This window comes from Mesorhizobium escarrei (genome assembly GCF_935825525.1).
GTDB lineage: Bacteria > Pseudomonadota > Alphaproteobacteria > Rhizobiales > Rhizobiaceae > Mesorhizobium > Mesorhizobium escarrei.
The window spans coordinates 115,364-170,046 of the sequence record NZ_CAKXZT010000119.1 but is presented as its reverse complement, the minus strand read 5'-3'; the positions used below and the strand labels follow the sequence as shown (position 1 = coordinate 170,046).

General features: G+C 63.4%; 58 protein-coding genes and 1 riboswitch (1 of these 59 cut by a window edge). Of the genes, 28 read left to right on the top strand and 30 right to left on the bottom strand.

Going from position 1 to position 54,683, the window contains the following annotated elements:
- From ugpE to tlpA, 4 genes are all read right to left on the bottom strand, one after another.
- Positions 1 to 116 carry the 5' portion of a sn-glycerol-3-phosphate ABC transporter permease UgpE gene (ugpE, locus tag NMG80_RS12240; RefSeq protein WP_254018318.1) on the bottom strand. It extends 733 nt beyond the left edge of the window, so the window shows 116 of its 849 coding nt (coding positions 1-116); the start codon lies at positions 114 to 116; its stop codon lies beyond the left edge, outside the window.
- Positions 117 to 124: 8 nt separating this feature from the next.
- Positions 125 to 1,009 carry a sn-glycerol-3-phosphate ABC transporter permease UgpA gene (gene ugpA, locus NMG80_RS12235; protein WP_254018383.1) on the bottom strand — a complete coding sequence of 295 codons (885 nt, stop codon included), beginning with the start codon at positions 1,007 to 1,009 and terminating at the stop codon, positions 125 to 127.
- A 78-nt stretch (positions 1,010 to 1,087) separates the two neighbouring features.
- On the bottom strand, positions 1,088 to 2,398 hold the full coding sequence (ugpB, locus tag NMG80_RS12230; protein ID WP_254018317.1) for a sn-glycerol-3-phosphate ABC transporter substrate-binding protein UgpB: 1,311 nt from the start codon (positions 2,396 to 2,398) through the stop codon (positions 1,088 to 1,090).
- Between the two features lie 267 nt (positions 2,399 to 2,665).
- Entirely contained in the window at positions 2,666 to 3,352 is a 687-nt protein-coding gene (gene tlpA, locus NMG80_RS12225; RefSeq protein WP_254018316.1) for a thiol:disulfide interchange protein TlpA, read from the bottom strand.
- 34 nt (positions 3,353 to 3,386) lie between these two features.
- Between tlpA and argH the strand changes: the two genes are divergently transcribed.
- The 3 genes from argH to lysA all read left to right on the top strand — a co-directional run bounded on the left by argH (position 3,387) and on the right by lysA (position 6,544).
- The gene (gene argH / locus NMG80_RS12220; RefSeq protein ID WP_254018315.1) at positions 3,387 to 4,787 is read left to right on the top strand and encodes an argininosuccinate lyase; all 1,401 of its coding nucleotides are present in this window, start codon (positions 3,387 to 3,389) and stop codon (positions 4,785 to 4,787) included.
- 229 nt (positions 4,788 to 5,016) lie between these two features.
- Complete coding sequence (locus tag NMG80_RS12215; protein ID WP_254018314.1) at positions 5,017 to 5,223, top strand: lipoprotein; 207 nt, start codon at positions 5,017 to 5,019, stop codon at positions 5,221 to 5,223.
- Positions 5,224 to 5,275: 52 nt separating this feature from the next.
- The gene (lysA, locus tag NMG80_RS12210; protein ID WP_254018313.1) at positions 5,276 to 6,544 is read left to right on the top strand and encodes a diaminopimelate decarboxylase; all 1,269 of its coding nucleotides are present in this window, start codon (positions 5,276 to 5,278) and stop codon (positions 6,542 to 6,544) included.
- Between the two features lie 31 nt (positions 6,545 to 6,575).
- Here the strand turns inward: lysA and NMG80_RS12205 are convergent, their stop codons facing one another.
- On the bottom strand, positions 6,576 to 6,878 hold the full coding sequence (locus tag NMG80_RS12205) for an ArsR/SmtB family transcription factor (protein ID WP_254018312.1): 303 nt from the start codon (positions 6,876 to 6,878) through the stop codon (positions 6,576 to 6,578).
- A 50-nt stretch (positions 6,879 to 6,928) separates the two neighbouring features.
- Between NMG80_RS12205 and NMG80_RS12200 the strand changes: the two genes are divergently transcribed.
- The 3 genes from NMG80_RS12200 (at position 6,929) to NMG80_RS12190 (ending at position 11,102) form a co-directional block, all read left to right on the top strand.
- Positions 6,929 to 7,870 carry a threonine/serine dehydratase gene (locus NMG80_RS12200; protein ID WP_254018311.1) on the top strand — a complete coding sequence of 314 codons (942 nt, stop codon included), beginning with the start codon at positions 6,929 to 6,931 and terminating at the stop codon, positions 7,868 to 7,870.
- 173 nt (positions 7,871 to 8,043) lie between these two features.
- Positions 8,044 to 10,692, top strand: a complete 2,649-nt coding sequence (locus NMG80_RS12195; RefSeq protein ID WP_254018310.1) for a TIGR02302 family protein — start codon at positions 8,044 to 8,046, stop codon at positions 10,690 to 10,692.
- A 41-nt stretch (positions 10,693 to 10,733) separates the two neighbouring features.
- A complete protein-coding gene (locus tag NMG80_RS12190) occupies positions 10,734 to 11,102 on the top strand; it encodes a glyoxalase superfamily protein (protein WP_254018309.1) in 369 nt (122 codons plus the stop codon).
- A gap of 14 nt (positions 11,103 to 11,116) precedes the next feature.
- Here NMG80_RS12190 and NMG80_RS12185 read toward each other — a convergent pair whose 3' ends face one another.
- The gene (locus NMG80_RS12185; RefSeq protein ID WP_254018308.1) at positions 11,117 to 11,974 is read right to left on the bottom strand and encodes a LysR family transcriptional regulator; all 858 of its coding nucleotides are present in this window, start codon (positions 11,972 to 11,974) and stop codon (positions 11,117 to 11,119) included.
- A gap of 313 nt (positions 11,975 to 12,287) precedes the next feature.
- Here NMG80_RS12185 and NMG80_RS12180 point away from each other — a divergent pair, with 313 nt between their 5' ends.
- Positions 12,288 to 13,238 carry a DMT family transporter gene (locus NMG80_RS12180; protein WP_254018307.1) on the top strand — a complete coding sequence of 317 codons (951 nt, stop codon included), beginning with the start codon at positions 12,288 to 12,290 and terminating at the stop codon, positions 13,236 to 13,238.
- 20 nt (positions 13,239 to 13,258) lie between these two features.
- Here the strand turns inward: NMG80_RS12180 and NMG80_RS12175 are convergent, their stop codons facing one another.
- The 3 genes from NMG80_RS12175 to NMG80_RS12165 all read right to left on the bottom strand — a co-directional run bounded on the left by NMG80_RS12175 (position 13,259) and on the right by NMG80_RS12165 (position 15,075).
- On the bottom strand, positions 13,259 to 13,630 hold the full coding sequence (locus tag NMG80_RS12175; protein WP_236385137.1) for a response regulator: 372 nt from the start codon (positions 13,628 to 13,630) through the stop codon (positions 13,259 to 13,261).
- Between the two features lie 275 nt (positions 13,631 to 13,905).
- A complete protein-coding gene (gene hpt, locus NMG80_RS12170; RefSeq protein ID WP_254018306.1) occupies positions 13,906 to 14,448 on the bottom strand; it encodes a hypoxanthine phosphoribosyltransferase in 543 nt (180 codons plus the stop codon).
- A gap of 27 nt (positions 14,449 to 14,475) precedes the next feature.
- A complete protein-coding gene (locus NMG80_RS12165) occupies positions 14,476 to 15,075 on the bottom strand; it encodes a hypothetical protein (protein ID WP_254018305.1) in 600 nt (199 codons plus the stop codon).
- A 235-nt stretch (positions 15,076 to 15,310) separates the two neighbouring features.
- On the opposite strand from NMG80_RS12165, the gene ftsE reads away from it, so the two are divergent.
- From ftsE to NMG80_RS12150, 3 genes are all read left to right on the top strand, one after another.
- A complete protein-coding gene (gene ftsE / locus NMG80_RS12160) occupies positions 15,311 to 15,970 on the top strand; it encodes a cell division ATP-binding protein FtsE (RefSeq protein ID WP_254018304.1) in 660 nt (219 codons plus the stop codon).
- Positions 15,954 to 16,952 (top strand): cell division protein FtsX, encoded by a 999-nt coding sequence (locus NMG80_RS12155; protein WP_436798599.1) that lies wholly within the window; start codon positions 15,954 to 15,956, stop codon positions 16,950 to 16,952. Before ftsE ends, NMG80_RS12155 begins: the two co-directional genes overlap by 17 nt.
- An 81-nt stretch (positions 16,953 to 17,033) precedes the next feature.
- Complete coding sequence (locus tag NMG80_RS12150; RefSeq protein ID WP_254018302.1) at positions 17,034 to 17,753, top strand: YdcF family protein; 720 nt, start codon at positions 17,034 to 17,036, stop codon at positions 17,751 to 17,753.
- A gap of 165 nt (positions 17,754 to 17,918) precedes the next feature.
- Here the strand turns inward: NMG80_RS12150 and NMG80_RS12145 are convergent, their stop codons facing one another.
- Complete coding sequence (locus NMG80_RS12145) at positions 17,919 to 18,536, bottom strand: pyridoxamine 5'-phosphate oxidase family protein (RefSeq protein WP_254018301.1); 618 nt, start codon at positions 18,534 to 18,536, stop codon at positions 17,919 to 17,921.
- A 114-nt stretch (positions 18,537 to 18,650) separates the two neighbouring features.
- On the opposite strand from NMG80_RS12145, the gene NMG80_RS12140 reads away from it, so the two are divergent.
- Together NMG80_RS12140 and NMG80_RS12135 are read left to right on the top strand one after the other, a co-directional pair.
- Complete coding sequence (locus tag NMG80_RS12140) at positions 18,651 to 19,562, top strand: LysR family transcriptional regulator (protein ID WP_254018300.1); 912 nt, start codon at positions 18,651 to 18,653, stop codon at positions 19,560 to 19,562.
- Positions 19,563 to 19,665: 103 nt separating this feature from the next.
- Complete coding sequence (locus NMG80_RS12135; RefSeq protein ID WP_254018299.1) at positions 19,666 to 20,460, top strand: lysophospholipid acyltransferase family protein; 795 nt, start codon at positions 19,666 to 19,668, stop codon at positions 20,458 to 20,460.
- Between the two features lie 26 nt (positions 20,461 to 20,486).
- On the opposite strand, the gene NMG80_RS12130 is transcribed toward NMG80_RS12135, so the two are convergent.
- The 3 genes from NMG80_RS12130 to NMG80_RS12120 all read right to left on the bottom strand — a co-directional run bounded on the left by NMG80_RS12130 (position 20,487) and on the right by NMG80_RS12120 (position 23,322).
- Positions 20,487 to 21,104 carry a LysE family translocator gene (locus tag NMG80_RS12130; RefSeq protein ID WP_254018298.1) on the bottom strand — a complete coding sequence of 206 codons (618 nt, stop codon included), beginning with the start codon at positions 21,102 to 21,104 and terminating at the stop codon, positions 20,487 to 20,489.
- Between the two features lie 147 nt (positions 21,105 to 21,251).
- On the bottom strand, positions 21,252 to 22,199 hold the full coding sequence (locus tag NMG80_RS12125; RefSeq protein WP_254018297.1) for an aldo/keto reductase: 948 nt from the start codon (positions 22,197 to 22,199) through the stop codon (positions 21,252 to 21,254).
- Between the two features lie 154 nt (positions 22,200 to 22,353).
- On the bottom strand, positions 22,354 to 23,322 hold the full coding sequence (locus NMG80_RS12120; RefSeq protein ID WP_254018296.1) for a GlxA family transcriptional regulator: 969 nt from the start codon (positions 23,320 to 23,322) through the stop codon (positions 22,354 to 22,356).
- Positions 23,323 to 23,491: 169 nt separating this feature from the next.
- On the opposite strand from NMG80_RS12120, the gene NMG80_RS12115 reads away from it, so the two are divergent.
- On the top strand, positions 23,492 to 24,472 hold the full coding sequence (locus tag NMG80_RS12115; protein ID WP_254018295.1) for a quinone oxidoreductase family protein: 981 nt from the start codon (positions 23,492 to 23,494) through the stop codon (positions 24,470 to 24,472).
- A gap of 85 nt (positions 24,473 to 24,557) precedes the next feature.
- Here the strand turns inward: NMG80_RS12115 and NMG80_RS12110 are convergent, their stop codons facing one another.
- Positions 24,558 to 25,121 carry a gamma-glutamylcyclotransferase gene (locus tag NMG80_RS12110; protein WP_254018294.1) on the bottom strand — a complete coding sequence of 188 codons (564 nt, stop codon included), beginning with the start codon at positions 25,119 to 25,121 and terminating at the stop codon, positions 24,558 to 24,560.
- 121 nt (positions 25,122 to 25,242) lie between these two features.
- Between NMG80_RS12110 and NMG80_RS12105 the strand changes: the two genes are divergently transcribed.
- Together NMG80_RS12105 and NMG80_RS12100 are read left to right on the top strand one after the other, a co-directional pair.
- Positions 25,243 to 26,241, top strand: a complete 999-nt coding sequence (locus tag NMG80_RS12105; protein WP_254018293.1) for a DUF2125 domain-containing protein — start codon at positions 25,243 to 25,245, stop codon at positions 26,239 to 26,241.
- Positions 26,242 to 26,294: 53 nt separating this feature from the next.
- Positions 26,295 to 27,218 carry a sugar kinase gene (locus tag NMG80_RS12100; RefSeq protein WP_254018292.1) on the top strand — a complete coding sequence of 308 codons (924 nt, stop codon included), beginning with the start codon at positions 26,295 to 26,297 and terminating at the stop codon, positions 27,216 to 27,218.
- A gap of 93 nt (positions 27,219 to 27,311) precedes the next feature.
- Here the strand turns inward: NMG80_RS12100 and NMG80_RS12095 are convergent, their stop codons facing one another.
- Entirely contained in the window at positions 27,312 to 28,247 is a 936-nt protein-coding gene (locus tag NMG80_RS12095) for a prephenate/arogenate dehydrogenase family protein (RefSeq protein WP_254018291.1), read from the bottom strand.
- A 6-nt stretch (positions 28,248 to 28,253) separates the two neighbouring features.
- Positions 28,254 to 29,363, bottom strand: a complete 1,110-nt coding sequence (gene hisC / locus NMG80_RS12090; protein WP_254018290.1) for a histidinol-phosphate transaminase — start codon at positions 29,361 to 29,363, stop codon at positions 28,254 to 28,256.
- A gap of 138 nt (positions 29,364 to 29,501) precedes the next feature.
- Positions 29,502 to 29,579, top strand: a riboswitch (SAM riboswitch).
- A gap of 108 nt (positions 29,580 to 29,687) precedes the next feature.
- On the opposite strand from hisC, the gene metX reads away from it, so the two are divergent.
- Both metX and metW read left to right on the top strand, forming a co-directional pair.
- Positions 29,688 to 30,857, top strand: a complete 1,170-nt coding sequence (metX, locus tag NMG80_RS12085; protein WP_254018289.1) for a homoserine O-acetyltransferase MetX — start codon at positions 29,688 to 29,690, stop codon at positions 30,855 to 30,857.
- 58 nt (positions 30,858 to 30,915) lie between these two features.
- A complete protein-coding gene (gene metW / locus NMG80_RS12080) occupies positions 30,916 to 31,530 on the top strand; it encodes a methionine biosynthesis protein MetW (RefSeq protein WP_254018382.1) in 615 nt (204 codons plus the stop codon).
- A gap of 78 nt (positions 31,531 to 31,608) precedes the next feature.
- Here metW and NMG80_RS12075 read toward each other — a convergent pair whose 3' ends face one another.
- The 3 genes from NMG80_RS12075 to NMG80_RS12065 all read right to left on the bottom strand — a co-directional run bounded on the left by NMG80_RS12075 (position 31,609) and on the right by NMG80_RS12065 (position 35,332).
- A complete protein-coding gene (locus NMG80_RS12075) occupies positions 31,609 to 32,484 on the bottom strand; it encodes a DUF1194 domain-containing protein (protein ID WP_254018288.1) in 876 nt (291 codons plus the stop codon).
- Between the two features lie 122 nt (positions 32,485 to 32,606).
- A complete protein-coding gene (locus tag NMG80_RS12070) occupies positions 32,607 to 34,433 on the bottom strand; it encodes an ABC transporter ATP-binding protein/permease (RefSeq protein WP_254018287.1) in 1,827 nt (608 codons plus the stop codon).
- Positions 34,434 to 34,555: 122 nt separating this feature from the next.
- Positions 34,556 to 35,332, bottom strand: a complete 777-nt coding sequence (locus NMG80_RS12065; RefSeq protein ID WP_254018381.1) for a class I SAM-dependent methyltransferase — start codon at positions 35,330 to 35,332, stop codon at positions 34,556 to 34,558.
- Positions 35,333 to 35,632: 300 nt separating this feature from the next.
- Between NMG80_RS12065 and gloB the strand changes: the two genes are divergently transcribed.
- Positions 35,633 to 36,400, top strand: a complete 768-nt coding sequence (gloB, locus tag NMG80_RS12060; RefSeq protein ID WP_254018286.1) for a hydroxyacylglutathione hydrolase — start codon at positions 35,633 to 35,635, stop codon at positions 36,398 to 36,400.
- A 16-nt stretch (positions 36,401 to 36,416) separates the two neighbouring features.
- Positions 36,417 to 36,845 (top strand): cupin domain-containing protein, encoded by a 429-nt coding sequence (locus tag NMG80_RS12055; RefSeq protein WP_254018285.1) that lies wholly within the window; start codon positions 36,417 to 36,419, stop codon positions 36,843 to 36,845.
- Between the two features lie 195 nt (positions 36,846 to 37,040).
- Here NMG80_RS12055 and NMG80_RS12050 read toward each other — a convergent pair whose 3' ends face one another.
- From NMG80_RS12050 to NMG80_RS12040, 3 genes are read right to left on the bottom strand one after another with little or no spacing between them, the layout of a single operon-like run.
- On the bottom strand, positions 37,041 to 37,709 hold the full coding sequence (locus NMG80_RS12050) for a lysoplasmalogenase family protein (protein WP_254018380.1): 669 nt from the start codon (positions 37,707 to 37,709) through the stop codon (positions 37,041 to 37,043).
- A complete protein-coding gene (gene yddG / locus NMG80_RS12045) occupies positions 37,709 to 38,596 on the bottom strand; it encodes an aromatic amino acid exporter YddG (RefSeq protein WP_254018284.1) in 888 nt (295 codons plus the stop codon). Before yddG ends, NMG80_RS12050 begins: the two co-directional genes overlap by 1 nt.
- A 28-nt stretch (positions 38,597 to 38,624) precedes the next feature.
- Complete coding sequence (locus NMG80_RS12040; protein WP_254018283.1) at positions 38,625 to 39,413, bottom strand: DUF3108 domain-containing protein; 789 nt, start codon at positions 39,411 to 39,413, stop codon at positions 38,625 to 38,627.
- Between the two features lie 271 nt (positions 39,414 to 39,684).
- Here NMG80_RS12040 and rpmB point away from each other — a divergent pair, with 271 nt between their 5' ends.
- The 3 genes from rpmB to NMG80_RS12025 all read left to right on the top strand — a co-directional run bounded on the left by rpmB (position 39,685) and on the right by NMG80_RS12025 (position 41,449).
- On the top strand, positions 39,685 to 39,981 hold the full coding sequence (gene rpmB / locus NMG80_RS12035; protein WP_023797188.1) for a 50S ribosomal protein L28: 297 nt from the start codon (positions 39,685 to 39,687) through the stop codon (positions 39,979 to 39,981).
- 81 nt (positions 39,982 to 40,062) lie between these two features.
- Entirely contained in the window at positions 40,063 to 40,743 is a 681-nt protein-coding gene (locus NMG80_RS12030; RefSeq protein ID WP_254018282.1) for a queuosine precursor transporter, read from the top strand.
- Positions 40,744 to 40,774: 31 nt separating this feature from the next.
- Positions 40,775 to 41,449, top strand: coding sequence for a spermidine synthase (locus NMG80_RS12025; protein ID WP_254018281.1), 675 nt, complete (start codon positions 40,775 to 40,777; stop codon positions 41,447 to 41,449).
- A gap of 84 nt (positions 41,450 to 41,533) precedes the next feature.
- Here the strand turns inward: NMG80_RS12025 and NMG80_RS12020 are convergent, their stop codons facing one another.
- The 4 genes from NMG80_RS12020 to NMG80_RS12005 all read right to left on the bottom strand — a co-directional run bounded on the left by NMG80_RS12020 (position 41,534) and on the right by NMG80_RS12005 (position 46,240).
- The gene (locus NMG80_RS12020) at positions 41,534 to 42,565 is read right to left on the bottom strand and encodes an esterase-like activity of phytase family protein (RefSeq protein ID WP_254018280.1); all 1,032 of its coding nucleotides are present in this window, start codon (positions 42,563 to 42,565) and stop codon (positions 41,534 to 41,536) included.
- Entirely contained in the window at positions 42,562 to 44,460 is a 1,899-nt protein-coding gene (gene cobT / locus NMG80_RS12015) for a cobaltochelatase subunit CobT (protein WP_254018279.1), read from the bottom strand. The genes NMG80_RS12020 and cobT overlap by 4 nt, the downstream gene beginning before the upstream one ends.
- Positions 44,461 to 44,507: 47 nt before the next feature.
- Positions 44,508 to 45,494, bottom strand: a complete 987-nt coding sequence (gene cobS / locus NMG80_RS12010; protein ID WP_254018278.1) for a cobaltochelatase subunit CobS — start codon at positions 45,492 to 45,494, stop codon at positions 44,508 to 44,510.
- 116 nt (positions 45,495 to 45,610) lie between these two features.
- The gene (locus tag NMG80_RS12005; RefSeq protein WP_036262308.1) at positions 45,611 to 46,240 is read right to left on the bottom strand and encodes a J domain-containing protein; all 630 of its coding nucleotides are present in this window, start codon (positions 46,238 to 46,240) and stop codon (positions 45,611 to 45,613) included.
- A gap of 194 nt (positions 46,241 to 46,434) precedes the next feature.
- On the opposite strand from NMG80_RS12005, the gene NMG80_RS12000 reads away from it, so the two are divergent.
- On the top strand, positions 46,435 to 46,737 hold the full coding sequence (locus tag NMG80_RS12000; RefSeq protein ID WP_077372975.1) for a BolA family protein: 303 nt from the start codon (positions 46,435 to 46,437) through the stop codon (positions 46,735 to 46,737).
- 3 nt (positions 46,738 to 46,740) lie between these two features.
- Here the strand turns inward: NMG80_RS12000 and NMG80_RS11995 are convergent, their stop codons facing one another.
- The 4 genes from NMG80_RS11995 to NMG80_RS11980 form a co-directional block, all read right to left on the bottom strand.
- On the bottom strand, positions 46,741 to 47,544 hold the full coding sequence (locus NMG80_RS11995; protein WP_254018277.1) for an alpha/beta hydrolase: 804 nt from the start codon (positions 47,542 to 47,544) through the stop codon (positions 46,741 to 46,743).
- Between the two features lie 97 nt (positions 47,545 to 47,641).
- The gene (locus tag NMG80_RS11990; protein WP_254018276.1) at positions 47,642 to 48,535 is read right to left on the bottom strand and encodes an HlyC/CorC family transporter; all 894 of its coding nucleotides are present in this window, start codon (positions 48,533 to 48,535) and stop codon (positions 47,642 to 47,644) included.
- Positions 48,532 to 49,695: a 3-dehydroquinate synthase gene (gene aroB, locus NMG80_RS11985; RefSeq protein ID WP_254018275.1), complete on the bottom strand. Its 1,164-nt coding sequence runs from the start codon at positions 49,693 to 49,695 to the stop codon at positions 48,532 to 48,534. The genes NMG80_RS11990 and aroB overlap by 4 nt, the downstream gene beginning before the upstream one ends.
- Positions 49,692 to 50,297: a shikimate kinase gene (locus tag NMG80_RS11980; protein WP_254018274.1), complete on the bottom strand. Its 606-nt coding sequence runs from the start codon at positions 50,295 to 50,297 to the stop codon at positions 49,692 to 49,694. The genes aroB and NMG80_RS11980 overlap by 4 nt, the downstream gene beginning before the upstream one ends.
- Positions 50,298 to 50,565: 268 nt before the next feature.
- Between NMG80_RS11980 and NMG80_RS11975 the strand changes: the two genes are divergently transcribed.
- From NMG80_RS11975 to NMG80_RS11955, 5 genes are all read left to right on the top strand, one after another.
- Complete coding sequence (locus tag NMG80_RS11975) at positions 50,566 to 50,718, top strand: histidine kinase (protein WP_254018273.1); 153 nt, start codon at positions 50,566 to 50,568, stop codon at positions 50,716 to 50,718.
- A gap of 5 nt (positions 50,719 to 50,723) precedes the next feature.
- Positions 50,724 to 51,641 carry a site-specific tyrosine recombinase XerD gene (locus tag NMG80_RS11970; RefSeq protein ID WP_254018272.1) on the top strand — a complete coding sequence of 306 codons (918 nt, stop codon included), beginning with the start codon at positions 50,724 to 50,726 and terminating at the stop codon, positions 51,639 to 51,641.
- A 99-nt stretch (positions 51,642 to 51,740) separates the two neighbouring features.
- On the top strand, positions 51,741 to 52,691 hold the full coding sequence (locus NMG80_RS11965; protein WP_254018271.1) for an acetyl-CoA carboxylase carboxyltransferase subunit alpha: 951 nt from the start codon (positions 51,741 to 51,743) through the stop codon (positions 52,689 to 52,691).
- 289 nt (positions 52,692 to 52,980) lie between these two features.
- Positions 52,981 to 54,324 (top strand): L,D-transpeptidase family protein, encoded by a 1,344-nt coding sequence (locus tag NMG80_RS11960; RefSeq protein WP_254018270.1) that lies wholly within the window; start codon positions 52,981 to 52,983, stop codon positions 54,322 to 54,324.
- A 5-nt stretch (positions 54,325 to 54,329) separates the two neighbouring features.
- The gene (locus tag NMG80_RS11955) at positions 54,330 to 54,605 is read left to right on the top strand and encodes a sulfurtransferase TusA family protein (protein ID WP_254018269.1); all 276 of its coding nucleotides are present in this window, start codon (positions 54,330 to 54,332) and stop codon (positions 54,603 to 54,605) included.
- Positions 54,606 to 54,683 lie beyond the last annotated feature (78 nt).

Below are 54,683 nucleotides of genomic sequence, written 5' to 3'. Positions count from 1 at the left end.
TGAAGCGTGTGTGTCGAGGCAACGAAAGTGTAGTAGATCGGGAAACCCACGATCAATATGCCGAGGATCAGCACGGCATGGGCGATGAAGGTGCGGAGCGGGGACTGACCGATCATCGCTGCCCTCACCCGTAGTGGACTTTGCGTTCCACGTAGCGGAACTGGATGGCGGTAAGCGCAATGACGATGGCCATCAGGATGACCGACTGCGCCGCCGAGTCACCCAGGATCAGATTGACGAAGCCGTCATTATAGACCTTGTAGACCAGCGTCTCGGTCGCCTTGCCAGGCCCGCCGCCGGTGACGGCATGAACGATGCCGAACGTGTCGAACAGGGCGTAGACGGTGTTGACGACCAGCAGGAAAAACGTCGTCGGCGCAAGCAGCGGGAAAACGATGGTCCAGAAGCGCTTGGTCTCGCCGGCGCCATCCATGGCGGCCGCCTCGATCAGCGTTTTCGGCACCGCCTGCAGGCCGGCGACGAAGAACAGGAAATTGTAGCTGATCTGCTTCCAGGCAGCGGCCGACACCAGCAGGATCATGGCGTGGGTGCCGTTGAGCAGCGGATCCCATGCGATGCCGAGGCTTCTCAACACATAGGCCAACGAGCCGATCGAAGGATTGAACAGAAACAGCCACAGCATGCCGGCAATCGCCGGCGCCACGGCATAGGGCCATATCAACAGCGTGCGGTAGAGGCCTTTGCCGCGCACCGCCTTCTCGGCCATGACCGCAAGCAAAAGGGCCACGACCATGGCAACGATCGCGGTCGCAAGCGAGAACACTACGGTGACCTGGATCGAGTTGAGGTAGGCCGGGTCGGCCAGCACCTTGCGGAAATTGGCAAACCAGACGAACCTGGTCCTCAGCCCGAATGGATCCTGTCTGAGCATCGACTGGTAAAGCGCCTGACCGGCCGGCCAGTAGAAGAAAACCAGTGTTATGGCGAGTTGTGGCGCCACCAGCAGGTAGGGCAGGATCTTGTTGGGAAATACGACGCGTGGAGACAGGCTGATTTCCCTCGCTATCTCAGGAGACGCCCACGCGAGCTCGCGTGGGCGATGTTCAAACAGACCGAGATAACCTCGTCAGTTCTCCAGCGCTTCCTTGATCGCGGCGTTGCCGCGCGTGACCGCGTTGTCAAGCGCCTGCTGAGCAGTTTGCTGGCCGGCCAGCATCTTCTCCAACTCCTCGTTCTGGATATCGCGCACCTGCGGCAGATTCGGCAGGCGCACGCCCTTCGAGTTGTCGGTCGGCGCCTTGCCGGTCATCTGCAGGATGGGCGTCTCGCGGCCGGGATTCTTGTCATAGAAGCCCGATTTCTTGGTCGCCTCGTAGGCGGCGAGCGTCACTGGCAGGTATCCCGACTTCTGATGCAGATATTCCTGCACATCGGTCTTGGACAAATAGGCAAAGAACGCCGCGACGCCCTTGTACTGCTCGTCCGACTTGGCGCCGAACACCCACAGGCTGGCGCCGCCCGGCGTGGTGTTCTGCGGCGCGCCCTTGGCGTCGCTATCGTAGGGAAGCTGGCCGATGCCATAGTTCATGCCGGACTTGACGATGTCGCCGAAGCCGCCTGAGGATTCGGTGAAGATGCCGCATTCGCCGGCAAGGAAGATCTGCTTGGCTTCGGAGGTGCGCCCGCCATATTTGAAGGTGCCGTCCTTGGCGAGATCCGCGAGCGCCTGGAAGTGGTTGACGAAAATCGGCGCATTGATCTTGAGCTCGACGTCACCGCCGGCGAGGCCGTTCTGCTGGGTGGCCCAGGACACATCGTTCCACGCCGCGAAATTCTCCAGATGGATCCAGGTCAGCCAGGTCGAGGTATAGCCGCATGAGGCGGCGCCGCTCGTCTTGATCTTCTTGGCGGCTTCCCAAACCTCGTTCCAGGTCTTCGGCGGGTTGTTCACGTCGAGGCCGGCCTTCTGGAAGATATCCTTGTTGTAATAGAGGATCGGTGAGGAGGAGTTGTAGGGGAAGGACAGCATGGTGCCGTCCGGCTTCGAATAATAGCCGACGATGCCGGGCAGATACTGGCTCTTGTCGAAGGTCATCCCGGCACCGGTCATCACTTCGGCCACCGGCTTGATCGCACCCTCGGCCGCCATCATCACGCCGGTGCCGACATCGAACACCTGGAGGATATCTGGCGCCTGTCCGGCGCGGAAGGCGGCGATGCCGGCATTCAGCGTCTCGGGATAGGTGCCCTTGAACACCGGGACCAGCTCATAGTCGCTCTGGCTGGCGTTGAAATCCTTGGAGATCTTGTCGACGACCTCGGCGTTGGCGCCGGTCATGGCGTGCCACCAGCTGATCTGCGTGACGGCGAAGGCGGAGGTGGTGGAAAGCAGGGTCAAGGTGGCGGCAGCACCAGCCGCGAAGCCGAAGAACTTCATGTTTCATCTCCCGTTTGTCGTTGGCGAAAGGGGCGCTCTCGCAAAGGCAATATGTGTCGCCCGTGACAATTGGACAACGGTTTTGTTGCGGATCGATGAACTCGGTCTCCACTTAAAGTTGCGCACGCTTCCGAATAGGAGCCGGTGGAAAGGAATTGCCAAGCCGGCTTACGAACAAGGCGACGGAAATCGGTAATAATCGGCGGCGCCTAAAAGCGCGTCGCACCCTCGGTTCAAGTCCGAGGGCATGCTTTTGCTCGACATGCATTAGTCCGACGTGCCGAGCGCCGTCTCGACCAGCCGCTTGGCGTCGGGGCTCGACCATTCTGCCGGGCCGTTCATGTGGGCAATCAGGCAGCCTTCCGCGTCGACCAGCATGGTGACCGGCAGGCCGAGCGCCAGGCCGCGCGTCTTGAGATCGTTGAACAGCGCCATCGTCGAGTCGCGGTAGTAGCCGAGCGACTTGACGCCGGTTTCCTCGAGGAACTTCTTCGGTTTGGCGTCGTTGCCGGCATCGACGTTGACCGCGACGACCTCGAAGGCGTCGCTGCCCATTTCTTTCTGCAGCGCGTCGAGCGCCGGCATTTCGGCGCGGCAGGGCGCGCACCATGTCGCCCATAGATTGAGCAGCACCGTCTTGCCGGCATGGTCGGCGAGCGCCATCGGCTCGCCGTTGGGGTCGTTGAAGGCAAGGCCCTTCAGCGATTGCGGCGGATCGGCTGGCAAAAGTGCTGCAACCTGGCCGGTGGCTGCCGCCGCGACCGTCTTGGCGCGGTCGGCCTTGGCGGCGCAGGCGACATCGTCCTGGCTGTCGCCAACCGCGACTTGCGTGGGGGCGTTGTTGCCAGAACCGCTTTCGCTGACATATACCGCGACCGCACCGGCAAGCACGCCTGCCACCAAAGCGGCGAGGATGAGGCGCGGGGCCGGGAAAAATCGATTGCCGTCTGCCATTTTTTAAAACTGCTCCGGAGCACGGGTTATAGCGATGAGCGACAAGAAGGCCAGCAACCAGATGTGGGGCGGACGTTTTGCCTCGGGTCCGGCCGCGATCATGGAAGCGATCAACGCGTCGATCTCGTTCGACCGCAAACTCTATGCGCAGGATATCCGCGGCTCGATCGCCCACAGCGAGATGCTGGCGCAAACCGGCATTATTTCGGCGGCCGATCAAGAAAAAATCGCTCACGGGCTGAACACGATCCTGGCAGAGATCGAAGCCGGCACGTTCGAGTTCTCGACCAGGCTGGAAGACATCCACATGAATGTCGAGGCGCGCCTTGCCGAGTTGATCGGGCCGGCTGCCGGCCGCCTGCATACCGCCCGTTCGCGCAACGACCAGGTGGCGGTCGATCTCAGGCTATGGGTCAAGGACGAGTGCTTTCGCGTCGCCGAAGCGCTGAAGAGCCTGATCATGGCATTCCTGGAGCGGGCCGAGGAGCATGCGGCGACCGTGATGCCGGGCTTCACCCACATGCAGGCGGCGCAGCCGGTAACCTTCGGCCATCACTGCATGGCCTATGTCGAAATGTTTTCGCGCGACCTGTCGCGTGTTTGCGACGCTATCGAAAGGATGGACGAAAGCCCGCTCGGCGCGGCCGCGCTTGCCGGCACCAGCTTTCCGATCGACCGGCACCAGACGGCCAAGGCGCTCGGCTTTCGCGAGCCGATGCGCAATTCCCTCGACAGCGTTTCGGACCGCGATTTCGCGCTCGAGTTTTTGGGGCTGGCGGCGATCTGCGCGACGCATCTGTCGCGACTGGCCGAAGAAATCATCATCTGGTCGACGCCGCAATTCGGCTTCGTCAGGCTGTCGGACTCATTCTCCACCGGCTCCTCGATCATGCCACAGAAGAAGAACCCAGACGCCGCCGAGCTGGTGCGCGGCAAGACCGGCCGCGTCACCGGCCATCTGGTCGGCCTGCTGACGGTGATGAAGGGCATGCCGCTGACCTACGGCAAGGACATGCAGGAAGACAAGGAATCCGTGTTCGACGCCGCCGAGACGCTCGACCTGATGCTGGCGGCGATGACCGGCATGGTGCGCGACATGACGGTGAACGCCGCCGCCATGAAGAAGGCCGCCGGGTCAGGCTATGCGACGGCGACCGATCTCGCCGACTGGCTGGTGCGCACGCTCGGTCTGCCGTTCCGCGAGGCGCACCACGTCACCGGCCGCGCCGTGGCGCTGGCCGAAGAGAGGAAGATCGGGCTCGACAGGCTGCCGCTGGAAGACTTGCAGTCCATTCACCCCGGCATCACAGCGGACGTGTTTTCCGTGCTTGCCGTGCAGAACTCGGTGAAGAGCCGCACGAGCTTCGGCGGCACCGCGCCGTCGGAAGTGAGGAAGCAGATCCGGTACTGGAAAAAGCACATTGCGAGTGCGTGATGCTCGTGCAGCGAATCCGAAATTCGCTTCACGTTGGAGCAGCGCGGCGAGCGAATTTCGGATTCAAAAGCCGCACGAGTTAATTCATGAATTCTAGTGTGGTTTTGGATCTGAAGCTCCTTAGCGCGAATGCCATCAATGACAGGAACTTCAAAATCCACCACACTAGGTGCAATGCCGGAAAAACTCGGCTAAAAGCGGCGGGCAAAAGTTTCGGACGGATGGATCGATGACCGCAAGCAGGATTTTGGTGACGCTGGCGCTGCTGGCAGCGCTGGCAACCGTAACGGCCTGCGGCAGGAAAGCCGGGCTCGATACGCCCTATGAGGCGGCCGTGCAGGCGCGCAAGGACGCACAAAAGGCAGAGCAGCCTGTGCCGCCGGAGCCGGAAAAACCGGTCGAGGACAAAAAGTTCATTCTCGATCCGTTGATCTAGCGCTGATGAGATCGGCCGATCTCATCGTGCTCCAACTTCCGGAACCACTCTCGTGAACCATTTCGACTACCGCGACGGCGTGCTGCATGCCGAGGACGTGGCGATATCAGAGATCGCCGCAAGCGTCGGCACGCCGTTCTATTGCTATTCGACGGCGACGCTGACCAGGCATTTCCGCGTGTTTGCGCAGGCCTTTGCCGGGCTCGACGCGCTGGTCTGCTACGCCATGAAGGCGAACTCCAACCAGGCGGTGCTAAAGATCCTTGCAAAACTCGGCGCCGGCGCCGACGTGGTCTCGGAAGGCGAATTGCGCCGCGCGCTGGCCGCCGGCATTCCGGCCGACAAGATCCTGTTTTCCGGCGTCGGCAAGACCGCGCGCGAAATGGATTTTGCGCTCTCGGCCGGCATTCTCTGCTTCAACGTCGAATCCGAGCCGGAACTGGAATTGCTGTCGGCCCGCGCCACGGCACTTGGCAAGGTCGCGTCGATCTCGCTGCGCATCAATCCGGATGTCGATGCCAAGACCCACAAGAAGATCTCCACCGGCAGGGCCGAGAACAAGTTCGGCATTCCCTGGCAGAAGGCGCGCCAGGTCTATGCCCGCGCGACTGAACTGCCTGGCATCAGGGTCACCGGCATCGACACTCATATCGGCAGCCAGATCACCGAATTGCAGCCCTTCGACGACGCCTTCGCGCTGCTGGTAGAGTTGGTCGGCGTGCTGCGTGCCGACGGGCACGCCATCGAGCATATCGATCTCGGCGGCGGCCTCGGCATTCCGTACCGCGTCGACAACAGCCCGCCTCCCTTGCCGGACGCTTACGCCCAGATCGTCAGGAAGCACGTCGCCAAACTCGGGCTGAAGGTGATGTTCGAGCCGGGCCGGCTGATCGTCGGCAATGCCGGTGTCCTCGTCTCGCAAGTGATGTTCGTGAAGGGGGGCGACGCCAAGAATTTCCTGGTCGTCGACGCCGCGATGAACGATCTGATCCGGCCGACGCTTTACGACGCCTTCCATGACATCAAGCCGGTGGTGCAGCAGCCGGCAGCAGCGCCGCGCATGACGGTCGACGTCGTCGGCCCGGTCTGCGAGACCGGCGACTATCTCGGCCTCGACCGCGACCTGCCGCGGCTCAAGGCCGGCGACCTGATCGCCATCGCCACAGCCGGCGCCTATGGCGCGGTGCAGGCCGGCACCTACAACACCAGGCCGCTGGTGCCGGAAGTGCTGGTCGACGGCGACCGTTTCCATGTCGTGCGCCGGCGCCAGACCTATGACGAGTTGATCGGGCTGGATTCGCTGCCTGATTGGCTGGAATAGAGCGCTTGCAGCGTCACAGCCGGAGCTGAAGCTACAGCCGGTGCTGAATCAGCGCCCTGGTCTCGGCGATCCTGCCCTCGTCGCGGCGATAAAATGTCCACTGCTTGATGCGTTTGCTGCGCAAAAGGCCGGCCTGGGTCAGCACCCGCATGTGCTCGCTGAGCGTCGCCTGGGTGATCCCCAGCTTTTCCGCAATCAGCAGCGCGCAGACCCCGTCCTCGACCAGATCGCCATCCGCCTGGCGTGGGAAATGCGCGCGCGGGTCCTTCAGCCAATCGAGGATTTGCAGCCTGCGCTCGTTGGCGATCGCCTTGAAGACATCAACCTCTTGCATTTAGCCATTTTGCTAAGTTACTAAATGATGTCAACCCTTGGGAGCAGACCATGCTGAACGGCACTAGCATCACCCGCGAACGCATCGCCGCAGTGGAACCGCGCATCCGGCCGTTCGTGCGCCACACGCCGGTGCTGGGCGTCGATATGGTCGATTTCGGCCGTCCGCCTCTTGGCGTCGACCTGAAGCTCGAATGCCTGCAGCATTCCGGCTCGTTCAAGGCGCGCGGCGCGTTCACCAATCTTCTCGAGCGGCGGGTTCCCGCGGCCGGCGTCGTCGCGGCATCGGGCGGCAATCATGGTGCTGCGGTCGCCTACGCCGCCATGCGACTTGGCCACAAGGCGACCATCTTCGTTCCCGAAGTGAGCCCGCCGGCCAAGCTGGAACGCATCCGCGGCTACGGCGCCGAGCTGGTCGTTGGCGGCGCGCGCTATGCCGAGGCGCTGGCCGCCAGCGAAGACTTTGCCGAAAGGTCCGGCGCGCTGCAGATCCACGCTTTCAACCAGGAGGAAACGCTGGTCGGGCAAGGCACGCTCGGCCTCGAGATCGAGGCCGACCTGCCTGAGCTCGACACGCTGCTGGTCGCCGTCGGCGGCGGCGGCCTGATCGGCGGCATCGCCGCCTGGTTTGCCGGCCGCATCAGGATCATTGCCGTCGAGCCCGAGGGCGCGCCGACGCTTCATCGCGCCTTCGAGGCCGGCCGGCCCGTCGATGCGCCGACAGAGGGCATCGCCGCCGATTCGCTGGCGCCGAAGCGCGTCGGCGAAATGATGTTTCCGATTGCCGAGGCCTTCGTCGAGCGTTCCATACTGGTCAGCGACGACGAGATCATCGCCGCGCAGGCGGCGCTTTGGGACCGGGTGCGAATCATCTCCGAGCCGGGTGGCGCCGCCGCCTTCGCGGCGCTCTTGTCCGGCCGCTACGCGCCGGCTGCAGGCGAGCGTGTCGCCGTGCTGGTCTGCGGCGCAAACGCCAATCCGGCTAGATCCTGACGATAGCGGGGACACGCTTGTTCACGTTTTAGGGAACTGCCTCGCCTTCGCCGTGTTTCTTGGTATGTTTGGAGCGACGTGCATCTAAGACTTTGAGTCCTTCGCATCCGATTCTCGGGCCGGTGCGATAGATTTGTGAGGTTCGGGTTATCCCGCCCGAACAGGAAGGGCCGATGGCGCAACGACCCACCTTCACCAGCGATCGCAGCCTGGCCGGGCGCCTTGCCCTGAGCCGGCTGGCGACGCGGGTCTCGATGACGGTCGAGCGTGGCTGGCCGTTGCTGCTTCCGCTCGTCATCGTCGCCAGCCTGTTCCTCAGCGTCTCGTGGCTCGGCGTCTTCCTCCTGCTGCCCGATATGGCGCGCGTCGGCCTCATGGCAGCGTTCGGCATCGCAGCCCTTGCCGCGTTCTATCCCTTGCGTTTCTTCCGGGTGCCGTCCAGTGCTGAGATCGATCGGCGCATCGAGGCGGCCAACCTGTTGCTGCACAGTCCGGTGCTGGTGCAGACCGACCGGCCGAGCGGCAGAGAAAGCATTTTTTCGCAAGCGCTATGGCGCGAGCACCAGAAACGCATGGCCGAAAAACTCGGCAACCTCGGTGGCGACCTGCCGCGCACCCGGGTGCCGGAGCGCGACCCATGGGGGCTGCGCGCCGTGGCGGCGCTTGTGTTGGTCACCGCTTTCGCCTTCTCGTTCGGGCCGTCGGGCGGCCGCATAGCGGACGGGTTCAGTGCCCACGCGGCGCGCGACGCGGTGCCCCCGCGCATCGACGCCTGGGTGACGCCGCCGGCCTACACCGGCAGGGCACCGGTCTTCCTCACTTCCCCAGCCTCCGCCAACCCGGCCCTCGCCAGCAATGGCAATCAAGCACCTTCCACCTTCACCGTTCCGGCAGGCAGCGATGTGTCGCTGCGCGTCACCGGCGGTTCGGGCGAGGAAACGCTGAGCTATGCCGACGCTGACGGCAACGCCCGCACCATCGAGCCGGGCGGGCAGCAGCCCGACGCGGCCAAGTCGGCTGCGGCCAAGCCGGCGGCGGCAACCCCCTCCACGGTGCGCCAATTCACCGGAAAGCTGACGGCCAACGGCACGCTGACGCTCAACTCGGGCGGCGACGAACTCGGCAGCTGGGCCTTCGCGGTGATCCCGGACAAGCCGCCACAGATCCGCTTCGTCGGCGAGCCGAAACGCGCCGTCAACGGCTCTTTCGAGCTCAACTACCAGATCGACGACGACTATGGCGCGGCCTCCGCCAAGGCGGATTTCGTATTGGCCGACCCACCGGCGCCGAATGCGCATCCGCTCTATGGCCCGCCCGAAATGCCGCTGTCCCTGCCGCGCCGGGGCGCCAAGGGCAATGCCGCCAAGACCACGAAGGACCTGACCGAGCACGTCTGGGCCGGCGGCGACATCAAGCTGAGGCTTGTCGCCACCGACGATGCCGGACATACGGCAACCAGCGAAACCAAGACCCTGGTGATGCCGGAGCGACCTTTCTCCAACCCGCTGGCCAGGGCCGTGATCGAGCAGCGGCGCGTGCTGGCGCTTGACGCCAACGCCAAGACCCGCGTGCTCGACCTGATGGACGCGATCACGCTCAGGCCCGAAGACACGTTCGACAATATGGCGCACTACCTCGCCATCATGAGCGCCCGCACCCGGTTGAAGATGGCCGACAGCGACGACAAATTGCGCGACGAGGTCGCCTATCTCTGGGAGATCGCGCTCGGCATCGAGGAAGGCAACCTTTCGGACGCCGAGAGGCGGCTGCGCCAGGCGCAGCAGGCGTTGCAGGACGCGATCAAGAACGGCGCCAGCGACGAGGAAATCGACAAGGCGATGAAGGAACTGCGCGAGGCGATGAACCAGTTCCTGCAGGAATTCGCCCAACGTGCGCAGCAGAATCCGAACGCGCCGCAGATGCAGCAGAACGGCCAGGAACTGCGCCAGAGTGACATCGAAAGGATGATGGACCAGATCGAGAATCTGGCGAAGTCCGGCGATCGCGACAGCGCGCAGCAATTGCTTTCGCAGCTGCAGGACATGATGAACAACCTGCAGGCCGGGCGTCAGCAGCAGGGCGGCCAGCAGAACAGCGAAATGCGCCAGCAGATGGACAAGCTCGGCGAGATCATGCGGCGCCAGCAGGAGATGATGAACGAGACCTTCCGCATGGACCAGATGCAGCGCGGCCAGCAACAGCGCGGGCAGAACCGAGACGAGCAGCTCGGCGAGAACGGCGAGCAGGGCCAAATGGGCGAACAGGGCGAGCAGCCCGGCCCAGGCGAAGACCGCGATCCGCTCGGCCGGCCGAAGCCGATGACGCCGGAGGAATTCGCCGACGCGCTGAAGCAGTTGCAGGAAGGCCAGGGCAAACTGCAAAGCGAGCTCGACCAGCTGAGAAAAGGTCTCGAAGGTATGGGGCTCGAGCCCAATGAGGGATTTGGCGAGGCCGGCAAATCCATGGGCAATGCCGAACAGGCACTTGGCGACAGCGATGGCGACCAGGCCGTCGGTCACCAGGGCCGCGCGCTGGAAGCGTTGCGCAAGGGCGCCAAGGACATGATGAAGCAATTGCAGGCCATGCAGGGCGACGAGGGCGAGGGCCAGCGCGGCGGCCGCCAGCAGAATGCCGACCGCGATCCGCTCGGCCGGCCGCGCGCCACCGATGGTCCCGATTTCGGCGAGTCGGTGAAGGTGCCGGACGAGATCGACGTGCAGCGCGCCCGCCAGATCCTCGAAGCGATCCGCAAGCGGCTCGGCAATGCGCTCAGCCCCGACATCGAGCGCAGCTATCTGGAGCGACTGCTGGAGCTGAAGTAAAGCTCTCCTATCGCCTCAGGCATCGAACCATTGAGACCGCCATGGTGAAACTCGGGCCCGTCACCCCGATCCTGCGCATCTTCGACATCGCCAAGGCGCATGAATTCTATGTTGGCTTCCTCGGCTTCGAAGTGCAGTTCGAGCACCGCTTCGACGACAACGCTCCCCTTTATATGGGAATTTCGCGCGATGGCTGCGTGCTGCATCTGAGCGAACATCACGGCGACGGCGCGCCAGGCGCTTACATCCGCGTCGAAGCGGGCGACATCGCGGCGCTGCACCGCGAACTGATAGCGAAGAAGTACCGTTTTGCCAGACCGGGACTGGAAGAGACACCTTGGCAGACAAGGGAGGTCACCGTCGGCGATCCGTTCGGTAATCGGCTTACCTTCTACGAAGACATCGCATAGCGGCTGCCAGGGCTTTAGCGATTGGTAAACGCCTCGCGGATCGCCTCTTGCATGCCGTCGATGGCCTCGCCGGACGCGTTCGGATTGCGCCACAGCACCACGTTGGAGGAATCGATGTCGCCGAACCCGTCGGCGGCGGTAAGTTCGCGGCAGCCGGCCGGGATGTTGCTGCGCGAGATCGGCGCAATCGCCAGTCCGGAGGTGACGGCAAGCCGCAGGCCGCCATTGGTATCGCTGGTATAGGCGACACGATAGGCGAGACCACGTTGTTCCAGCGACTTTATCGCGAAATCCTTACACCAGCCGGCACGGTTGTAGAGCGCAATAGGCACCGGCCGCTCCTCATGCATATGATGCAGTTCCGACGTCACCCACACAGTCGGGTCATGCATCAGCACCTCACCGCCGGAGAGGTCCTGCCATTCGAACACCACCGCCAGATCGAGCTCGCCGGCGGCGAGCGCCGCGATCTGCGCACCGGAATGCGCGTAGCGGACGGTGATATCGACCTGGGGATGGCGCTTGGCAAAGGCGCCGAGCGCGCGCGACAGGATCGCGTGGCCATATTCCTCCGGAATGCCGATGCGCACCGGTCCGCCAAGCGGCGCCGCGACCATCGATGCCGCCGTCTCGTCGAGCAGCGACACGATCCGGCGGGCGTTGACGATGAGTTCGCCGCCGCGGCGCGTCAGCGCCACACCACGCGAGCCGCGCTCGAACAGGCTGTCGCCGACCATATCTTCGAGCTTCTTCATCTGCATCGAAACCGCCGACTGGGTACGGCCGGCCTGCGCCGCAGCCTTGGTGAAATTGCCGGCGTCGGCGATCGCGACGAAGGTGCGCAGCAGATCGCTGTCGAGCGTGGGCTTCATTTGTCCGCCATAAGAAAATCTGATTGCTGGCATCATTCCAATTCGTTTGCAACATGTCAAACGGCGGATAATAGTCGCTTCACCCATTGGATATGCGGCTGCGAAATCGGCTGCGGACCAATCAAAGTCCTCACTCGTACCCGCTGCCCGAAACGGTGGCGGGTTCTTTTTGATGCATATCGCTCAAAAGCATGCCCTCGGGCATGACCCTGGCCTGACCCGAGGGTTGCGCATCGGTTTTGGGCGATATGCATAAAGCAAAATTACGCAGGCCCGGCTCTCGGGCCGCGCACGCAAGGAGCCGTCGAACGACATGCAGAACCGGATCTTCCTTGGCATGGCAAGCCTTTGCCTCGGCGTTCTGGTGTTCTCGCTCCAGGATCCGCTGATCAAGGCAGTATCGGGCACCTATCCGGTGACCGAGGTGATGACGATCCGCTCGATCGTCGCCCTGCCCATTCTTCTCGTGCTGGTTCATGTCGATGTCGGCCTTAAGGCGATCTTTTCGAAGCGGTTTCGCATGCTGACGATGCGCGCCTTGATCCTGTTCACCTCCTACACGGTCTACTACCTGGCGATCGCCGCCCTGCCGCTTGCCGACGCGGTGGCGCTCTATTTCATGGCACCGCTGTTCATCATGGCGCTTGCCGGCCCTTATCTCGGCGAACGGGTGGCCTGGCAGACGCTGGTCACCGTCATGGTCGGAATGTTGGGCGTGCTGGTGATGCTGCGGCCCGGTGCCGGGCTGTTCGACTGGGCGGCGCTGCTGTCGCTGGCCTCGGCGGTGCTGTACGGCTTTTCGCAGTTGATGGCCCGCAAGATCGGCGACACCGAATCATCTACGGTCATGGCGTTCTATCAAAACGGCGTCTATCTCCTGGGCGCTGCAGCGGTCGCCGGTCTGTTCTGGCTGGCAGGAATAGCTCATGCCACGCATCCGAGCCTCGACTTCCTGGTCAGGCCATGGATCTGGCCGACACCCATCGACTTCCTGACGATGGCCGCCTGCGGCGTCGTCGCTTCGGCCGGGATGATCCTGTTGTCGCAGGCCTACCGGCTGGCGCCCGCCAACGGCGTCGCCACCTTCGAATACACCGGAATCATCTGGTCGCCGCTGTGGGGCTTCCTGTTCTTTGCCGAAGTGCCGCGATCGACCACCGTCATCGGCGCCGCCCTCATCATTGGCGCCGGTCTGTTCGCGCTCAACGCAAGCCGGCGCCGGAGCAGCGCGCCGGCAATCACTGCGACCTGCGATCCGGCCTGACCGCGGTCAGGCCTAAGGGTTTAAGCGAAACAGGCGAGCGCCTGTTCGACGCGCGCGCGGATTTCGGCCAGCGTGAACGGCTTCTGCACGACGTCCACAATGACGCCGTTCAATTCCTCGGCGCGCTCGCGCTGGTCGGCATAGCCGGTCATCAGCAAGATCTTCATCGCCGGGAAAAGCGATGCAGCCGCCTTGGCCATTTGGATGCCGTCCATTCCCGGCATCCGGATATCGGAGACGACAAGGTCGTAGCCGCCACGTGCTGCGCGGATCAGGGCAAGCCCTTGCGCGCCGTCGGCGGCGATGTCGATCATATGCCCAGCGCGTTCGAGCGCGCGAGCGGCGAGGGTGCGGACGGATTCATCGTCCTCAACGATCAGGAGCTTTGCCATAGCGGAAAGTTTCGCCGGGAAAAGTTGACTTTTCCTGAACCGCAACCGATCAGGGAGAAAATCCGGAGCACGCCGCATCGAAGCGTTATACACAGCGATTACAAGCCCATCGCACCTTCCGGATTGAGCACCGGGGGGTGTTGAGATTCAGGTCAGGCCGAGTCGAAAACAGCGGCTTCCGAGAACCCGGAGCGGAGCGTACTTTTGGGTACGTTAGCACCGAAGCGCAGGAAGCCGCTGTTTGCAGGCCGGCCTCACCTGAATATCAGCACACCCTAGGCGTCGCCCTTGACGACGCCGACAAACGGCAGTTCACGAAAGGCGTGGGCGACATCCATGCCGTAGCCGACGACGAAATAGTCGGGGCAGTCGAAGCCGACATAATCGGCGTTGAGCGCGGTCTGGCGGCGCATGCGCTTGTCGAGCAGCACAGCGATGGAACAGCTTTTGGCGCCGCGCGACAGCATCAGTTCGCGGGTGAAGGACAGCGTCTTGCCGGATTCGAGGATGTCGTCGATCAACAGCACGTCGCGGCCGGCGACCTCATTGTCAATGTCGCGCAGCACCCTCACCTCGCCGCTGGTGGTGCCGGCGCCGTAGCTGGAGATGAAGATGAACTCGACCTCCGGCGACAGGCCGACATCGTGCATGGCGCGGATGAGATCGGCGGCGAAGATGAACGACCCCTTTAGCACCGAAATCACCAGAAGGTCCTGATAATCGTGCCCGGCGATCTCCTTGGCGAGCTCCAGATTGCGGCGGGCAATCGCCGACGCCGAAAACAGAACCTCGATATCCTTGCCACGCACGATTGGCATTGGCTGCCTTTCCCGAAATGATCGCCGCTAATTGGCGAAGGTGACCGAGACGGTCTTGACTCCGTTTCTAGGCACGTCGAGCCGGCTGGAAAAGGCAAATCTTTCGCCGGGCGCCAGCGACCGGTCGGAGGTCCCCAGCGTATAGCGGGTTGTGCGCCCATCATTGCCGGTGACCCGGATTTCCAGCGGCGGCAATGGCGACGGGCTGGCGCCGTCATTCGCGGCCTCGCCACCGACGAACAAGACCGGTTGCGGCCCGGACGCATCGATACGCGACATAACCCCTGAAATGGTGAGTGCAACGCCCCTCTCCTGTGCCGCCAGAAGAAGTGGCGCCTGGCGCAACAGCGCGTGCCCGCCCGAGATCCAGAAGGCTGCAAACGCCACGCCGAGGCCGGCGATCCAGAAGATCGGCCCGCCGCGCGACGCCCGGAGCCGTTCCATCGCCGCTACCGGCTTGCGCAGCATATCCATGCCTTCGACCGATGGCGTGGCGATCACCCGCGAAAGCGGCGGTGAAGGGTCAATGCTGGCGGTGAGGCGCGGCAGCACCTCGTAGTCGGCGTCGACGACGTCACCAGCTGGATCACGGATGATGCGTTCCGGCGCGGCGGCCGTATCGGTCATGATTTCGCCGGAAACCGGGCGCGCGGTTCGATCGTTAGCCATCGCGGCCCCAGCATTCGCACTTGTTCGCTCTTCGTTTCTTTTGCGTAAACGGAAATGGTTAACGTTTCCCAACGGAAACCCTTGTGACGCGCCCGAAAAACCCCAAAATTAACCGTCGGTTAACCATGGCGGCCGATGGTCTTTTCTCAGAGAAGGCTGGCTCGTCGCCGCCGCAAGTTTCAGGTCGTCGAACGTGATCCGCTTCGAAAATGTCGGCCTCCGCTATGGCATGGGTCCGGAAATCCTCCGCGACATTTCCTTGCACATACCGGAGCGCTCCTTCCAGTTCCTGAGCGGCCCTTCGGGCGCCGGCAAGACGACGCTGCTGCGGCTGTTGTTCATGTCGCTCAAGCCGACGCGCGGGCTGATCACCATCTTCGGCAAGGACCGCTCGCGCATCTCGCGCGCCGAGCTGCCGCTTCTGCGGCGGCGCATCGGCGTGGTGTTCCAGGACTTTCGCCTGCTCGACCACATGACGACCTATGAGAATGTGGCCTTGCCGCTGCGCGTGCGCGGGCGCGAGGAGGCCAGCTACCGCACCGACGTGACCGAGCTCTTGAAATGGGTCGGCCTTGGCGAGCGCATGCATGTGCTGCCGCCGGTGCTGTCGGGTGGCGAGAAGCAGCGCGCCGCAATCGCCAGGGCGCTGATCGAGCAGCCCGAAATCCTGCTTGCCGATGAGCCGACCGGCAATGTCGATCCGCCTCTGGCGCGACGCCTGTTGCGGCTGTTCATCGAGCTCAACCGGCTGGGCACCGCCGTGGTGATCGCAACGCACGATCTCGGCCTGATGGAACAGGTCGACGCGCGGCGCATGATCCTGGCCGGCGGAAGGCTTGATATCTATGACTGATCTTTCCCCTAACCACGTCGAAGACCAGCACGCCGGGAGGGCTGGGACGACGCAGCGCGTTCAGCGCAAGATGGCGCCGATCGTGCCGGCGCAGAACATTGCCGGCCGGGCGCTGGTCCTGGTCATCGCCATCATGACGTTTCTCTCCTGCCTGACCTTCGGCGCGGTGACGCTGGTGCGTGACACCGCCTCGGTCTGGGAGAACCAGATCGCACGCGAGGCGACGATCCAGATCAAGCCGATGGACGGCCTCGACATCGAGGCAGCACTTGCTCAGGCCTCGCAGATCGCCGGCGAATTTCCTGGCGTGAAGAGCGCCAGGATTGTCGACCGCGATGCCACGGCGCGGCTTTTGGAACCCTGGCTGGGTTCGGGTCTCAACATCGACGAGCTGCCGGTGCCGCGTCTGATCATCGTCACCATAGACGAGACCAACCCGCCCGATTTCGCCGCAATGCGCGCCGCGATCACGCCGAAACTGCCCAGTGCCTCGCTTGACGACCATCGCACCTGGGTCGACCGGCTGGTCGCCATGGCCCGCACCACGGTGACCATCGGCATCGCCGTGCTGGCGCTGATGCTGGCGGCAACCGTGCTGACCGTGGTATTCGCGACGCGCGGCGCCATGGCCGGTAACGGCCACATCATCGAGGTGCTGCATTTCGTCGGCGCCGAAGCGCGCTTTATCGCGCGCGAATTCCGCCACCACTTTCTTGTCACCGGCATGAAGGGCGCCGCCGCCGGGGGTGCGGCGGCGGTGCTCGTCTTCATCGTCTTCTCGTGGTGGTCGTCGCGAAACATGGCGACGCCGCAGGCCGATCAGGCGACCGCCCTGTTCGGCAATTTCGCCATCGGTTCGGCGGGCTATCTCGGCGTCGTCCTCATGGTGCTGGTCATCGGTGCGCTGACGGCGGCAACCTCCCATGTCACCGTCGTCACCTATCTCAGCGACATCGATGTCCGCCAGCCGGACGCGGGGTGATCACGGATAGAGAATTAGCGTAACGAAATTTGTGCTTTCCGACCTACTAAACGCCGCATTTCGGAGTTAACGATAAGGACGATGGACGCGCGCGACTCGACCGGAATGGCTGGACAGTTGCCCTTGGTGATTACGCGTTCAAGCGAGCGCGTCAAGCCCGGCCGATTGGCGAGCGCGCTACGCATCTCCGCTTTCTTTCTGCTCGTGCTGGCAACGTTGTTTGCCGGCGGCTTTGGCTGGTTCGCCAACACCGTCAGCCGTCTCGCGACGCCCGCCAATCCGGCAAGGGCCGATGCCATCATCGTGCTGACCGGCGGCCATTCGCGTCTCGACGCCGCCATGGGTCTGCTTGCGTCCGGCAAGGGCGAGCGGCTGCTGATCAGCGGCGTGCATCCTTCCGCCAGCCGCCGTCAGCTTCAGGTCGCGACCCGCGGTGACAAGAAATTGTTTTCCTGCTGCGTCGACATCGACCGCACCGCGCTCGACACGATCGGCAATGCCGAGGAAAGTGCCAAGTGGGTGGAAGATCACGCCTATGGCACCGTGATCCTGGTCACCAACAACTATCACATGCCGCGCAGCCTGCTGGAAATGGGCCGGCTGCTGCACAAGGCCAAGCTCGAGCCCTATCCGGTGGTCAACAGCAATCTTGGCAATGGCGGCTGGCTGATCAAGCCGAGAGCCTTGCGCGTGCTGTTCACCGAATACAACAAATATCTGCTGGCGCTGGCGCGCGGCATCGTGCCGGTGAAGCCAACGCCAACGGGCATCGCGCTGGCCGAGGCTGTTGCGCCGAACTGAGCCGCTCTGGAACCGGTATTATTCCTAACGCGCGTCGCGTTTGACCGGCCTCATGCGACGCGCTTTAGGTTGTTGTTTTAATCACTGTCGTTGTCGCAAAACCGCTGCACACCTTCGGGTCAAGCCCTGGGTCAGGCCCGAGGGCATGCTTTTGCGCGACATGCATTAGACCGTGGCGCTGCGCAAGCGCGCGATCTCGTGTTCGAGACGTTCGATACGCTTGTCTCGCTCGGCCAGCGCCGCCGCCACATCGGCGGCTTCGAAACGCTGTGGAATGTGCTGCGGGCAATTGGAATCCCAGGCCGAAACCGTGAACAGGATGATCTGCTCAGGGCGCGCCTTGTAGCCTTCCGGCATCAGCTTCGCCATCAGTTCGGCGTCCTCCTCGACGACCCGCGCGCTGCCCCAGATCTTGATGCGCTGCCGACGCGCATAATCGATCAGGAACAGGAAAGCCCGCGGGTTGTCGTCCAGATTGCCCTGGGTGATGAATTGCCTGTTGCCGGAGAAATCGGCGAAGCCGATCGTCCGCTCGTCGAGCACCTTGAGGAAGCCGGCCGGCCCGCCGCGATGCTGGATGTAGGGCTGGCCCTCACCATTGGCCGTCGACAGGAAGATGCTGGTCTGTGCCTCGATGAAAGCGGCGAGATCGGGCGTAATGTCGGATTGCCAGCTGCCGCGCTCCTCGACGCGGGCATAGGCCTCGCGTGAGCCTTTGCGGGCCTGGATCGCCTTGACGGTTGGCGTAAAGGCGACATCGCTGGTGAAGACGTGAGCATTCATGAAAAACCTCCTTTGAAGGCAGCACTGCCAACCACAGCCCGCAAAGATAATGCTTCCATCTTCCGGATGCATATGGCATAAATGCAACCTATCCTTCCATTTTCCGGGAGAAATATGGATCGCCTCGGGGCCATGTCGCTCTTCGTCGCCGCGGTGGAGGCCGGCAGCCTTTCGGCCGCCGGGCGCCGTTTCGGCATCCCGCTTGCAACGGTCAGCCGCAAGGTCTCCGACCTCGAGCGGCATCTGAAGGCGCGTCTTCTGAACCGCTCGACGCGGCAGCTGACGCTGACCGACGCAGGTCACGCCTACCTCGCTGCCTGCCATCGCATTCTCGACGAGGTCGGCGAGGCCGAGCGGACCGCCGCCGGCGAATACAGCGCCCCGACAGGCGAACTGATCATCACCGCACCGATCGTCTTTGGCCGCCTGCATGTGCTGCCGGTCGTCACCGGCTTTCTCGCTGCCTACCCCGACGTGGCTGTCCGCCTGATGCTGGCGGACCGGATAACCCAGTTGACCGAGGAGCACATCGATCTCGCCGTCCGCATCGGCCAGCTTCCCGACTCCAGCCTGATGGCCACCCGCATCGGCTCGATTCGGCGCGTTGTTTGCGCGAGCCCGGCCTATCTGGCCCAGCACGGCACGCCGGAGGCCCCAAAGGATCTCGCGGCACACAGCTGCATCACCTTCGAGGGGCTCACCGCTCCCGCCGCATGGACCTTTGCCACGGGCAAGCCCTACTTCACCGTTCCGATCCGCTCACGGCTTCGGGTCAACACCGCGGAAGCTGCGGTCGACGCCGCGATTGCCGGCATCGGGTTGACGAGGGTGCTTTCCTACCAGGTCACCGCTGCGGTGCGCTCGGGCACCCTCCGCACCGTGCTGGAGGCATTCGAGCCGCAGCCATGGCCGGTCAGCCTCGTGCATGCCAGCCAGGGTCTGCTGCCGGTGAAACTGCGTGCGTTCCTCGACTTCACCGCCCCACGCCTGAAGAAGCGGCTGGTGCAAGCGACGTGGCAGGCCTGACGAACGGGTAGCGGTCCACCAAGTCAGCGCCGGCCATCGACCGTTTCCTTTTTGCCCGCGCTTGGTGTAACCAACGCACACCTCCTCACCGGGCTCTTCCTGCATGCTTTATGTCCGCTCGCTGGCGTTCAACTTCGTCTTCTATGTCAATCTGATCGTCCAGATGATCCTCTGGACCCCGTACTATTTCCTGTCGCCGCGCCACCGCGCCTGGTTCGTGCCGAAATTCTGGTCGCACACCAGCATGTGGCTCTATGACAAGATCGCCGGCACCAAAAGCGAGATCACCGGCCAGGAAAACCTGCCCGAGGGTTCCTTCATCCTGGCGCCGAAGCACCAGTCCTTCTGGGACGCAATCGCCTTCTTCCCGTTCCTGCAGGATCCGATCTACATCCTGAAGCGGGAACTGACCTGGATCCCGTTCTTCGGCTGGTACATCCTGAAAATGCGGATGATCCCGGTCGACCGCGGCAGCCGCTCGAAGGCGCTGAAAGCGGTGGTCGCCGCGACCAGGCAGGAGCTGGCGCGCAATCCCCGCCAGCTGATCATCTATCCCGAGGGCACGCGCCGGGCGCCGGGCGACGAGCCGGCCTATAAATACGGCATCGTCGAGCTCTATACCCAGCTTGGCATTCCGGTGGTGCCGGTCGCCCATGTCGCCGGCCTCTACTGGCCGCGGCGGAAATTCCTGCGCTATCCCGGCACGATCAAGGCGCGCTTCCTGCCGCCGATCCCGGCGGGGTTGGGCAAGGAGGAATTCATGGAACGGCTGATCGGCGAGACGGAAGCCGCCTGCGACCAGCTGCTCATCGAGGCGTCCCAGGCGCCAAACCCGCCGCCAATGCCGCCGACGGCGGTAAAGCGGCTGAGGGAACTGGGCTCCGATACCCCGGCCTGAACCATCTGCTTGGTCGGCAGTATCCCCTAGGGAATCACAGCCAGCGCCGTGGTCAAAACCAGTGTTGCCGCGAAGGTCAGATTGATGATCCGCGAGGCCAGCGGTTTGCGCAGAAAGCGCGCAAACGCTGCCCCGGCGAGAAGCCACAGGACATGGATGGCGACGATCATCGAAGCGAGGACCGCCAGCTTGAGCCCTGCATCGAGCTCACCGGCGGACGACGTGCCGGCAAATACGGCGGCAATCGCCACATAGGCTTTCGGGTTGGCAACGGCCAGAAGAAACCCGCCGAGGAAATTGGGACGTGCCGCCCCGCCGGTACGCGCCGCCAGAGGCGGCGCCGTTGCTATCTTGAAGGCGAGGTAGAGGATGTAGGCTGCCGATGCCAGCGCCAGTAGCGGTGTGAGCGTCGGCACCGAGGCGAGCATGGCCGTAATGCCCGTCGCGACGACCAAAAGCACGGCGACCGTACCAAGAATGATGCCCGAGGCGTAGCGGAGCGAATCGCGCAGACCGAAGGCGGCGCCAACGGCGGTGACGCTTATCGTCGCCGGCCCCGGACTGCCCATCACGACCGCCGATGCCAGCACAAGCGCGAGCAATTGCTGCCATAGTTCCGGATGGGAAAAGACCTGTTCGGCCATCTGTATACCAGTATCCAGGCGCGATGCCGGGAATGGTATGGCAGGGCACACCAGGGCGTCTTGAACGATCGTGCAGGGATCGTTCCGGCGCAGGCCGCGCACGGTTCTTGGCTGCTGTTTGATCAAGCCGCCGCTTCGCGCTGGTGTCTATGCGCTCGCGCTGTCGAGCTCGGCGATATCGTCCGGACTGAGCTCCAATGATGCGGCGTGGACGAGGCTGTCGACCTGATCCAGCGTCGTGGCGCTGGCGATCGGCGCGGTGACGCCGGGCCGCGCAATCACCCAGGCGAGCGCCACCTGCGCCGGCTTGGCCGCGTGACGCGCCGACACAGCGTCGAGTGCTGCCAGGATGCGCATGCCGCGCGCGTTGAGATAGTTCTTCACGTCGTCGCCACGCGCACTTTTGCCGAGATCGGCTTGGCTGCGGTACTTGCCGCTCAAAAACCCCTTGGCGAGGCTGAAATAGGTGATGACGCCGATATCCTCGGCCATGCACAGATCGCGCAGCGGCCCATCGAAGGAGGCGCGGTCATAGAGATTGTACTCCGGCTGCAGCACCGCATAGCGCGGCAGGCCCCGCAGGCTTGCCACGTCGAGCGCGGCGCGCAACTGGCCGGCATCGAGATTGGAGGCGCCGACGTGGCGGACCTTGCCCTTGTCGAGCAGCTGTTGGTAGGCGCGAAGCGTTTCCTCGTAAGGGGTGGCCGGGTCCGGCCAGTGTGACAGATAGAGGTCGACGACATCGGTCTGCAGCCGCTTCAGCGACGCATCGATGGCCTTTTCGATATACGCCGCGGAGAGGTCTTTCCTGCCCTGTCCCATGTCCGACCCGACCTTAGTGATCACCACGACGTTGTCGCGATTGCCGCGGCTTTTCATCCATTTGCCGATGATCGTTTCGGATTCGCCGCCGTTGTTGCCGGGAACCCAGCGCGAATAGGCATCGGCGGTGTCGATTGTGTTGAGGCCGGCGCCGACGAACCGGTCGAGCAGGTCGAAAGAGGTTTTCTCGTCGGCGGTCCAGCCGAAGACGTTGCCGCCTAGAACCAGTGGCGCGATGGACAGGTCGGTTTGACCGAGACGACGTTTCTGCAAGGCTGATCTCCGTGGGGAATGGAAAGAAGCGGGCGAAAAGCCCTCGCTTAACCTAGGTCTTACCGCGCCGAGGTCAAAGGCCTGGCCGCCCTTTTCCCACGGACCAGCGGTTCACAAGCGCGCGATCCGCCGCGTTCGAAGCTGCAGCCGATGTTTACTGGCTCTGGCGCCGGTATTCACCAGGCGGCACTCCGACCACGCGGTTGAAAAGCCGGCTGAATGAGGCCGTATCCCGGTATCCGACCTGGTAACATATTTCCGAAACCCCGAGTTTGGTGCTTTCAAGAAGCGCCTTCGCGGCCTCAAGGCGCCGGTCCTGGATCCATCGGCCGGGAGTGGTGTGCAATTCATCGGAAAACCGGCGTGCCAGCGTTCGCGGTGATAGACCGAGTTGTGCTCCGAGGAAGGCAAGGTCGAGCGATCCGAGCTGTTTTCTGGACAAGGCTTCGAGCCGGTCGCGGAACGGCTCATGCGAAGGCAACAGATCGGTGAGCGGGAACTCGTAGGGTGTCTGCATCTGCCGTGACGGTGGCAACACGAGCAATTTGCGAACCAGGCGCTCCTCCCTGGCGAAGCCAAGATCCCGAAGAAGCGCCTTGCCGAGCTCCAGGCCTGAAAAACCGCCGCCGCAAGTGTAGATCCGCCCGTTCCCGATCAGCACACGTGAAGCATCCCAACGCACCTTCGGAAAGCGGCGCTGGGCATCGATCTTCAGCCACCAGGAGATGGTGGCGCGCTTTCGGTCGAGAAGGCCGGCGTCTGCCAGGAAGTAACCGGCACCGCAATGCGCGGCGATGATGGCGCCTTCGCGTTGCGCACCTGCGATAAGCGGCGCGGCGTGGCGGCTCTCTTCCTCCAGCGCGGCAACAAGCTCCGGGATTTGCATGCCGGGCAAGGCCAGCAGGATCAGCAGGTCCATGCGCTGCGAGGGTTCGCGTCTGGTGTGGAAGGAAATTCCAGGCGTCGTCGTGGCGTCGGCCTGCCGCGCCACGAATTCGAAGGAAATCACCGGCGCGCCGCGAATCGTGTTCACCAGCTCGAACATTTCGACAAGTGTCGCGGCAACGGCCGAATAGAAGGTCGACGGCAGCCAGATCACGGCGTGGACGGGACGATTGCCCAAGATGGCTCCTTTGAACAGCTTTGGCAAATTTAGCACATAGATTGTCAAATCTGCCAATTCCGATTTTTGCCAGCGGCCTTAGGTTCCGCGACGCCGATGCAGACACCGGTGCCTGCGACCTGGCCGCGTCCAGATTGCATGGCCAGATCGCCCTTTATTGGAGACCGCCATGAAAGCAGTTGTATTCGACGCAATCGGCTCGCCGCAGGACGTGCTCTATCTCGACGACCTGCCCATGCCGCGAATCGGCGACGGCGAGGTGCTGGTCAGGATGGTCTCCGCCTCGATCAACCCTGGCGACTTTCTGTTCATCCAGAACCTCTATCCCGAACCGAAGAAGCCGCATTTCCCCCGCCAGATCGCCGGAAACCATGGCGCTGGCATTGTCGAGGCCGTGGGCGCGAACGTCGCTTTGAAACCGGGCACGCTTGTCGCGTTCAGCTATTACAACAGCTGGGCCGAATATGCGGCCGTTCCAGCCGAATGGCTGATCCCGCTGCCCGCCAACTATCCGGTCGAACGCGCCGGGCAGATGGTGAACCCCATCACCGCCTGGGACCTGCTGGCGGATTCGCGCGTGAAGCCAGGACAGTGGCTGGCCGTCACGGCCGGCTATTCATCGGTTTCGACGATGGTGATGCAGTTCGCCCAGCGGCGCGGCATCAACGTGATCGCGCTCGTGCGACGATCTCGCGACAGGCTGGACCTAAAGCGGCTTGGCGCCACCGCCATCCTCGATCTGTCGGGTTTGAAGGTCGGCATCAGGGAAGCAGTCATGGACATGACCGACGGCGCCGGGCTGAACGGGATCATCGATAACGTCGGCGGACCCGTCAGTGGCGAGTTGATCCGCACCCTCGCAATGGGCGGACAGATGATCATCAATGGCGGCATGAGCACCGAGCGTTTCGAGCTGCACAATTTCGACGTGCTGCTGAGCGGCCTCGAGATCAGGGCAAATATCTACCGCTACTTCTTTTCGCCGCCTGTCGAAGCCGACCGGCCAGTGTTACGCGAGATTGTCGACATCTTCGGCCAACCCGATTTCCATGTCCCTGTTGGCGGCATCCGTCCGCTGGCGGAGTTCGAGCTCGTTGTGACTAACAGCCTGGATCGCGCCGATCTCGGAAAGCAGATTTTCAGGATGTAACCCGGACCATGATCCCGAACCGAAGGTCAGCGACGCAAGAAATGGGAACCGGTTTTCGGAATCATGGTCAAACAACGAAAGAAGATCACGACCCGATCCGTTTCGCTACCTCTTCCAGCCAATGGTCGCGGATCCCCAGCGCCTCGAGGTGCTCCAGCGTGCTGGACACGTAGTCCTCGTTCCTTCCCGACTGGCCGACGGCGCCGCGAACGACGCTCGCCGCATCGGCCGCATCGAGCGCGCCGGCATATTGCTCGTGGGTACGGTCGACGACATAGGCGACAGCCTCGACCGTCTCGCCTCCGTCCGTCTCGCCCCCATCCTTATCGGCACCACCCGTGTCCCCCTTGTCGAGGCGAATGCTAAGCATGCGCTCGAGATAGACATTGGTGACAAGCTCGCGCTCGCGCAGATAGGTGATGACCTCGTTGCGCAGATCGCCGGGGACGCGGAAGGCCAGCCCGATGCAGGAGCCGCCACGGTCGAGGCCGAGCACCAGGCCGGGCCGTGCGCGCGTGCCGCGATGCACGAAAGAGTAGACGCACAGCGAGCGGCGGTAGCCATGGAGGCGGGCGCGTCGCGTCTCGACATGCGCAAATCCCGGCCGCCAGATCAACGAGCCGTAGCCAAAAACCCAAAAATCGCCCATATCGCCAAGCCTGGTTGCAGCACCGCACTGGAATCGGTGTTTTTTAGAATCCGTCTCCGTCTACCCGATCTTGCCGGAAACGACAGTCCCCTCTGCAATACGCGCTAGCGAGAGCCGTAGCATGACGTCAAGTGACGAGCGCCCGCCGAATTTCCTCCGCCGGCTATTCTGGCTTGCCGCTTTCATCGTCGCGCTGTTCGGCCTCTACAGTGCCGGCTGGTTCTACCTGGCAGACAAGGTCAAGAGCGAAGCTGACATAGCGGTGGCCGAGCTCAACGGCGATGGCATCGAGGCGGACTGCGCCAATCTCACGGTCAGTGGCTATCCCTTAAGCTTTGCCGTTTCCTGCGACAGCCTGGCTTACCAGGACGACGCCAGGAACGTCGCCGCCTCGCTCGGCAGCCTCAACGCAGTCACGCACATCACCCACATCCTGTCGCCCGGCGCCGACCTGCGGGGCCCGCTCAGGACCTCGCTGCCGGTGATGGCGCCGCTGTGGATCGACTGGGACAATCTGCGGGCGAATGTCAAACTGTCCTGGCCCCTGCCCCGGCGCGTTTCACTGGAGGCAGAGGGCCTGTCAGCGCAGACCGATCCGGTCGATGGCACAGACCCGGTCGAGCTGTTCAGCGCTGGGACAGCGGCCGGAGAATTGCGTCCAGACGGACAGGACATCGACTATGCCGGGAGTTTTACCAGTCTCGAAATCGATCCAGGGGCGATCGAGGGCCGCGTGCTGCCGCCGCTCGACGGCGGCGGCGACGTGACGCTGAAGAACGGCGTGGCGCTGATCAAGACACAAATAGAGAGCCTGCGCGGCCAGGCGGTCTATATCGGCAAGCTCGATCTGTCGTCGGGGAGCGCGCGCGTCACCGTTTCCGGACCGGTTTCGGTCGATGCCGACGGTCTGATCGACGCCGATTTGATGATAAGGCTCAGCGATCCGAAGGCGGTGGCGGCAATCCTCGGCAAGGCCATTCCCGAGCAGAAGAGCCAGATCAAAACAGGCTTTGCCGGGCTGGCGCTGCTTGGCAACGAACCGTCGATGCCGCTCAAGATCGTCAAGGGCAAGGCCTCGCTCGGTTTTATCCCGCTGGGCAGGATCAATCCGGTCGATTAGGCCATGATTGCGAACCTCCCGTTCGGAGAGACCATGGTCAGACAGGAAGATAGATGAACCGTCCGGTGAAGCTCCTGAGTGTTGGCGCGCTGACGCTCGATACGATCCTTCGCGTCGACACGCTTCCGGCACGTCAGGGCAAGTTCATCGCGGCTGACGGCGTCCAGATCGCCTCGGGCATGGCTTCGAGCGCTGCCTGCGCCGCACGCCGCCTCGGCGCTCACGTATCGCTGTGGGCGAGCGCGGGAGACGACCTCGTCGGCGATCAGCTGGTCGCCGGCATCGAGGCCGAAGGCGTCGATTGCAGCTTTGTCCGGCGCGTCACCGGCGCACGGTCGGCACTGTCGGCCATCTTGGTCGACACGCATGGCGAGCGCATTATTGTTCCGTTCTATGACAAGCTCGCCCAGGCCGACCCCGAGGCGCTCCCCATTCAAGATCTCGCCGCATTCGACACTGTCCTGGCCGATGTGCGCTGGCCGGGCGCAGCAGCTTTGGCCCTGGCGGCGGCGCGCGAAATCGGCCGTCCGGCCATACTGGACGCCGACACCGCGCCACGAGACGTGCTGGAACGGCTATTTCCGCTGGCCTCGCATATCGTCGCGTCGGAGCCGGCGGCGTTCATCCTCTGCGGCGGGGAACGAGGTCCGCAAAAGGCCTGTGAAGCGCTGGGCAGACGCACCGATGCGTTTGTCGCGGTGACCGGCGGCGCGGCGGGAAGCTGGTGGTTCGACCGCTCGGTGGGATTTGTACGCCATGTCGCAGCGCCAAGGATCAAGGCAGTGGATACGCTTGCCGCCGGCGACGTGTTTCACGGCGCCTTTGCCGTCGGGCTGGCGGAGGCGATGCCGATCGAACCGACATTGCGCTTTGCCAGCGCCGCCGCCGCGCTCAAATGCCAGCGCTTCGGCGGCAGGCTGGGCGCGCCGGACAGGGCCGAGACACTGGCGATGATGGCGGCTCACTGGCCGGCCTGAAACAGCGGCGGGCTTTCAAATCGAATCGTACCTAGCTTTTTGTTTGAGCATCGGATTTTCCCAAAACCGGTACCCACTTTTCGGTCCGATGCTCTATCCCTTGGCCGGGTGCTCGACAGCCTGCCGGCCAAAGTCCGGTACGTCGATGTCCTGGCCCGCCTCGATGATCGAGCGGCGCACGGCGCGGGTGCGGGTGAACAGGTCGAAAAGCTTTTCGCCGTCGCTCCAGCGGATCGCCCGCTGCAGCGAGGCCAGATCTTCCGAGAACCGCGCCAGCATTTCGAGGATGGCATCCTTGTTGTGCAGGCAGACGTCCCGCCACATCGTCGGGTCGGACGCGGCCAGACGGGTGAAGTCGCGAAAGCCGGAGGCCGAATATTTGATGACCTCGGACTTGGTCACCGACTCCAGATCGTCGGCGGTGCCGACGATGTTATAGGCGATGATGTGCGGCAGGTGCGAGACGATCGCCAGCGTCATGTCGTGATGCTGGGGATCCATCGTGTCGATGTTGGAGCCGCAGCGGCGCCAGAATTCCGAGAGCTTTTCCAAGGCGGCCGGATCGGTGCCGGGCAACGGCGTGAAGATGCACCAGCGGTTTTCGAACAGTTCGGCAAAGCCGGCGTCCGGACCCGATTTTTCAGTGCCGGCCAGCGGGTGGCCGGGAATGAAATGCACGCCAGCAGGCACATGCGGCTGCATCTGCGCAATGACCGAGGCCTTGGTCGAGCCGACATCGGTGAGGATGGCGCCCTGCTTCAGCGCCGGTGCGATTTCCTCGGCGACCTCGCCCGAAGAACCGACCGGCACCGAAACGATGACCAGGTCGGCATCGCCGACCGCCTCTTTCGCGTCCATCGCGTAGGAAGAGCCGAGGCCGAGTTCCCGCGCCCGCGCCAGCGTCGTTTCGCTGCGCGTCGAGATAGCGACGTGACCGGCAAGGCCTTCGCGATGGATTACTCGGGCCAGCGACGAGCCGATCAGGCCGATGCCGACCAGCGCGATCTTTTCGAACATCGTTGATGTCATGGTCTTCTAGCTTTTCAGAAATGTCGCGAGGGCGGCGACAACGCCACGATTGGCCTCTTCTGTGCCGATGCTCATGCGCAGTGCATTGGGGAAGCCGTAGCCGGAAACGCGCCGCAATATATAGCCGCGCGCACAGAGGTAGTCGTCCGCAGCTGCCGCCGAATGTTTTTTGTCCTCGGGAAAGTGGATGAGGGCGAAATTGCCGACGCTCGGGGTCACCCGCAGTCCGAGCTTGGTCAGTTCCTCGCTCACCCATCGCAGCCAGGTCTCGTTATGAGCCACGCTGCGCTCGACATGGGCGCGGTCGCGGATCGCGGCAATGCCGGCCTCGATCGCCGTCGCGTTGACGTTGAAGGGGCCTCGCACGCGGTTGATCGCGTCGATGATATGCATCGGCGCGTACATCCAGCCGATCCGCGCACCGCCAAGGCCGAGCTTGGAGAAGGTGCGGGTCATAGCCACGTTTTCCGCGCCAGCCACCAGCTCGACGCCGGCTTCATAATCGTTGCGGCGGACATATTCGGCATAGGCTGCATCCAGTACCAGAAGCACGTTTCGAGGCAGGCCGGCATGCAGGCGGCGCACCTCCTGGAACTGCAAATAGGTGCCAGTCGGGTTGTTGGGATTGGCAAGGAAGATGATCCGCGTACGCGGCGTTACGGCGGCGAGGATCGCATCGACGTCGGCGCGCTCATTGGTTTCCTTGACCGACACCGGCACAGCGCCTGCCGACTGGATGTAGATCTTGTAGACCATGAAGCCGTGTTCGGTGATGACGGCTTCATCGCCGGGCGCGAGATAGGTCTGCGCAAGCAGACCGAGTATTTCGTCGGAACCGTTGGAACAGACGATGTTCGCCGGGTTGAGGCCATGCACCTCGGCGATCGCCTCCCGCAGGCGCCTGGCGGTGCCGTCGGGATATAGGTCGAGCTTGGCGGCGACGTCGCGCGCGGCTTCAATCGCCTTCGGCGACGGGCCGAGCGGGTTCTCGTTCGACGACAATTTGTGGACCTTGGCAACGCCGGCCGGCGCCGTGCTCTTGCCCGGCACATAGGCTTCGATGTCCAAGATGCCCGCGCGGGGCGTTGGACGTGCCTGATCCGATGCCTGGTTCATAATGCAAAAATCCGCCGAGAACGCTTCTACCCGGGAAGCCGCAGCGGAAATACAAGCCGTGGCCCGGAATGTCGAGAGGCGGCAATGATCGGTGAGCGCTGGCCGTTGACGCCGAGGCGCGCCGGTCCTAGAAGAAATGCGAAATCCCGTGGTGATTTGGCCGGTCGGCTTGCAGCCACGTTAAACAACTCGCTAAAGGGCCGTTTGCATCCTGTAACCGGCTTTGCGAAGGCAATGCCGGTTTTTTTGTCCGTTGCTGGCCGGAGATCGCATCGACCCGAAAATCGGAATCGATTTCGCGATGGGTTGATGTAAGAGGATGCGATGGTCGCGCTGCGCACGAAAAGAACCAACAACGAGGCCGACGAGCCATCGAGCCCGGTGTTGCGTTTCGGCGCCGACAAGCCGCTCAAGCTCGATGCCGGCACACTGCTGTCGCCGTTCCAGATCGCCTACAAGACCTACGGCACGCTCAACGACGCCCGCTCCAACGCCATCCTCGTCTGCCATGCGCTGACCGGCGACCAGCATGTCGCCAGCACCAACCCGGTGACCGGCAAGCCGGGCTGGTGGGAAGTGCTGATCGGCCCCGGCAAGATCATCGACACCAGCCGCTTCTTCGTCATCTGCTCAAACGTTATCGGTGGCTGCCTCGGCTCCACCGGACCCGCTTCGACCAATCCCGCCACCGGCAAGCCCTATGGGCTCGACCTGCCGATCATCACCATCCGCGACATGGTGCGGGCGCAGTTGATGCTGGTCGACCATTTCGGCATCGAAAAACTGTTCTCGGTGCTGGGCGGCTCGATGGGCGGCATGCAGGTGCTGCAATGGGCGTCGAGCTTTCCGGAGCGCGTTTTCTCGGCGCTGCCGATCGCCACCGGCGCGCGCCATTCCTCGCAGAACATCGCCTTCCATGAGGTCGGCCGGCAAGCGGTGATGGCCGATCCCGACTGGCATGGCGGCAAATATTTCGAGCAGGGCAAGCGCCCGGAAAAGGGACTGGCCGTGGCACGCATGGCCGCTCACATCACTTATCTGTCGGAGGCGGCCCTGCACCGAAAATTTGGCCGCAACCTGCAGGACCGTGAAGCGCTGACCTTCGGTTTCGACGCAGACTTCCAGATCGAGAGCTATCTGCGCCATCAGGGCATGACCTTCGTCGACCGCTTCGACGCCAACTCCTATCTCTATATGACACGGGCGATGGACTATTTCGACCTCGCCGCCGACCATGGCGGCCGGCTCGCCGACGCCTTTGCCGGCACCAAGACCCGTTTCTGCCTGGTCTCCTTCACCAGCGACTGGCTGTTCCCGACCGAGGAGAGCCGCTCGGTCGTTCATGCGCTGAACGCCGCCGGCGCCTCAGTGTCCTTCGTCGAGATAGAGACCGATCGCGGCCACGACGCCTTCCTGCTCGACGAACCGGAGCTGTTCGCCGCCATCAACGGCTTCATCGCCTCGGCGGCACGTGCCAGGGGGCTCAGCGCATGACCCCGAAAAGTTGCAGACCTTTCGGATCAGGATCATGCGTCAAGCAAGAGCCACGATCATGAGTGTCAACCACGCCCAGCGCGTCGACCTCGAAGTTGTCGCCGATCTCATCCCCCCGCAGTCGCGGGTGCTGGACGTCGGCTCCGGTGATGGTCTGCTGCTCGAATTGCTGCAGGCGACCAAGCAGGTCGACGGCCGCGGGATGGAGCTGTCGCAGCGCGGCGTCAACGAATGCGTGGCGCGCGGCCTGTCCGTCATCCAGGGCGACGCCGACAAGGACCTCAAATTCTATCCCGACAAGGGTTTCGATTTCGTCGTCCTGTCGCAGACCTTGCAGGCGACCCGCAACCCGAAGCTGGTGCTCGACGAATTGCTCAGGATCGGCAAGCACGCCATCGTCTCCTTCCCCAATTTCGGCCACTGGCGGGTGCGCCTTTCGCTGTTCCTCGAAGGGCGGATGCCGGTGACCAAGGATCTGCCCTATTGCTGGTACGACACGCCCAACATCCACTTCTGCACCATCCGCGACTTCGTCAATCTCTGCGAGGAGCTCGGCGCAACAGTGGAAAAGGCAACCGCGCTCGACGCCAATGGCCAGAAAATCGGCCTGTCGATGCCATGGTGGTTCTGGAATTTCTTTGGCCAGCAGGCGGTGTTCCTGCTGAAGCGATAGCGGCGGCCCGTCGCTTCGGCCAGCCGGCCCGGGTCCGGAAGCATCTGGGACCGATCGCCATTCGTCGGCCCATTCTAATTAGCGATCAAGTTCCGGAAAATACGGATCGGAGAAAAACCGCCGACCGCGCTCGCCTTGCAAACAGTCGACCGGTGCTGCCGCATCGACCGAGACGTATCCGGGGCCGGCCTTGGGATCGGCAACACCGCTGACCTCGAGGACCAGCTTGCGGCGTATGGCTGTCACGAATTCCGAAGCGGCATAGACCGGGAGCACGAAGGAGCCTGGCCCGCCTGTGACGCACTCGGCATAGTATTGGTCGAGATGGCTGAAACTGGGCGACGGGCTGATCAGGATCGGCAGGCCATTGATGACGATGCCCTTTGCTATCGCGGCGTCGCGTGTCGTGGTGACGGGCATCCCGATATTGTTGGGGCCATCGCCTGAGATGTCGATGACGCTGCGCTTCGCGTCGAAAGCGGCTCCATCCAAAAGCTTGGCGCCGAAGGCGAGCGCACTGGAAATCGAGGTGCCGCGAAAGCTCCTGAACGGGCGCGCCTCGATCTTGTCGGCGAATGCCTCGGCGCTCTCAGCATCGTCGATGACCTGCCAGGCTATGATCGCATCGTCGCGGACGGTGCCTGCCCATTCGAAATAGGCCAGCGCAATGCGGCCGGTCACACCCGAACGCACCGCATTGATGAAGTCGGGGTGGCGCAGTGCCTTGACATAGCCGGCGCGCTGCAGGGCGAATTCCTTTTCGTCCATCGAGTGCGAGATGTCGACCGCCAGCACCAGTTCGACGTCCACCGCAATGGTGTCGGCGGGCGCGGCCAGTGGTGCTGCCTGGGCGCAGGCAAGGCAGGCAAGCAGGCTAATGCATGCCGCCCAAAAGTTCGCAGCGGTTTTGGGGTAACGACAAGCATCGAAACAAAGATTTAAAGCGTGTCGCATGAATCTCTTCACCGGGACGCGCTTTCCGCGCATCAAGCATGGTCCAATGCCGCAGGCTTCCGAACGATACCGGCAATCTTTCGCCGCGATCACGGCAAAATAAAGCTTGGCTGTACAGCCGGCTATGCCTGTTGGTCGGCTTTGGCGACGGCCGGGGGTGGTTCGATCGCGCCGGCCCTGACGCGGACTGGTTTGAGAGCCGGTCGCTCGACGTCTTTCACGATCGCCAATGAGCGCGGGAAGAATTCAATATTCTGCTGGCCACGGCCGATATTGAGGATCGCGGCGTCGGCAAGGCGTGCCTCCAGCATCGACAGCACCCGCCGCAGCGTCGCGCCGTCGAACGTGTCCAACGCCTCGTCGATGATCACCCATTTCGGCTGCCGCAAGACCAGCCGGGCAAAGGCAAGCAGGCGCTGCTCGTCATCGCTCAATTCGCGCTCCCAGCGCGCCGACCGGTCGAGCGAGGACGACAGACGCCCGAGACCGATCTCGGCAAGCACCGCCGAGATCTCGGCGTCGCTGACCGCCGCATCGGCGTGGTTGAGCACCTCGCGCAGCGTGCCGAGCGGGAAATAGGGTTTGCGGGGAACGAAGGCGGGCACATCTCCGGCCGGCATGCCGATCCGCCCGCTTCCCCACGGCCACAGGCCGGCAATGGCGCGGAAGAACAGCGTCTTGCCGGCGCGCGGATCTCCGGTGATCATGACGCGCTCGCCGGCACGGATTTCGACATGCGGCTCGGCGAGCTTCGTGCATCCATCCCGCGACGCAATCTCGAGGTTCTCGAATGTCAGCCTGCCGTCCGGATTTTCGCCGAACTCGATGCGCCTCTCGGTGTGGTGGAGCACATCCGTTTCAGCAAGCGCGATGCGGAAATCGGCGACGCGCATCAGCGTGGCGCGCCAATCGGCGATGCCGCCGATATTGTTGATGAACCAGCGCAACGAGGAATGCACCTGGTTGAAGGCGCCGACAGCCATCATCAGCCCGCCGAAGCTGATATCACCCGCGAAATAGACCGGCGAGGCGACGAGGATCGGCGCGACGACAGTGATCCAGCCATAGGTATCGGTCACCCAGGAAAGATTGATCTGGGCGCTGTAGATGCGCCGCATCGCGCCCAGCACCGTGCCGAGGTCGAGCTCAAGCCGTCGTCGCGCGTCGTCCTCGCCGTGCGCAAGCGCGATGGCATCGACATTCTCGTTGACGCGGACCACCGAGGAGCGCAGTTCGGCCTCGCGCGTGTAGCGGTCGCTGTTGAAGCGGATGAGCGGCCGTCCGACCAGCCAGCTCAGCCAGGAGGCGGTGCCGGCATAGAGGATCGCGGCCCACACCATGTAGCCCGGAATCGCCAGGGAATAGCCGCCGATATGGAAGACGAAGCCGGAAGACAGCGACCATAGGACGCCGACGAACGAAACAAGCAAAATGAACGACTGCAATAGCCCTATGCCGAGACCGGTGGAAAGATCGGAGAGATGCCCGGCATCCTGCTGCAGGCGCTGGTCGGGGTTGACGCCAATGGCGCCGGCGTTGGCGAGCCGGAAAGCGCGCGCCGGCCGCATCCATTCACCGATCAGATCGACGGTCAACGCCTCACGCAGCTTCAGCCGGATCGTCTGGTCGAGCCAGGTCTGGCCGACATTGAGCACCACAAGCCCGCCGGCGATGGCGGCAAACACCAGAAGCTGGTGCAGGAAACCCTGCATATCGCGCCGAGCCAGCGCGTCGTAGAACGGTTCGTTCCAGCGATTGAGCAGAACCTGCCCGATCGAGGTTGCCACAATGACGGCGACGATGCCGACGCAGGCCCAGAGCAGTTGTTTGCGGATCGGCGACCTCGCCAGCGCCAGCCTGATTGTCGCCAGCTGGTCGCGCAGGCTGCTGGCCTCGACCGACGCGGCAATCGGCTTGGCGCTGGCCTCGAAATCCGGATGATCAGCCATTGATGAAGACCCTTGAATTCGCAAGCGGTGCTGAAACCGGTGAACAAGTCGACTCAATCAGGTACCAAAACCCGCCCACGACAGATAGGTGGGAAAAAAGCGTGAATCCGTTCACGAAAACGTCATCGACGGCCCGGCAACAGCGCGTTCCCGGTCGGCGATATCCGACCGAGCCTTGTGGCGCCATGCGGCGAGAAAACCGGCACGAAGACGCGGCGAGAGGCGCGCTGGACGACCGGCACGCCCTGATAGAGCCGTTTCTGCGCCTCGACCACGATGACGCCGGAAAAGATCGGCCAGAACCTGCGGCCGGCGCGCTCCAGCACATTGTGGAACTTCATCATGAAGCGTCGCCGCGATGGCGGGAAGAACAGGGCGTCGGACCAGGCCGCGGGCGTGAAGTTTGCTTCGCGCAGCAATTCGGTGAGCTGGCCGCGCGAAAAGGGCCGGCCGCTGCCGAACGGCGTATGCTCGAAACGGGCCCAGACACCGCGCCGGTTGGGCACGACGATGACGACGCGGCCGGCGGGCGACAGCACCCGCCAGATTTCGTTCAGCGTCTCGCGCGGGTTCTCGGCATGTTCGAGTGAATGGACGAGCAGCATGCGGTCGATGGAGGCGTCGACCAGCGGCAATTCCTCATCGAAGACCAGCGCGGTCGCGGTCGGCCCGGTGGCCGGCCAGACCACCGCGCCTTGCGTTGCCGGCATGAAGGCAAAGACACGCTCGGCGTCGGTGCCGAACCGCTCCAGCCACGGCAAGGTGTAACCGAGGCCGACCAGCCGCTCATTGGGCACGACAGCCCATATCGAGGACAAAGCCATGGTGATCGAGCGTTCGGCCAATCGCCCGAGCGTGGTCGAATAAAACGAGCGAAGGTCGATGATATCGGAATGCATGCGCGGCACGCTATCTTCGATGCTATCCAAGTTCAACAAAGGCGGATGACAACCGTGGGCAAGCGCCCTATGTCTGCGGCGACTACTGCATCGGCCCGAAATCGGTTTCGATTCGGAAAGCACGATGCAGCAGATAAAAGTGTTAGAGCGTTCTTTGTGCGTCCAACTGGACATACGGCGCTCTAGAGCAATTCCAGGAAAAGTGTGAAACGGTTTTCCGTCCGGAATTGCGCAAAAACAAAGAGATAGAGCGGTTCGGCGTTCCGTGAAACGATGAACCGCTCCTAGTGGAGAGACGCCATGCCGGTTGAAATCGAACAATTCATGTGCCGCAGCGACAATTTCGGCGTGCTGGTGCATGACCCGAAAAGCGGCCAGACCGCGATCATCGACGCGCCCGAGGAGGCCCCGATCCTGGCCGCGATCGAGCGTACCGGCTGGACGCCGACGATGATCCTGACCACGCATCACCATGTCGACCATGTCGAGGCCAATCTGGCGTTGAAGGAGCGGTTCAAGCTGCGCATCGTCGGACCGGAAGCGGAACACGCAAAAATTCCCGGCATCGACGAAACCGTCGAGCAGGGTTCGGTCATCCACCTCGGCGAGGAGAGGATCGACGTGATCGCCACGCCCGGCCACACGGCGGGCCATGTCTCCTATCATCTGCCGGCGTCGAAAGTGGCGTTCACCGCCGACACGCTGTTTGCGCTCGGCTGCGGCCGGCTGTTCGAGTGCAAGCCGCCGGTGATGTACGATTCGTTGAAGAAGCTCGCGGCACTTCCGGCCGAGACGGTCGTCTATTGTGGCCATGAATACACGCTTTCCAACGTCCGCTTCGCGCTGACCGTCGACCCGACCAATTCGGCGTTGAAGGAGCGCGCTGCAAAAATCGAGGCGTTGCGCGCCGACAGCAAGCCGACGCTGCCGACCACGATCGGCGAGGAACTTTCGACCAATCCGTTCCTGCGCTGGCATGATCCGGCAATCCGCAAGCATCTCGGCATGGAGAACGCCTCCGACGCCGAAGTGTTCGCCGAAATTCGCAAGCGCAAGGACAACTTCTGAGCCCTGTGGTGCGCTCATGACCAGTTCCGCCGAAATCATCGCGACGCTCGGCCTGAAACCGCATCCGGAAGGCGGCTGGTATGCCGAAACCTTCCGCGATGGCGCGGAAGGCGCGCGCGGCCATTCGTCCGCGATCTACTTCCTTTTGGAGCAGGAGCAAGTATCGGCCTGGCACCGCGTCAAGGACACCGCCGAGGTCTGGCATTTCTATGCTGGTGCCCCGTTGGCACTGTCGATGCATCGGGAAAACGGGCCGGTGATCGAGCAGGTGCTCGGCACGGCATTGGCGGCGGGCGAGCGGCCGCAGATCGTTGTGCCGGCAGGCTGGTGGCAATCGGCACGCAGCCTAGGCGAGTGGACGCTGGTCGGCTGCACCGTGGCGCCGGGCTTCGATTTCGCCGCCTTCGAGCTGGCCGAGCCGGGCTGGCAGCCGGGAACGCCCTAGTCGGGATATCTCACACATATCCGGGCTAGGTATGTTGAGATTCAGGTCAGGCCGAGCCGGCGTCGAAGACGGGCGCGAAGCGACCAAACAGGTGGATTCCGAGAACCGGAACGGAGCGTACGTTTGGGTACGTGAGTACCGGAAGCGCAGGAAACCGCCGTTTTGCAGGCCGGCATCACCTGATTATCGACATACCTAACCCAGCAGGAAACCCATCGTGATCCCCAGCTGGGCGGCATAATACAGCACCCAGACCGCGTGGCGCGTCCAGGTACGGTGCGGCGAGATGGCGGTCAGCAGGAACTTTTCCGAGGCGAGCAGCCCGTCGGACGCCATGAACAGCACGGCGCCGCCGACGACCCAGAAATTGCTCAGAGTGAGGGCCGAAATGCCCATGGCAAAAATTGTCGCGATATAGACGCTGATCGGAAGGCGCAGGGCGGGGCCGACGCGACGCCAGAGCGCAAAAAGCATGGTGAGCGCGAACACGGCCATTGCCCCGGCAATCGCCGCCCGCCACGGCTCGGCCAAAAACAGCCCGACCCCATCGCTGGAGCGCAGGAACAGCGCGATGTAAAGCCCATGCGCCACGAGAAAACTGGCCAGCCCGCCGACAAAGGCCTTTTCACCGTCGCGTGACAGCAACGCATCGCCGATGGCGCTCAACGCCAGTGCCGCGACAAGCAGCCACGGACCACCCTGCAGCGAGGCCAGCACGGCAAGCATTGCCACGGCCAGTGCCTTGATCGCAGAACGCGCAAGCTTCGGCGGCATGTCGATGGTGAAGGCGTAGATCACCGCCGCCGCCAGCGAAAACAGCAGCGTCGCGTTGGCGTTGGCATCGATGCCGCCGGGGAACGGCATCACGCCCCGGCCTCGCTCGCAGCCTGCTTGCGCAATAACAGCGATTTCGCCGCAAGCGCTGCCCCGCCGGTGATCAGCACGCAGGCGGCGAGGATGCGCAGGGACGGCTCGGCGAAACCGGCCGATATCAGCACCAGCGTCGACAGCAGCGGCGCGGCATAGCTTGCCGCGCCCAGCACCTGGATGTTGCCGCGCTTGACGCCGATATCCCAGGCGTAGAAGGCGGCGCCCACCGGCATCAGGCCGAGGCCGAGCACGGCCAGCCACTGGCCGGCGCCGACAGGCAGCACCGTCTCTTCCAGCATGAGATGGCAGATAAGCGAAAGCGCTGCCGTGGCCGCACAGAACCAGGTGACAATGCTGGTCGGCACCGACGGAAAGCGGCGCGACAACAGCGAATAGGACGCCCACAGCACGGCGCAGAAGCCGGCCATCGCATAGCCGAAGGCATAGCGTGCGTCGAAGGCAAGCCCGCCGCCCTTGGTGACGATCAGGAAAGTGCCGGCAAGGCCGAGCAGTGCGCCGACGACATGGTTCCACGCCAGCCGCTCGCCCGGCATCAGCGCCGATCCGAGCACGATCAGCAGCGGCCACAGATAGGCGATGAGGCTCGCCTCCACCGCCGGCGCATTGCGCAGCGCGGTGAAATAGAAGAAGTGATAGCCGAACAGGCCGGCAATGCCGATCACCCATACTTGCGGCGGTATCTTCTGCCGGCTGGCGGCCGCCGGCGTGAACAGCCGCGCGACGAGCCCGACGCCGGTGCCAATCGTGAAGGTGATCGCCGAAAGCAGGAATGGCGGCACCGCGCCGGAAGCGTCCGTAAGCAGCGCCAGCAGCGCCCACATGGCGACCGCCGAGAAGCCGATCAGTGTTGCGCGCCCCATGTCCGTCTCCGGCGGCGCGCGATCGCGCCTAATCTGTCGCTTCGAACCGCTCCGCGCTGACGGTGAGAGTGCCGATTTTCGTGCCGACCGTGGCGTGGATCGGCGCATATACGCCGGTTTGGCCGACCGGTGCAAACGTCACCATGATGCGGCTGCGCTTTCTCAGGTAATCCAGGGATTTGCGGTTCTTGCGATAACCCGCCACCGGCTCAAAATCCAGCCTGCAAGTGACGGTATCGCCCTCGTAGCCGCGCACCGAGGTCGAGCCTTTCGACTCGTAGGTCAGCGTCAGATTGGCACGCATCTCGCCATCATAGAGCTTCACCGTGCGCCCGCAGACCTTGTCGAGGCTATCGGCGGGAATGACGGTGGCGGCCATCGGATCGAGCACCGAGGCGAGATGGCTGGCGGCCAGCGGTATCCAGTTCTTGGGATTGCGTTTCTTCGGCGCAGGTACGACCTTCGTCGCGGTAACAGCGCCGTTGGCGAACTGGATATCGATCATCGATGCCTTGTCGCCCGACTTGTAGTCGGCGCGGAACGCCTGCGGCTGCAATTGCTTGCCCGAAATCTTGCCCTTTGACGAAACCGTGCCACGCGTGTCGTCGAAAATTGTGGCGAGGCCGGCGCTGGAGACGCTGCCCTCGATCGAATAGGCATCGCCTTCGTAACTGCTGGAAAAGCTTGCCTTGGCCACCGAGAAGCCGTGGACCGAGACCGTGTACTCGCCCTTGAAGGATTGTGGCGTGGCGGCGGACGTCGCCGTCGGCAGCGCCACGGCGAGCGAGGCAAGGAGGGCATGACACGAACGAAGCATGGCGGGATCGATCCTCGATTTTCAACAGAAGCGCACAACTTCAGCCTGGCATCTCCTTGTGCGACCGCTTATAGACTGAATTTCGGCCTTTATGTGAAAGGCCCTCTATGTGAAAGGCGCTGTCACACCCGCGCGCAAGCCGGAGCTTGACGCATCGGCGAAATGCAACTATGGAACGCCAACTTTTTCCATAAGGCCGCCTGACCGAAACCGCGCGCCACCCGGCGCGGGTCGAATGTTTGGCCAGACCGAGAACTGAAGGTTTAGAACCATGTCCCGCACCTGCGAACTCACTGCCAAGGCAGTCATGTCCGGCAACAATGTGAGCCACGCCAACAACAAGAGCAAGCGCCGCTTCCTGCCCAATCTCGTCAATGTGACGCTGATCTCGGAAGCGCTGAACCAGAATGTGCGCCTGCGCATTTCGGCCAACGCGCTGCGTTCGGTCGAGCATCGCGGCGGCCTCGATGCGTTCCTGGCAAAGGCCGACGCCAAGGAGCTGTCGCAGCGCGCGCGGCTGCTGAAGAAGCAGATCGCCAAGAAGCTTGCCGAACAGCCGGCCGCTTGATTTCTCTGGCAGCCGCCTTCTGAGGAGTGTCGTCCGAACTCGGCATGACACCCCGCTGGTTCCATTACCCAGGATAAAAAAATGAGTTTTTTCTCCCGATACCTGCCCTTTGTTGCGGCCATGGCGCTTGTCGTGGTGGCGTCGAACATTCTCGTGCAATTCCCGCTGCAGGGTGCAGTCGGCGGCCTGTCGCTGGCCGACATTCTGACCTGGGGCGCCTTCACCTACCCGTTCTCCTTCCTGGTCACCGACCTTGCCAATCGCCGCTACGGCCCGGCTGTGGCGCGCCGGATCGTGTTTGTCGGTTTCACGGCGGCAGTGATCTGCTCGGTCGTCATCCCGCCCTTGCTGTTCCGCTACGGTCTGATCGAGTTCGAGACGGCCGCCGACCGGCTGGTGCGCATTGCGGCGGCTTCCGGCACCGCGTTCCTGATCGCGCAACTGCTCGACGTGACCGTGTTCAACCGGTTGCGCCGGCAGAGCTGGTGGCGGGCGCCGATCGTCGGCACGCTGGTCGGATCGGTGTTCGACACCGCCGTGTTCTTCACGATCGCCTTTTCGGCGGCTTTCGCCTTCGCTGGCCCGAACGATGGCTTTGCGCTCGAAACCGCGCCGCTGATGGGCGTGCTGCCGGTCGAGGCGATGCGCTGGGTATCATGGGCGCTCGGCGACCTCGGCGTGAAGCTGATCATCGCCGTGGTGGCGCTGATCCCCTACCGGCTGCTTGCCGCCCGCTGGAGCCAGCCGGCACTGGCGGCATAGAGAAAAAGATCATGCTCACAGGCTCTCGAGCATGATCCCGTGGGTCCAACTCGATAGCGCGAAAACGCCTGACGGCAACCACCAGTTGCGCCTGAAACAACGCGGCGCCGAGTTCTCGATCATGCTCGGCTCGAACGAGTTGATGAACAGCCGCCTCAGCGGCTCCGAGGAAGCGCTGGCGAGGCTGTCCTGCCAGAGGATTGCCGGCCGCAGGCAGCCGAAAATCCTGATCGGCGGGCTGGGCATGGGTTTCACGCTGCGCGCCGCGCTTGCTGAGCTTGGCGCTGATGCCGGCATCGTTGTCGCCGAGTTGGTGCCCGCCGTGGCAGCGTGGGCGCGCGGCCCGATGGCCTCGCTGTTCGGCGGCTGTCTCGACGATCGGCGCGTGACCATTCGCGAGGCGGATGTCGGGCAGATCGTCCGATCGGAAGCCTCGGCCTGGGATGTCATCCTGCTCGACGTCGACAATGGGCCGGAAGGGATCGTCCACAAGGCCAACGATGCCCTTTACAGCATAGCCGGGCTGATCAGCGCGAGAGCAGCGCTCAAGCCCGGCGGCGTGCTGGCGGTCTGGTCGCAGGGACCTGACAGCGGTTTTACGCGGAGGCTCAAGCAGGCGGGCTTCGCGGTCGAGGAAGTCAAGGTCCGCGCCAATGGCAGGCGCGGGGCACGCCACGTCATCTGGATCGCAACCAACGGGCAATAGGCCGAACCCTCTTTGCGACGCTGCGAAACATCGAAGAGCGCGAGACGATAGCCTCGCCATCAGCCAATCGACGGCTGCAAGTTCTCAATCCTCGTGCAGGATGAATTCCAGATAGAGATTACGCTGTAGCACCGAGTGGTTGTCGTCCGAGACCAGCGAAACCATCAGCGCGCCGTCGTCGCGGGTCCAGACGTCGAGCCCTTCCATATTGTCGATCTGGTAGCCCATGTCGGCTTCCATCAGCACCGGCCCGTCGGCAACGGCGCCCCTCTCGACGCTTTCGCCATAGATGCGCCGCAGCCGCATCTTGATGCCGCCGGCCATCGAAAAGCTGCGCTCCAAAAGCAAGAGGTCGCCGTCCGGCAGGAAGGCGCCGTCGGTAATGTCGAAATTGCCGTTGCGCTTGACGGTGAAGACGCCCTTGTGCGGCCCTTCGATAACAGCCGCATAGATGTTGCCTGATTTGTCGAGGCTCTTTTCCGAGACCACGACCAGCCCGCCTTCGTGCTGGCCGTGAGGATCGGCGTGGGTGATGGTCTCAAAGCCACGATTCCGTCGGAGCTCCCAGGCAGGAACCAGGAAATCCAATTGCCTGGACGGCGGCTTCATGTCGTGCGGGTCGACCTTGAACTGGGCGACGCGGTGGTTGCGCTCGAAGCCGACCGTGGCAATGCCGTCCTTGACCGCAAGGCCTTCGGCGTCGACTTCCCATTTCTCGTCGATCAGCTGGCCCGCCGCGTCGGCCATCTGCTGCATACGGAAATTCCGGAACCCCGATGGGCGCTTGTCGGCATCATGGGTGACGGTGCCGAAGAACCAGAAACCGGTGTCGGCGACGCCGATGAAATCACTGCCGGGCTTGTGGAAGCGAAACGCCGACAACGCGCCGAAATCGCGTGACGGCGAGGTCATTTCCAGGCCGCCGACGAATTCGAGCGGGCCGAACCGCTTTTCGTCACCGCCGATATGAAACCGGTCTATCAGCCGTGCCGAGATTTCGATCGGCTCGACCGAAACGGTGCCGGCGGCGATGGGAGGCGACAAGGCGATGTTGGCAACGGACAGCGCTGTGGCGGCGAAAAGCGTCTGCCGAAAGCCGCCCCGCGAAAAAATCATCCGGCGCGCCGCATACCGCCGCGTCGCGTGTCGCGCATGTTTTCCTCGCCAAACAGCGAGGCCAGTTGCTCGGTCATGGCGCCGGCCAGTTCCTCGGCATCGACGATGGTGACGGCGCGGCGATAGTAGCGGGTAACGTCGTGGCCGATGCCGATGGCCAGGAGCTCGACCGGCGAGCGCGTCTCGATCAGTTCGATCACCGCGCGCAGATGCCGTTCGAGATAGTTGCCCGGATTGACCGACAGCGTCGAATCGTCGACCGGCGCGCCGTCCGAGATCATCATCAGGATCTTGCGCTGCTCCGGCCGCGCGATCAGGCGGTTGTGGGCCCACAGCAGCGCCTCGCCGTCGATGTTTTCCTTGAGCAGGCCCTCGCGCATCATCAGGCCGAGATTGCGCCGCGCCCGCCGCCACGGATGGTCGGCGGATTTGTAGATGATGTGGCGCAGATCGTTGAGCCGCCCGGGGTTGGGCGGCTTGCCTTCCTTCAGCCATTTCTCGCGTGCCTGCCCGCCCTTCCAGGCGCGGGTGGTGAAGCCGAGGATCTCGACCGAGACGCCGCAGCGTTCCAGCGTGCGCGCCAGAATGTCGGCGCAGGTGGCGGCGACCGTGATCGGCCGGCCGCGCATCGAGCCCGAATTGTCGAGCACCAGCGTCACCACCGTGTCGCGGAACTTGGTGTCGCGCTCCTGCTTGAAGGACAGCGGCTGCATCGGGTCGATGACGACGCGCACCAGCCGCGCCGGATCGAGATAACCCTCTTCGAGATCGAAATCCCAGGACCGGTTCTGCTGCGCCATCAGGCGGCGCTGCAGCCGGTTGGCCAGCCGGCCGACGACGCCGGACAGATTGGCAAGCTGCTTGTCGAGGAAGGCGCGCAGCCGATCCAGCTCTTCCTCTTCGCACAGATCCTCCGCGCCCACCGTCTCGTCGAAGGCGGTGGTGAAGACCTTGTAGTCGATCTCCTTCGACAGATTGGTGAAGGGATTGTCGTTGCGGCGCGCCTCGCCGGGCGTCTCGGCATCGGCGTCGTCATCGTCGGACAGGTCGTCGGCGGTGGCATCGGATGCCTCCGTCTCGGCGGCCTGCTCGTCGTCGGACGACGCCTCGGTGTCCTCGGACTGCGACTGCTCCGAGCCGGAATCGTCCTCACCACCCTCTTCGCTCTGCTCCTCGCCTTGCGGCTGGTTGTCGTCATTGTCCTCGCTGTCTTCGGTCTCCTGGTCGTCGCCGAGTTCCTCGGCCATTTCCATGGAAGCCAGCATCTCGCGCACGACACGGGCGAAGCCCTGCTGGTCGTCGAGCTTTGCCGACAGCCCGTCGAGATCGGCGCTGGCCTTCTCCTCGACCCAAGGGCGCCAGAGGTCGACCAGCCGCTCGCCGCTCTTCGGCACGGCGCGGCCGGTCAGCTTTTCGCGCACCATCAGGGCCAGCGCCTCCTCGATCGGCGCATCGGCCTTGTCCTTGACGTCGATGAGGTTGGCCCTGGCGTATTTGTCCTCGAGCATCGAGCCGATATTGTCGGCGACGCCCTGCATGGCGCGGGAGCCGATCGCCTCGACGCGGGCCTGCTCGACCGCATCGTAGATGGCGCGGGCCTGTTTGCCCTCCGGCGCCAGCCTGGTGTGGATGCGCGCGTCGTGGCAGGCGCGCTTCAGCGCCATGGAATCGCCGAGGCCGCGGGTGATGGCGATGTCGGCCTTCGAGGCTTTTTTCGGCAGTTCAGGCAGCCGGGCGCGGCTGCCGGCCAGCGCCGGCCGATCCTTGGCGAAACCGACTTCGAGGTCCTTGTCGCCGGCAATTGCGCGCATGCAGACGGTGACGGCGCGCTTGAAGCTGTCGGCTTCAGAACCCGTCTTCGACTTGTTGCGCGTGTTGTCGCCCGGACCCGCCATCGATCATTCCCTGGAGCATGACCCCGAAAATCGGAATCGAGCCATGCTTAGCCCAGCACCACGTTGGCGGCGCTCTCCGGCAGATCCTGGCCGAAGGCCCGCTGGTAGAACTCGGCGACGAGCGAGCGTTCCAGTTCGTCGCACTTGTTGAGGAAGGTCAGCCTGAACGCCATGCCGATATCGCCGAAGATCTCGGCATTCTCGGCCCAGGTGATGACCGTGCGCGGGCTCATGACGGTCGACAGGTCGCCATTGATGAAGGCAGAACGGGTCATGTCGGCGACACGCACCATCTTGTTGACGATCTCCTTGCCCTTAGCATCGCGATAATGCTTGGCCTTGGCCAGCACGATGTTCACCTCATTGTCGTGCGGCAGATAATTCAGAGTGGTGACGATCGACCAGCGGTCCATCTGCGCCTGGTTGATCTGCTGGGTGCCGTGATAGAGGCCGGTTGTATCGCCGAGACCGACGGTGTTGGCGGTCGAAAACAGCCGGAACGCCGGATGCGGGCGGATGACCCGGCTCTGGTCAAGCAGCGTCAGCCGGCCGGACGATTCCAGCACGCGCTGGATGACGAACATCACGTCCGGACGGCCGGCATCGTACTCGTCGAAGCACAGCGCGACATTGTGCTGGTAGGCCCAGGGCAGGATTCCGTCGCGGAATTCGGTGATCTGCAGCCCGTCCTTGACGACGATGGCGTCCTTGCCGACGAGGTCGATGCGGCTGACATGACTGTCGAGATTGACGCGCACCATAGGCCAGTTGAGGCGGGCGGCGACCTGCTCGATATGCGTCGACTTGCCGGTGCCGTGATAGCCCGCCACCATGACGCGGCGGTTGTAGGCAAAGCCGGCGAGGATCGCCATCGTCGTGTTCTTGTCGAACAGATAGTCGGGATCGATGTCGGGCACATGCTCGCTCGTCACCGAATAGGCCGGCACCACCATCTTGGACTCGAAGCCGAATTTCTCCTTCACCGGCACGGTGGTGTCGGGCAGGTTGGCGATGTCGCGATCGACCTTGTTCATCTCTATCAACGTCTCCACGGGCGAACGCCTGACTTCGCCGGCAATCGATTTTGTTCGGGGGCGGTCTTAAAGCCTTTTCCAACCTTATGAAAGTTGGAAAACGACACGGAGGTCGCTCAGCACAATCCTGCCTGCTTGAGCACGCGATAGGCCTGGAGCACATCGCGGAACCGGTCTTCCGAACCTCTGTCGCCGCCATTCGCATCCGGATGGTGGCGTTTCACCAGTTCCTTATAACGCGCCTTGATATCCTTGCCAGTCGCCTTTGTATCAAGGCCAAGCGTTTCCAGCGCCTTGGCCTCAAGCGGCTTGGCCTTGCGCTCACGCGCCTCGCGTGGATCCTTCGGGCCTTTGAACAGGTCGAACGGATCGCGCATGCGGTTGTAGTAGCCGGCGCGGCCGGAGCGCTGCTGGGCGAAATCGGGCGAGGAGCGCGTCGAGGCGCCGTTGACGCCCATCTTCCAGGTTGGCCGGTGGCCGGTCATCGCTTCCTTCTGGAAGCGGGCGATCTCGGTATCGGGGACACCGGAGAAATAATTGAAGCCCTTGTTGTACTCGCGCACATGATCGAAGCAGAACTGAAAATATTCGCCCTCCTTCATGCGCCCGACCGGCGCGCGATGGGTGCCGGCCTCCTTGCAACCGTCCCACTGGCAGATCGGCGAACGAGACTTCAGCTCCGCATCCTTCTCCGGGCGGATGCGAATTTTCTCAAAATATTTGGGGTACGGTTTCATCTCACCCATTTATGGGCTGTTCGCTGGTGCGAAACAAGAATTGACATTTTCGCGATGATCGCCCTAACCGCTGAATCGCGGCATAAAGCGGGCGATCGGCGAATTTTGTCGCGGGCGGCGGCACCGCGCGTCCTTCCGGACGCGCAAAGGGCGCCGATTTTCGGGGTTCATGCGCCGGCCATATGTGGTGAAGGGAAGTACGAATGTCCATACAGTCGACGATGGAAGGCAAGTTGAAGAAGGCGTTTTCGCCGGAGCGGCTGGTCATCATCAACGAAAGCCATCTCCATGCCGGCCATCACCATCAGGACTCCGACCATCACGGCACCTATGACGGCACCGGTGAGACGCATTTCCGCGTCCGCATCGTCTCCTCAGCCTTTGCCGGCATGAGCCGCATTGAGCGCCACCGTGCGGTCAACGCATTGCTGGCCGACGAATTGAAGGCTGGTGTCCATGCGCTGGCGATCGAGCCGGCCGCGCCGGACGAAAAGACCAGGTGGTAGGCCTCAGCCAAGCGCCGCCTTCAGGAAAATCATCACCGCACGGGTCAGGGCGTCGCCTTCGTCGCCGAAATCGCGATTGATCGACATGTGCGAATAGGCGCTGCCGTCGAACAGTGTCACCTCCGTTCCGATCGCCTGCAGGCGCTCGGCGAAGGCCCGTGAGGCTGCCGCACGACCCATTGCGCGCGAATAGGCGATGAAGGTCGGCGGATGTTTGCGGCTCCCGACATGGGTGGCAGGCGACAGCGCTCGCCACTGCGCCGGGTCGGGAAAGGCCTTTGCATAGGCCGGTGTCATGCCGCCGCTCCTCGCAAGCGCCTCCAGATCATAAGCCCTGGTATCGTTCAGTACCAGCGCCGCGACGCCGGGCAGGCCGCCGCGCAGCCCGGTCAGTGCGGCGAGATGGCTGCCGGCCGAATGGCCCATCACCGCTATCCGGTTCGGATCGCCGCCGTATCCGGCGATGGTGGCGCGCACGTAGCGATAGGCCTGCTCGACATCATTGGCCTGGGTGGCGACATCAGCCTCGGGCAGCATCCGGTAGTCGATCGAGACGAAGCAGAAGCCATTGTCGAGCAGGAAGTCCGGCTTGACGTCGACGTTGCTGCGACTGCCGGCGCGCCAGGCACCGCCATGGATGAAAAGGATCACAGGCAGGGAGTTTTCGCCCGTGCGCGCGTAGATGTCGAGCCTGGCCGGTCCGTAGTCAACGGTTTGCGGAGATGGCGAAAGCCGGCGCGACGCCGCTGAAGCGCTGTCCGTCAACAAAGCCATCGACATCAAAAGCAGGGTTCGCCGATCGATCACCGTCATCTCCAGCCAGCCCAGTCGAAAGTGCCGGCGCGGCGAGCGTCCAGTCAGGATTGGTTAGCCGCGAAAGAACCTACCCGAACTACTACCAGAACTAAATCTCGCCGGCCGGCCTGATCCTCAGCCTTGCGATCCGGTTCTTGTCGCGCTTCATGACGACGAAGCGCTTGCCGTGAAATGTGAACGCCTGCTTCTCGTCGGGGATCAATTGCGTCTCGTGGATGACAAGACCGGCAATGGTGGTGGCTTCTTCGTCCGGCAGGTCCCAGTCGAGCGCCCGGTTCAGGTCGCGGATCGACACAGTGCCATCGACGACGACCGAGCCGTCGGCTTCCTGCTTGACGCCCTGCACGTCGATATCGTGCTCGTCGGCGATCTCGCCGACGATCTCCTCGATGATGTCCTCCAGCGTCACCAGGCCCTCGACCTCGCCATACTCGTCGACGACGATTGCGAAATGCGCCTTGCGCCGCAGGAAGGCGTTGAGCTGTTCCTGCAGCGTCGTGGTATCGGGCACGAACCACGGTTTTGAAGCGATCTTCATCACGTCGATCTTGGAAAAGTCGTTGCCGACATCGTTCAACGCGCGCAGCAGGTCCTTGGCATGCAGCACGCCGACGATATTGTCGAGCGAGCCCTTCCACAAGGGCATGCGGGTATGCGGGCTCTGCAGGATCTCGCGCACCACCGCCTCCGGCGCATTGTCGGCATTCACCGAGCGCATGTTGGTGCGGTGGACCATGACATCGGACACTTCGAGTTCGTCGAGATCGGACAGGCGGCCGATGCGGGCGCGACCCTCGCGCACCACCTGGCCGTCGCGTCGAAAATCGTCGACGGCGCCGTGCGATTCATCATGGTTCGAATGCTGCGGCTCGATGCGCTGCAGTTCATAGCCGAAGGCAGCGAGCAGGCGCGCGCGAAAGGCAAAAGCGAGCAGACCGAGCCCGGCCAGGACAGCAGCGACAATCCAGCCGGCCTCATTCATCCCGGTCGGCCTCTCGGCCGACCCGGGCGGCTCTTCTGCTGACCCGGATGGTTCTCCGTCAGAAACGACAGCACTTCCGACGCCGGCACATCCCTGGCGATGAAGGCCTGGCCGATGCCGCGCGTCAGGATGAAGGTCAGCGCGCCGCGCGATACCTTCTTGTCCTGGGTGATGAAGGCAAGCAGCGCTTCAGCGTCAGGCAATTCTCCCGGAATATCGGCCATGCGCCATGGCAGGCCAACGGCGCGAAGATGCGCCTCGACGCGCACCGCATCGTCGGGACTTGCCAGGTTGAGGCGTGACGAAAAGCGATAAGCCAGCGCCATGCCGATGGCGACTCCCTCGCCGTGGACGAGACGGGCGCTGTCATATCGGGTGGCGGCCTCGAGCGCGTGGCCGAAGGTGTGGCCGAGATTGAGCAGCGCGCGGTCGCCGGTCTCGAACTCGTCGCGGCCGACGACATCGGCCTTGGCGCGGCAGGCTTCGGCGATGGCCTCGGTCCGCTCCGGGCCGCCGGCGAACACTTTGCCCCAGTTTTCCTCCAACCAGGCGAAGAAGTCGGGGCGATCGATGAGCCCGTATTTGGCGAGTTCGGCGTAGCCCGCCCGGAATTCCCGGATCGGCAGCGTGTCGAGCACTTCGGTGTCGGCCAGCACCAGTTTCGGCTGATGGAAGACGCCGACGAGGTTCTTGCCGCGCGCACTGTTGATGCCGGTCTTGCCGCCGACGGAAGAGTCGACCTGCGCCAGCAGCGAAGTCGGGATCTGCACGAAATTCATGCCGCGGCGCACGATGCCGGCGGCAAATCCGGCCAGATCGCCTATGACACCGCCACCGAGCGCGACGACGACATCGCCGCGTTCCAGTCTTGCGGCGAGCACGCCGTCCACTACCTCTTCGAGATGCGCGAAACTCTTGGTCTTTTCCCCCGCCGGCAGTGTGATGACGGCGGGCTGGATGCCGCCCTTTTCAAGGCCGGCCTTCAACGTCTCGAGGTGTGCCGCGGCGACATTGACGTCGGTGACCACCGCGGCGCGCGTGCCGGGCAGGCGGCGCGAAATCTCGGTGCCGGCGCGCAACAGCAGGCCGGAGCCGATCAATATGTCATAGGCGCGATCGCCGAGCCCGACTTCGACGGTGACTGTCGCATTGCTGCTCACGAGCGCGCCTCGCCTGTCGCGGCTGCCACGCCGAAATGCCCGCAAAGCGCGTTCACCACCTCGGCGGCGATGATCTCCTTGCGATCGTCGCGGGTCGGCACGGTGACATCGGCGGTTGCGTAGACCGGATAGCGCTCGGCCATCAACCGCTCGATCACGGCACGCGGATCGGCGCTTTTCAGCAGCGGCCGGTTCTGCTTCTTGGAAACGCGGTCCATCAGAAGGTCGATCTCGGCCTTCAGCCAAACCGAGACGCCATGGCCGGCAATGGCCTCCCGCGTCTGCGCGCTCATGAAGGCGCCGCCGCCCGTCGACAGCACCTGCGGGCCGTGTTCCAATACGCGCAGGATGACGCGCTGCTCCAGCGCCCGGAATTCGGGCTCTCCATAGCGTTCGAACAGTTCCGGGACGCTCATCCGCGACACGCTTTCGATCTCCTGATCACTGTCCATGAAAGGCAGTCCCAGCATCGCCGCCACCTTGCGCCCGATCGCCGTCTTGCCGGCGCCCATAAGGCCGACAAAGACAATGGAACGGCTGCCCAGCCGGCCGAGCAGCGCAGCATGGCTCTCATCGGGAGGATTGGCTGGCAGCGCGTTCATGACACCATGATGTTTCCAAGCAGGTTCCGTAAAAGTATCCCAGGTTTGCGACAGAACCTGCGACAAGCCAAACAATCCAGGCAGGCTTTCATGAGCTAGCCCACGATGCCTGCTTGGGCCCTCTTTGCCGGCGTATCGACATCAAAAGCCTGATTGCGTCAAGCGTGGCGCGGCGGCGGGTCCGAGCTTCGCCCTTGAATTGGCCGGATTGGCGTCTCATAAGGGCACAGGGTTTGGAAACGCAGAACAACAAGACGGGCGAAAATTGATGCCGACACTGTTCCGCTTTGTCGTGACGCTCACGATTCTGGCCGGCATTGTCTATGGCGCGATGTTCGCTCTGGCGATGTTCGTCGAGCCGAGAACGGCCGAAATGAGCGTGCGCATCCCTGCCGAAAAGCTTATTCCCAAGAAAAACTGAGAGACATGAACAGCGCGGCCCGCATCGAAGCCTTTCTGGAAATGATGAGCGCCGAGCGCGGCGCTGCCGAAAACACGCTTTCCAGCTATCGCCGCGACCTCGAAGACGCGTCAGTCGAGATCGACGGCGGGCTCGCTGGCGCCGCCGCCGCCGATATCCGCAACTATCTCGACGATATAGCCGCACGCGGTTTTGCCGCCACCTCGCAGGCGCGCAAGCTGTCGGCGATCCGCCAGTTCTTCAAGTTCCTCTATGCTGAAGGCCTGCGCCGCGACGACCCGACCGGAACCCTGGACAGTCCGAAGAAGGGCCGGCCGCTGCCGAAGACGATGAGCGAGGCCGACACCGGCAAGCTGATCGACCGTGCGGCGCAGGAGGCGGCTGACGCCTCGCTGAACGATGGCGACGGCCTGGCGGCGCTGCGCCTGCATGCGCTGGTCGAGGTGCTCTACGCCACCGGCCTGCGGGTTTCCGAACTGGTCGGCCTGCCGGTGACGGTGGCGCTGCGCGACGATCGTTTCTTCATGGTGCGCGGCAAGGGTGACAAGGAACGTATGGTGCCGCTGTCGGCAAAGGCGCGCGTGGCGATGCGGGCCTGGCTCGCTGCCCGTACAACAGTGCCGGCTTTGGCAGATAGCCCGTTCCTGTTTCCGGCGGCAAGCGACAGTGGCCATCTCTCCAGGCAGGTCTTCGCCCGCGACCTGAAGGGCCTTGCCGCGCGGGCCGGCATCGCCTCGGCGAAAATATCGCCGCATGTGCTGCGCCATGCATTTGCCAGCCATCTCCTGCAGAACGGCGCCGATCTCAGGGCCGTGCAGCAGTTGCTCGGCCATGCCGATATTTCAACGACGCAGATTTACACACATGTGCTGGAGGAGCGGCTGGTGCGGCTGGTCAACGATCATCATCCGCTTGCCGACTAGGCGTCATATCGCTATGTGAGGACGACGTTCCACCGCCCGGAGCCTCTATTTCCCAGGTTCCGTCAGTCATTGCCTCCCGGCTTATCGGTCCGCCCAAGCATGTACAATTACCTCGATTTCGAAAAGCCGGTCGCCGATCTTGAAGGCAAGATTCTCGAGTTGAAGAAGCTCGCCGAGAATGGCGAGGCTGTCGACGTCGGCGATGAGATCAGCCGGCTCGAGAAACGCGTGCGCGACGCCTTGCGCGACACTTATAAGGCACTGACCCCGTGGCAGAAAGTGCAGGTGGCGCGCCATCCGGACAGGCCGCATTGCGTCGACTACATCAAGGGCCTGTTCAACGATTTCACGCCGCTTGCCGGCGACCGCAATTTCGGCGAGGACCAGGCGATCGTCGGCGGCTTCGCCCGCTTCCGCGGCGAGCCGGTGGCGATCATCGGCCAGGAAAAGGGCTCGGACACGGCCAGCCGGCTAAAACATAATTTCGGCTCGGTGCGGCCGGAGGGCTATCGCAAGGCGGTGCGGCTGATGGAACTCGCCGACCGATTCAATATCCCGTTGCTGACGCTGGTCGACACGGCCGGCGCCTATCCCGGCGTCAATGCCGAGGAGCGCGGCCAGGCGGAAGCCATCGCCCGCTCGACCTCGGCCTGTCTCGGCCTGAAGGTGCCGTCGATCTCGGTGGTCATCGGCGAAGGCGGCTCGGGCGGCGCCATCGCGATCGCCACCGCCAACCGCGTCTACATGCTCGAGCACGCCATCTATTCGGTGATCTCGCCGGAGGGCGCCGCCTCGATCCTGTGGCGCGACACCACCCGCTCGAAGGATGCGGCGACCAACATGAAGATCACCGCCCAGGATCTGCTGGAGCTGAAGATCATCGACGCCATCGTTCCCGAACCGCTCGGCGGCGCCCATCGTGGCCCGGAAACAGTGATTGCCGCCACCGGCGATCTCATTGCGAAAACGATGAAGGAATTCTCCGGCGCCAACACCGATTTTCGCGAGCAGCGCCGCGAGAAATACCTTTCTATGGGCCGAAACCTCTAGACATTATCCCGAAACGAAGGCCAGCGGAGCAAAAGTGGAAACCGCTTTCGGAAAAGATCATGGTCAAGCAAGGCCGGTGGATTTCAATTGGACGGACCGCAATACGGGTGTCAGCGCCGCAATGTGGCGAGATTGAGCACTTCCGCCACAAAAATGCCGCTGCGTTCGTTTCAATCGGATTGCCAGAAGGCCCGGCGCTTGCGGTAAGGAATTTTCAAGGTTAACGGGCTTAGGTTGGGCCTGACGGCGCTGATGCCTGCGGTCCGAAAGAAAAGACAAAGCCATACCCATGTTTGCAAAGCTCGCCCGCACCGCACTTCTGATTGCCGCGATAGGCGTCGCCGGCTGCAATGATTCTTCGATGAAGGATTTTGCCCCCCACGCCAACAAGCCGCTGCCCGACAAGATCCTGGCCAGCATGAAGGCCAAGGGGATGACCCGCACCTCGCCGGTGATGGCCCGCATCTTCAAGGAAGAGGGCAAGCTCGAGATCTGGAAGGCCAAGACCAACGGCCGCTACGATTTGGTCGCCAGCTACGACATCTGCAAATGGTCGGGCAAGCTGGGCCCCAAATACACCGAAGGCGACCGCCAGGCGCCGGAAGGCTTCTATACGGTCCGTCCGGCGCAGATGAATCCGCGGTCGAGCTACCACCTTGCCTTCAACATCGGCTACCCCAACGTCTACGATCGCGCCAATGGCCGCACCGGTTCGCATCTGATGGTCCATGGCGCCTGCTCGTCGTCGGGCTGCTATTCGATGACCGACGCGCAGATCGAGCAGATCTACGCCTTCGGCCGCGACGCTTTCCAGGGCGGGCAGACCGAGTTCCAGATCCAGGCCTTTCCGTTCCGCATGACCGCCGCCAACATGGCGCGCTATCGCAAGGATCCGAACTACGAATTCTGGAAGATGCTGAAGGTCGGCTACGACAATTTCGAGATCACCAAAGTGCCGCCGAAGGTCGATGTCTGCGAGAAGCGCTATGTCTTCAACCAGGTCGCGGCTGACGGCGAGACCTTCGATCCGACCGGCGCCTGCCCCATGACGACGCAGCCGGATTCGCTGAAGAGCGCCTTCAATGCCTATCAGAGCACCTACGAAGCCGCTTTCAACGGCGCGGTCAAGGCCAGCGTGCCGGCGCCCAAGCCGACCATCGCCGGGATCAAGGAAGCCAGCATCGTTTCCGAGTGGTCGAAGAAGCGCGCCCGCGGCGAACGCGTGCCGATCGATCCGCCTTCGTTCAACGCCGACGGCTCGGTGACGGCGACGGCGCGCATGGGCCGCATCGATTCGCCGGCGGGCCGCAAGATGGCCGCGCTCGACGCCGAGAAAGCCGCCAAGCAGAAGGCCGAGGAGCAAAGGCTTGCCGCGATAGAAGCAGCCAAGGCCGAGAAAGAGGCGGCCAAGGCTCAGGCGGCCAAGGCTCAGGCTCTGGCCGAGAAGGAAACGGCCAGGATCAATTCGCTGGCCGAAGAGGAGGAGGCCAGGGCTGCTGCCGAAGCGCCTGTCGCTACCGCGACAATCGCGTCGACCCCCGATGCCGCCCCGGCTGCAACGCAGGCGGTGAATGCCAATGAAAGCAGGACGACAAGGCTGAAAAAGAAGCTGCTCGGCATGTTCGGCGGCTGAGCTTCATGCCTGAACAAGAAGATGGGGGCCAGGAAGACAGGCCCTCAACCAGCCCCGCCGCCGTCTACGACCTCAAAGGCCTGAACTGCCCGTTGCCCGTGCTCAAGGCAAAAAAGCGGTTGGTCACAATGCAGCCGGGCAGCCGCCTGTGGCTCGAAACCACTGACCCCCTCGCCGTCATCGACATTCCCGCCTTCTGCACCGAGAGCGGCCATCGATTGATCGAAACGGCAGCGATATCGGGCGGCCATCGCTTCCTCGTCGAACGCGGCGGCGGCTGAGTCTTCTTCTGCCAACGCGGCGGCGGCGAAGCTGCCAATCTCCCCCCTTGCGGGGGAGATGTCCGGCAGGGCAGAGGG

Coding starts and splice junctions, on each gene's coding strand:
- NMG80_RS12055 (WP_254018285.1), top strand. CDS start 36,417: ATGACCAGTTCCGCCGAAATCATCGCGACGCTCGGCCTGAAACCGCAT.
- NMG80_RS12050 (WP_254018380.1), bottom strand. CDS start 37,709: ATGCCGTTCCCCGGCGGCATCGATGCCAACGCCAACGCGACGCTGCTG.
- metX (WP_254018289.1), top strand. CDS start 29,688: ATGGTCGCGCTGCGCACGAAAAGAACCAACAACGAGGCCGACGAGCCA.
- NMG80_RS11960 (WP_254018270.1), top strand. CDS start 52,981: ATGTTTGCAAAGCTCGCCCGCACCGCACTTCTGATTGCCGCGATAGGC.
- NMG80_RS11980 (WP_254018274.1), bottom strand. CDS start 50,297: ATGAACGCGCTGCCAGCCAATCCTCCCGATGAGAGCCATGCTGCGCTG.
- gloB (WP_254018286.1), top strand. CDS start 35,633: ATGCCGGTTGAAATCGAACAATTCATGTGCCGCAGCGACAATTTCGGC.
- NMG80_RS12110 (WP_254018294.1), bottom strand. CDS start 25,121: ATGGGCGATTTTTGGGTTTTTGGCTACGGCTCGTTGATCTGGCGGCCG.
- NMG80_RS12150 (WP_254018302.1), top strand. CDS start 17,034: ATGGACGCGCGCGACTCGACCGGAATGGCTGGACAGTTGCCCTTGGTG.
- NMG80_RS11975 (WP_254018273.1), top strand. CDS start 50,566: ATGCCGACACTGTTCCGCTTTGTCGTGACGCTCACGATTCTGGCCGGC.
- ugpB (WP_254018317.1), bottom strand. CDS start 2,398: ATGAAGTTCTTCGGCTTCGCGGCTGGTGCTGCCGCCACCTTGACCCTG.
- NMG80_RS12095 (WP_254018291.1), bottom strand. CDS start 28,247: ATGACATCAACGATGTTCGAAAAGATCGCGCTGGTCGGCATCGGCCTG.
- NMG80_RS12005 (WP_036262308.1), bottom strand. CDS start 46,240: ATGGGTGAGATGAAACCGTACCCCAAATATTTTGAGAAAATTCGCATC.
- hisC (WP_254018290.1), bottom strand. CDS start 29,363: ATGAACCAGGCATCGGATCAGGCACGTCCAACGCCCCGCGCGGGCATC.
- NMG80_RS12185 (WP_254018308.1), bottom strand. CDS start 11,974: ATGAAGCCCACGCTCGACAGCGATCTGCTGCGCACCTTCGTCGCGATC.
- argH (WP_254018315.1), top strand. CDS start 3,387: ATGAGCGACAAGAAGGCCAGCAACCAGATGTGGGGCGGACGTTTTGCC.
- NMG80_RS12135 (WP_254018299.1), top strand. CDS start 19,666: ATGCTTTATGTCCGCTCGCTGGCGTTCAACTTCGTCTTCTATGTCAAT.
- NMG80_RS12020 (WP_254018280.1), bottom strand. CDS start 42,565: ATGATTTTTTCGCGGGGCGGCTTTCGGCAGACGCTTTTCGCCGCCACA.
- NMG80_RS12215 (WP_254018314.1), top strand. CDS start 5,017: ATGACCGCAAGCAGGATTTTGGTGACGCTGGCGCTGCTGGCAGCGCTG.
- NMG80_RS12205 (WP_254018312.1), bottom strand. CDS start 6,878: ATGCAAGAGGTTGATGTCTTCAAGGCGATCGCCAACGAGCGCAGGCTG.
- NMG80_RS12025 (WP_254018281.1), top strand. CDS start 40,775: ATGATCCCGTGGGTCCAACTCGATAGCGCGAAAACGCCTGACGGCAAC.
- NMG80_RS12165 (WP_254018305.1), bottom strand. CDS start 15,075: ATGACCGATACGGCCGCCGCGCCGGAACGCATCATCCGTGATCCAGCT.
- hpt (WP_254018306.1), bottom strand. CDS start 14,448: ATGCCAATCGTGCGTGGCAAGGATATCGAGGTTCTGTTTTCGGCGTCG.
- NMG80_RS12175 (WP_236385137.1), bottom strand. CDS start 13,630: ATGGCAAAGCTCCTGATCGTTGAGGACGATGAATCCGTCCGCACCCTC.
- NMG80_RS12140 (WP_254018300.1), top strand. CDS start 18,651: ATGGATCGCCTCGGGGCCATGTCGCTCTTCGTCGCCGCGGTGGAGGCC.
- rpmB (WP_023797188.1), top strand. CDS start 39,685: ATGTCCCGCACCTGCGAACTCACTGCCAAGGCAGTCATGTCCGGCAAC.
- tlpA (WP_254018316.1), bottom strand. CDS start 3,352: ATGGCAGACGGCAATCGATTTTTCCCGGCCCCGCGCCTCATCCTCGCC.
- NMG80_RS12145 (WP_254018301.1), bottom strand. CDS start 18,536: ATGAATGCTCACGTCTTCACCAGCGATGTCGCCTTTACGCCAACCGTC.
- NMG80_RS11990 (WP_254018276.1), bottom strand. CDS start 48,535: ATGAATGAGGCCGGCTGGATTGTCGCTGCTGTCCTGGCCGGGCTCGGT.
- NMG80_RS12115 (WP_254018295.1), top strand. CDS start 23,492: ATGAAAGCAGTTGTATTCGACGCAATCGGCTCGCCGCAGGACGTGCTC.
- NMG80_RS12105 (WP_254018293.1), top strand. CDS start 25,243: ATGACGTCAAGTGACGAGCGCCCGCCGAATTTCCTCCGCCGGCTATTC.
- NMG80_RS11970 (WP_254018272.1), top strand. CDS start 50,724: ATGAACAGCGCGGCCCGCATCGAAGCCTTTCTGGAAATGATGAGCGCC.
- NMG80_RS12075 (WP_254018288.1), bottom strand. CDS start 32,484: ATGCGACACGCTTTAAATCTTTGTTTCGATGCTTGTCGTTACCCCAAA.
- NMG80_RS12130 (WP_254018298.1), bottom strand. CDS start 21,104: ATGGCCGAACAGGTCTTTTCCCATCCGGAACTATGGCAGCAATTGCTC.
- NMG80_RS12200 (WP_254018311.1), top strand. CDS start 6,929: ATGCTGAACGGCACTAGCATCACCCGCGAACGCATCGCCGCAGTGGAA.
- NMG80_RS12190 (WP_254018309.1), top strand. CDS start 10,734: ATGGTGAAACTCGGGCCCGTCACCCCGATCCTGCGCATCTTCGACATC.
- NMG80_RS12030 (WP_254018282.1), top strand. CDS start 40,063: ATGAGTTTTTTCTCCCGATACCTGCCCTTTGTTGCGGCCATGGCGCTT.
- NMG80_RS12195 (WP_254018310.1), top strand. CDS start 8,044: ATGGCGCAACGACCCACCTTCACCAGCGATCGCAGCCTGGCCGGGCGC.
- cobT (WP_254018279.1), bottom strand. CDS start 44,460: ATGGCGGGTCCGGGCGACAACACGCGCAACAAGTCGAAGACGGGTTCT.
- metW (WP_254018382.1), top strand. CDS start 30,916: ATGAGTGTCAACCACGCCCAGCGCGTCGACCTCGAAGTTGTCGCCGAT.
- NMG80_RS11965 (WP_254018271.1), top strand. CDS start 51,741: ATGTACAATTACCTCGATTTCGAAAAGCCGGTCGCCGATCTTGAAGGC.
- NMG80_RS12070 (WP_254018287.1), bottom strand. CDS start 34,433: ATGGCTGATCATCCGGATTTCGAGGCCAGCGCCAAGCCGATTGCCGCG.
- NMG80_RS12100 (WP_254018292.1), top strand. CDS start 26,295: ATGAACCGTCCGGTGAAGCTCCTGAGTGTTGGCGCGCTGACGCTCGAT.
- cobS (WP_254018278.1), bottom strand. CDS start 45,494: ATGAACAAGGTCGATCGCGACATCGCCAACCTGCCCGACACCACCGTG.
- NMG80_RS12000 (WP_077372975.1), top strand. CDS start 46,435: ATGTCCATACAGTCGACGATGGAAGGCAAGTTGAAGAAGGCGTTTTCG.
- NMG80_RS12180 (WP_254018307.1), top strand. CDS start 12,288: ATGCAGAACCGGATCTTCCTTGGCATGGCAAGCCTTTGCCTCGGCGTT.
- yddG (WP_254018284.1), bottom strand. CDS start 38,596: ATGGGGCGCGCAACACTGATCGGCTTCTCGGCGGTCGCCATGTGGGCG.
- NMG80_RS12065 (WP_254018381.1), bottom strand. CDS start 35,332: ATGCATTCCGATATCATCGACCTTCGCTCGTTTTATTCGACCACGCTC.
- NMG80_RS12040 (WP_254018283.1), bottom strand. CDS start 39,413: ATGCTTCGTTCGTGTCATGCCCTCCTTGCCTCGCTCGCCGTGGCGCTG.
- NMG80_RS11955 (WP_254018269.1), top strand. CDS start 54,330: ATGCCTGAACAAGAAGATGGGGGCCAGGAAGACAGGCCCTCAACCAGC.